This window comes from Stenotrophomonas sp. GD03958 (assembly GCF_029839005.1).
Classification (GTDB): Bacteria; Pseudomonadota; Gammaproteobacteria; order Xanthomonadales; family Xanthomonadaceae; genus Stenotrophomonas; species Stenotrophomonas hibiscicola.
The window spans coordinates 1-40,480 of the sequence record NZ_JAOBZT010000035.1 but is presented as its reverse complement, the minus strand read 5'-3'; the positions used below and the strand labels follow the sequence as shown (position 1 = coordinate 40,480).

Sequence of the window (40,480 nt, the reverse complement as noted above, 5' to 3'; positions counted from 1 at the left end):
GGCACATCTGTCAGATATCGAAATTCATCTATCGAAATTCATCTGGGGTCAGAGCCCGTTGCGCAGCAACGGGATCCGACCCCGTGCTCCGACAGATCGCGGCGATCTGTCGAAGACGGGGTGGGTCCGGTTGAGGGGGCGTGAGCGCCATGGATGGCGCGACCGAGGCTACATGGAAGTATTTACGCCGTCCCCCTCAACCGGACCCACCGCGCCTCCCCACAGGAAACCAGCTTCTGCCGTTGCTTCGGCTCTGGCCTCTGCAGGTGCAGGGCTGCAAGCCCTGCAAACCCAACCCCCTCTTAGTACAGCGTGCGCTCCGGCGCTCCGGCCGGCGGCGGGGTGTACTGGTACAGCCAGGTCTCGGTGAGGGTCTTGCCACCACTGCGCAGGAACAGGCGGATGTCGATCTGCTCGGTACTGCCTTCCGGCGGCACCAGGTCGAACATCGCGCGGTAGCCGTTGATCTCGCGCAGCGGCCGCGCCGACACAATCTCGACCCGGCCCCGGCTGGCTTCCACCACCGCCTCGACCTCGCCCTTGTCGATCAGCCTGGCCAGTTCGCCACCTTCGAAGTCCACCGCGAAGCGCCAGCTGAAGTACTCGCGCTTCTTGCCGACCACACCGCCCAGGCCGGTGCGGCTGGCCACGCAGTGCGCCATCGGCGGCCGTGCCGGCGGCTCGGCGCCCCAGTACAGGCGGTAACCGACCAGCAGCTCCTGGCCCGGCTGCGGCTTTTCCTTGGGATTCCAGAACGCCACGATGTTGTCGAAGGTCTCGTCCACGGTGGGGATCTCCACCAGTTGCACCGAGCCCTCGCCCCATTCGCCCTTCGGCTCCACCCACAGGCACGGCCGCTTCTCGTAGAACACGCCGTCATCCTGATAGTGGTCGAAGTTGCGGTCGCGCTGCAGCAGGCCGAAGCCGCGCGGGTTGCGGTCCACGAACATGTTGAAGCGCAGGTTGCGCGGGTTCAGCAGCGGGCGCCAGATCCATTCGCCGGCACCGGTCCACAGCGACAGGCCGTCGGTATCGTGGATCTCCGGGCGCCAGTCCCAGCCCATGCGGCGGTCGTTCTCGCCCACCTGGTACATGCTGGTGCACGGGGCGATGCCCAACCGCTCGATCGCCTTGCGCGGGTACAGCGCGCTGTCGATGTCCATCAGCAGCACGTCACCGTTGGTGATCGCGAAGCGATAGGCACCGGCCACGCTGGGCGAATCCAGCAGGCCGTAGACCACGATCGTGTCCGAATCAGCCGACGGCTGTTCCAGGTAGTAGGCGATGAAATCCGGGAATTCCTCCGGCTTGCCCATGCCGGTATCGATCGCCAGGCCACGCGCGGACTGGCCGTACTGACCCTCCTTGCCGACCGCGCGGAAGTAACTGGCGCCGAGGAAGGCGGCGAAATCGCGGTCGGTGTCCTTGCGGGTGTTCAAGCGGAAACCGGCGAACCCCAGGTCGGCCGGCAGCTCGCCGTCCTTGATGCCGCTCTTGCCGTAGTTGAATGCCGCGCCGTCATAGGCCAGCTCCTGCGCCTTGCCGTCGACCACGTCGAACATGCGCACCGGCGAATGGAAGTACAGGCCCAGATGGAAGAACTTGGCCTGGAACTTGCCTGGCTGGTCAGCCCACAGCGCATGGTCCTGGCGGTAACCGATCGACTGGTACTGGTCCCAGTCCAAGCCTTCCAGGCGGCCCGGCAGCACCCGCTTGTGGCTCTTGTAGGGCGCCTGTGCCAGCGCGCGCGCTTGGCCCTTGAGGGTAGCGAAGTCGAACGGCTGCGGCTGGCCGAGGCGGCGCAGGCCCATCTGGCCGCTCCTGCTGGCCGCGCACGCGGGCAGGGACGGCAGGCCGAATGCTGCCAGGGCGAGGGAGGCATTGCGGATGAAGTCGCGTCGTTGCATGCAGGCGCGTCAGGCACGAAGGGAAGGTCGGCCATGATAGGCAGACAAACGTTAACGGGCAGCGGAGACGTCTCCTGCCCGTTCAGCTGCCGCTGGCCGCCCGGCTCAGCGCTGGCAGTGGTTGCACCAGACGCTGGCGCGCTGGCCGATGGTGGCGTGCTTCAGCGCGCGGCCACAGTTCGGGCATGGCAGGCCGTCGCGGCCGTACACCAGCAGTTCCTGCTCGAAGTAGCCCGGTGCGCCGTCAGGGCTGATGAAATCACGCAGCGTGGTGCCGCCCCGGGTGATCGCATAGCCGAGGATTTCCTTCACCGCCCCGGCCAGCCGCTGGTAGCGTTCGCGCGAGATCTTGCCCGCCTCGCGCAGCGGGCTGATGCCGGCCTTGAACAGGCTCTCGGCGGCATAGATGTTGCCGACGCCCACCACCACCGCCTGGTCCATCAGGAAGGTCTTCACCGGCGCACTGCGGCCCCGGCTGCGGGCGAACAGGTAGTCGCCGTCGAAGGCCTCGTCCAGCGGCTCCGGACCCAGCCCCTGCAGCAGCGGGTGGACCTCGCCGACCGGCTGCCAGAGCAGGCTGCCGAAGCGGCGCGGGTCGTTGAACCGCAGCAGGCGGCCGTTGTCCAGGCTGATGTCGACGTGGTCATGCGCCCGCAGCGGGGTATCACCGGGCAGCACGCGCAGGCTGCCGGACATGCCCAGGTGCAGCACCGCGCTGCCGACGACGGTATCCAGCAGCAGGTATTTGGCGCGCCGGCGGATGTCCTCGATGCGCTGCCCCGGCATCAGCTCGGCCACTTCCGGTGGAATCGGCCAGCGCAGGTCGGCGCGGCGCAGGATCACGCCATGCACGCGACGGCCCTGCAGGTGCGGCGCCAGGCCGCGGCGGGTGGTTTCGACTTCGGGCAGTTCGGGCATGGGGTGATTCTACGCCCGCTCAACGCGGCGGCGCGGACAGCTCACGGGCGTCGAGGAAGCCATCACCGTTGGCATCCTGCTTGTGGAAGCGCTGCACGATCACCTGCCGCTGCTGCTCGCGGCTGATCGCCCTGCCCTTGCCACCGGGCAGCTCCTCGGCCGTCAGCACACCATCACCGTTGCGGTCCATGCGGTCGAAGGCATACAGCATCCACTGCACGTACTCGGCCTCGCTGACCCTGCCGTCGCCATCGCGGTCCATCCGCTGCAGATAGCTGGCGGTGTCGGTGACCTGGGCCAGCGCCGCGCCCGGCAGCAGTGCCGCCAGCAGAAGCCCGTACCCTGCCCTCACGCGCCCACCAGGCTGTAGCCCTTCAAGCGTGCGGCGTAGGCCTGCAACGCCGCGATACCGCTTCCCTCGGCCTCGCGGCACCACGCCTGCAGCTGATGCAGGCGCTCGGCAGCATCGTGGCCGCGCGCCTCCAGCAGTGCCGCCAACCGTGCGCGGTACTCGACCAGGGTGCGGATGCGCGGGCGCTGTGCCACCCAGGCGCTCAGCTGGGCACGGCTGTCCGGCTTCAGCCAGCGGCCATCGTTGACCAGACCGCGGCGCAGCCGGCGCGGCAGCAGGCGGCGCAGCTTGGCTCCGGCCTGGGCGGCTTCCTCGCGCAGGGCTGGCATGAACACATTGCGCTGGTAGTCGGTCATCGCCTGGAAGCGGTGCGACAGCAGCGCCTTAAGGGTCTCGGCATCGGGCACGGCGATGTTCGGGCGTACGTCCATGGCCGGTGCCACCCGCAGCACCTTGGCCAGGCGCAGCGCCTGCAGCAGGCGGACCGCACTCCAGCCGATGTCGAATTCCCAGCGCCGCATCGCAAAGCGCGCCGAGCTGGGGAAGGCATGGTGATTGTTGTGCAGCTCCTCGCCACCGATCCAGAACCCCCACGGCGTCAGGTTCGTGGAGGTATCGGCCGATTCGTAGTTGCGGTACCCCCACCAGTGGCCCAGGCCATTGACCACGCCGGCCGCCCAGAACGGGATCCATGCCATCTGGATCGCCCACAGGGCCACGCCGGGCAGGCCGAACAACACGCTGTTGATCGCCAGCAGCAGCACCGGGCCGAGCGTGGCATGCGGGGTATACAGGCGGCGCTCGATCGCATCATCCGGGGTGCCGCGCCCGTACTGTTCGATGTCCGCGCGCATGCCGCGCGCTTCGCGGTACAGCTCCACGCCGTGCCAGAACACCTTGCCGATGCCGCGGGTAACCGGGCTGTGCGGGTCGTCCTCGGTCTCCACCTTGGCGTGGTGCTTGCGGTGGATGGCCACCCATTCCCGGGTGATCATCGAGGTGGTCAACCACAGCCAGAAGCGGAACAGGTGGGCCAGCGCCGGGTGGAAGTCGACCCCGCGATGGGCCTGGCTGCGGTGCAGGTACAGGGTCACCGAGAAGATGGTGATCTGGGTGAAGACCAGCAGCACGGCCAGCATGGCCCACCACCCCAGGCCGAGAACACCACCGGTCAACAGGGACATCAGGGCATCAGGCATGGCAGCTCTCCGGATCTACGCGGGGATGGCAGACATGATGGGCGCTTGCGTTGCAAACTGCATCCCTGCGGCGGTGCTTGGCATCGCCATCCGTGGCACCGTTCACAGTTGGGGACCTGAGTTGTCGAGCCTTGATCCACGCGCCAGCCGCATTTCCGCCGCCCCGCCCGTCGCGGAGCTGCCCCCCTTGATCGAACTGGACCGCGCCACCGTGGTGCGTGGCCAGGTGAAGGTGCTTCATGGACTCAGCCTGCGCATCGCGCAGGGCCAGCACACCGCCCTGCTCGGCCCCAACGGCTGTGGCAAATCGACCTTCATCAAGCTGATCACCCGCGAGCTGTACCCGCTGGCGCAGGTCGATGGCTCCGTCGCGGTGAGGGTGCTGGGCCAGAACCGCTGGCAGGTAGACCGGCTGCGCTCGCAGCTGGGCATCGTCACCGGCGACCTCAGCAGCAACCTGGCCGAGATGCCGGGGCTGACCGTGGAACAGGCGGTGCTGTCCGGCTTCTTCGCCAGCTACGTGGTGCCCGGCTTCCGCGAGGTGACCGCCGACATGCGCGCACGTGTCGGCGAGACACTGGCGATGACCGGCGCGCTGTCCCTGCGTGAACGTGCCTACGCCGAGCTGTCGGCCGGCGAAACCCGCCGCGTGCTGATCGCGCGCGCGCTGGTCAACCGGCCGCAGGCGCTGCTGCTGGACGAACCCTCCACCGGGCTGGACCTGGTCGCCCGCGAGCAGCTGGTGGCGACCATGCGCGTGCTGGCCCAGCAGGGCATCACCCTGGTGCTGGTGACCCACCACATCGAAGAGATCATTCCCGAGATCGAACGCGTGGTGCTGCTGCGTGACGGCCGCGTACTGGCTGACGGTACCCGCGCCGAGCTGCTGCGCAACGAACCGCTGTCGGCTGTGTTCGGTGGCGCGATCACGGTATGCGAGCAGGAAGGCCGGCTGACCGCGTACGCGGGATAATCGACATGCCACTGTAGAGCCGAGCCTATGCTCGGCTGCTTCTGGCCGCGGGGAACGGCAGCCGAGCATAGGCTCGGCTCTACAGAAAACGGTACAGCGGGCCGGAACCCCGCCCGCTGCACCCTTGCTCAGAACTTCAACGCCAGCGCGCGCGACTCGATCGGTGCCATCCGGCTCTGGTCGAGCAGCTGCAGGTCGCGCAGTTCGTAGGGTGCGCCGAAGCCAGCCGGCAAAGCGGCCTGGTCGAATGGCAGCACCAGCTGGCCACGCCCCGGTCCATCGAACCACGCGGCCGCATGCGCCTGCGCCACCGGCTTCAGCTGGCCATCGCGGCCGGTGGCATACAACGTGCCACGCGCCTCGTAGCGACCGGCGGCGGCCACCTGCAGCGGCAGCGCGACCTGGCGGCTGGCCGGGTCGGGTGCCGCCTGGCCACTGAAGCGAGCAGTGGGCCGTGCCACCGCGAAAGCCACCTTGCCGTCGCGCAGCACGCCATCGGCCTGGGCGAACACCTGCAGTTCCCACAGCCCCTGCACGCTGCCGACATCAGCCGGAATCCGCACCTGTGCACGCAGGGCACCATCGGTGGTGCGCAGCAGGCGCTGCGGCCAGCTGCGGCCATCCGGTGCGACCAGCAGGGCTTCACCGCCCAGGCCGCCACGGCGCGAGGCCAGCTGCGCGGTGGTGGCGCCGTCTTCCAGCAGGCGTGCCTGCAGCTGCACGTTGCCACCGGCCAGCACCTGCGCCTGGTTGGCCTGCACTTCCAGCCGCAGCGGGCTGTTCGGCTCAAGCACCTGCACCACATAGCGGCCCTGCGCCTGCGTGGTCTGCAGCGTGTACGCACCGGCCGAACTGGTCGCGCCGGTGCGCAGCATGCTGCTGCCATCACTCACCGGCATGCCGGCATCCTGCAGCGCGCGCGCATCGACACTGCGGGCCACGCTGCTGCGGCCAGCCGGGTCGCGCATCTGCAGGGTGTTGGCAGGCAGCGCGCGGGCACCTGCGGCCGGGCTCAGCTGGATCACCGCATCGGGCGCCGTCAGCGGCAGGTCCAGGCCGCGTTGCAGCTGCGAGCCATCGACCTGCTGCCAGTAGCTGCGGCTGACCGATGCATACGGCGTGGCCGCCTGCAGCGGTTGTGCCGGGTCCAACGCCCAGGCGAAGGACAGCGGTGCGCGTTCGCTGTCATCGGCCGGCAATGGCGCGGCAACCAGCGCCGCAGGCACGTGATCGCCTGCACGGGCGGCCTGCAGAGGCTGCGCGGCCTGCGCTGCGGAAAGGGACAGGACTGCCAGCACCGCACTGGCCAGCAGGGTGGAATGAATCGTCATGGTCGTCTCCCTCACTGGGTCAGGTCGTTGCGCAGCAGGGTGCCGAGGCCGAAGCACTCGCGGCGGCTCTGGTTGTGGCTGAGCGGCTCTGCCCCCAGGGTGCGCTGCGTGTCGGTGAACCAGGTGGTGCCGGCGGCCTTCTGGCTGCTGCACTCCAGGAAGCCATCGGAGCAGGAGGACAGCCAGTTCTGGGTGAACTCCAGGCCGACATTGGCGGCGTAGCCACCGCAGTAGCTGTTGCTGTCCCATACCGCCGATTCCACGTCGCTGCCGACCACCGCACGGAACGGCTTGGGCAGGGCGGGACGGCCTGCGGTGCCGTACAGGTTCTGCGCGTTGTAGGTGGCCATGCTCGCCACCTGCTGCTGGCGCACCGCGTCGTTCTTGTAGCCCAGCAGCCAGCCCAGCGAGGTTTCGAAGGTATTGCCGTTGAGCACCGCATCGGCCAGCGGCGTGCCCGCCGAAGACGGCGCCAGCGCGGTGACCTTGCGCACCGTGCGGATGATCTTCGGATAGCGGCTGTCGTAGGTCGGGTTGGACAGGATCCAGCGCACCACGTTGCCGCCGTTGGAGTGGGTGATCACCACCAGCTGGGTGATGCCACGGCTGTCGATGAAACGGGTCAGCTGGTTGGCCAGGCAGCCGGCCGCTTCCGGTTTCCACATGTACTGGGTGAAATCGCAGTTGATGACCACGTAATTGCTGCTGTTGGGCAGGCCCTGGCGCACGGTGTCGATGATGGTCGGCTGCCAGTAGTCCTGAGTGGCGTTGGTCTGCGCGCCGGTGCCATGCACGAAGGCCACGCCGACCACGTCGGCGGCCTGCGCCGGCGCTGTTGCAAGCCCCAGGAGCAGGGCCAGGACGGTACTTCCTGTTGCGGTGCTGCGCATCGCGTCTCTCCCTCTGTCTTCGGATCCCCCCGACCCGGCTGGAACTGGACGGCCTCTGGTGCCTGCCGATGTGCCGATGCTCACGGCGCGGGCGCGTGAAAGTCCGTGCGCTGCGCCCGGATTTAGGAGGTTGGCGTCACTTGATGACGTTTTTCATCTTGTTTCGATGACCATGCCGGTTCTGGCCGTATGACCGATGGCCACTGCGGTGCCGCACTGGGACTGCGATCATGACGCGATGTTCTTTCTCCGGAGCCCGTCCATGTCGCTGATCTCCCACCCTGCCCGCCCGCTGCTCGGCCTTGCCGTGGCCGCTGCCCTGGCCGGTTGTGCCGCCACCGCCGCCAAGCCGACCGCCGTCGAAGCCAACATCACCACCAAGGCGGTGGGTTATCTGGACAAGAGCGCGGTTCCGGCCAGCCTCGACCTGGTACCGGCACCACCGGTGGCCGGTTCGGCCGCGTTCGCCCTGGACGAGCAGGTCAGCCGTGAGGCCCGCGCGCTGCGTGGCAGCCCGCGCTTCGCCCAGGCCGGCGTCGATGCGGAACTCGGTTTCCCCGAAGGCGCCAACCACTTCTCCTGCGCCGCCGACATCGACGTCGATGCGGTGAAGACCCCGGCGCTGTATCGCCTGCTGGAGCGCAGCCGGATCGACGCCAGTGCGGCGACCAAGGCGGCCAAGAACCACTACCAGCGCCCGCGTCCGTTCATGGTCAACGGTGAACCGACCTGCTCGCCGAAGGACGAAGACGGCCTGCGCAAGAACGGCTCGTACCCGTCCGGCCACACCTCGATCGGCTGGGCCTGGGCACTGATCCTGTCGGAGATCGCGCCGGACCGCGCCGACGCCATCCAGGCGCGCGGGCGCAACTACGGCGAGAGCCGCCTGTTGTGCAACGTGCATTGGCAGAGCGACATCCTCGAAGGCCGCTTCATGGGTGCCGCCGCCGTGGCCCGCCTGCACGACAACGCGGCCTTCAACAAGGACCTGCTGGCCGCACGCAAGGAGATCGAAGCGGCGCGCAAGGCCGGCCTGCACTCCAGCCGCGACTGCGCCACCGAGAATGCGGTGCTGAAGGTGCGCCCGCAGAGCGCGCTGTAGGCCATGCCTCTGTAGAGCCGAGCCATGCTCGGCTCAGAGCAGCCGAGCGCAGGCTCGGCTCTACACGAAGCAGGAAACAGAAGGGCCGGCAGTGCGCCGGCCCTTCTGCATTGCATCAACGCAGCCACCGCATCAGAACTTCGCGGTGAACTCCACGCCCCAGGTACGCGGCTCGTTGAGGAAGCCGGTCAGGTTGTTGAAGTCGATCGCGCCGACCACGCGGGTCTGGTTGGTCAGGTTGCGACCGAACACCGCCACGTCGTACTGGCCGTAATCCCAGTTGTAGCCCAGGCGCAGGCCGCCTTCCAGCGAACTGCGGCCGCGGAATTCCGGCGACTCGTAGATGAAGAAGTTCACCGCGCTGCGGTAGGCCCAGTCGGTGTAGGCGTACAGCTCGCTGCCATCGCTGAGCGGGAAGCCCACGCGCAGGGTCGCGTTGTGGATCCATTTCGGCGCCTGCGGCAGCGGGTTGCCGTTCACCAGCGCATAGGTGCCGCCGTTGATGACCGTGGTCGGGTCGTTGATGGTGCAGCCACCGCCGCAGATCGCCACCGCAAGGTTCTTGTCCTTGATCTCGGTGTCGTTGTAGCTGCTGCCGAAGGTCAGCAGGACGTTGTCGGCCAGGTAGGCTTCCAGGTCCAGTTCCACGCCCTGGCCGATGGTCTTGTCGGCGTTGAGCAGGGTGGCGGTGTTGTTGGCACCGCCCACGGCGATCAGCTGCTGGCCGTCAACGTTGTAGCGGAACACGCTCAGGCCCAGGCGCGCGCGGCGCTCGAACAGGTCGGCCTTGATGCCGGCCTCGTACGAGATGACCTTCTCCGAATCGGCCTGCGACAGGCCCGGCGCAAAGGCCAGGCGGCCCTGGATCGACGGCGCGCGGAAGCCCTTGGCGACGCGGGCGTAGGCGTTGATGTCGTCGGTCAGCTTGTACACGCCGCTGACGTCCCAGCTGACGTCGTTGACGTCGGTGTTGGCCAGGTACGGGCCGCTGACCGGGGTGCCGAACGGAACGGCCTGCAGCACGCTGGCGCTGAAGTCCTTCTTGTCCTGGGTATAGCGCACGCCGGCACGCAGCTTGAAGCGGTCGGTGACATCGAAGTCGCCCGAAGCGAACACCGCCCACGCCTTGTTGCGCTGGTTCTGCACCACGTGGCCGGTCTGCGGATTGCCCGGGGTCAGCGAGTCGTAGTTGAAGTTGTTGATGGTCACGTCTTCATCGAAGTAGAAGACGCCGGCCTGCCAGTCGAAGCGGCCCCATTCGTTGGACTCGATGCGCACTTCCTGCGTCCACTGGCGGTGGTGCGGCAGGCCGTCGGCCGACTCCGACGAGAACGGAATCAGGCCCGGACCGTAATTGCCGGCGCCGAGGAAGGCCGCGCCGTAGCCGCCGTCGATGTCGCCACGGTTGAGCGACTCAGCGGTCTCGTAGCCGGTGATCGAGTGCAGGGTCACCGAACCGAGGTTCCACTGCAGGCGCGCGCTGCCGCCCCAGGTCTCCAGGTCGGAGAAGTTGACGCCGTCGTTGGCCACCTTGTCGCGGTCGAAGTTCTCGACCAGCGAATTGCCACCTTTCTGGATGATGTTGGCGCGGAACAGGCGGGCGGTACCGTTGAGCTTGCGCTTGTGCAGGTTGAACAGTGCTTCGAAGTCGTCGCCTTCGTACAGGAACTGCACGCGGCCGGCGGCTTCGTCATAGCCTTCGAAGCCACTGTTGGGAGCGCCGACGCGGGTGTTGTCGACCCAGTCGTCGCGGCGCTGGTAGATGGCCGAGACGCGTGCCGACCAGCGGTCGGTCAGCGGGCCGCCGTAGGCGCCCTGCACGTTCCAGCTGTTGTAGCTGCCGTAGCCGACACGGAGGTAACCATCGGCATCCTGCGACGGGCGTGCCGAATCGAACTTGACCACGCCGGCCGGGGTGTTGCGGCCGAACAGCGTGCCCTGCGGGCCACGCAGCACTTCCACGTTGGCCAGGTCGAACAGCGGGAAGCCCTTCAGCAGCGGGCTTTCCTGCACCACGTCGTCATACACCAGCGACACCGGCTGCGAGGCATTGAGGTCGAAATCGGTGTTGCCCAGGCCGCGGATGTAGAAGCGCGGGAAGGCACGGCCGTAGGACGACTCGATGTTGAGGCTGGGCACGCGTGCGGCCAGGAAGCGGATGTCATCACCGGCCGAGCCGAGCACATCCAGCTTCTCGCCCTGGATCGCGCTCAGTGCGACCGGTACGTCCTTGGCGTTCTCGACGCGCCGCTGCGCGGTCACCTGCAGGGCATCGAGGGCAACCGGATCCTTGGCAGCGGGAGTTTCCTGGGCGGCCGCAACCAGCGGCAGCAGGGCGGAAAGAGCGGCAACGAGGGGGCGCGCGACCGGAAGGCGGCCACGGGAAGTACGGGTCGGGGACATGGCGGTAGGCTGTGTTTGGAGGGGTGGTAAAACGGCGCTACCAGATGATTGTTGCAATACAGCACCTGCCCCGCAAATGCCCGCCGTTCATGGGCCTGTCGCCCCGGCCCGGGCGCCCTCGCTAGACTCGGGGGTTTCCAGCCCTGCGGAGCCGCCGCGATGACCCAGTGGTATTTCCATGCCTCCGCCCAGGCCGAGCGTATCGGCCCGCTTGATGACCAGGCTGCGCGCCGTTATGCGCAGGCCAACCCGCGCGCGCTGGCCTGGTGCCAGGGCATGAGCGGATGGACCTCGATTGCCGAGGTGCCGGAGCTGCAATCTGCGGCCCCGGGCATGCCGAACAGCCCGCCGCCGGTCCCCTCCGCCAGCGGCCGCGCCGACGACATCGAATTCCGCATCGTCGGCCATGAAATGCAGTTCGTGGAGATCGAGCTCGACCCCGGCGAGAGCGCCATTGCCGAGGCCGGCGCATTGATGTTCAAGGACGCCACGGTACAGATGGACACGGTGTTCGGCGCCGCCAACGGCGACCAGGGCGGCGGCTTCATGGGCAAGGTGATGGCCGCCGGCAAGCGCGTGCTGACCGGCGAGAGCCTGTTCGCCACCGTCTACACCCAGAGCGGCCACGGCAAGGGCAAGGTCGCCTTCGCCGCGCCCTACCCGGGCACGGTGCTGGCGATGAAGCTGGACCAGCACGGCGGCCGCCTGATCTGCCAGAAGGACAGCTTCCTGGCCGGCGCGCGCGGCGTGCAGATCGGCGTGCAGTTCCAGCGCAGGATCATGACCGGCCTGTTCGGCGGCGAAGGCTTCATCATGCAGAAGCTGGAGGGCGCCGGCTGGGTGTTCATCCACGCCGGCGGCTGCGTGGTCGAGCGCGAGCTGGCTGCCGGTGAACGCCTGGACGTGGATACCGGCTGCGTGGTGGCGTATCACCCGACGGTGGACATGGACGTGCGCCGTGTTGCCGGCATCAAGAGCATGCTGTTCGGCGGCGAAGGCGTGTTCCTGGCCACGCTGACCGGTCCAGGCAAGGTCTGGCTGCAGTCGCTGCCGTTCTCGCGCCTGGCCGGCCGCATGTGGATGGCCGCGCCGCAGGGCGGCGGCCAGAACCGCGGCGAAGGCTCGGTGCTGGGCGGCCTGGGCCGGATGCTGGACGGCGACAACCGGTTCTGACCGCCTCGCGGTAGTGCCGGCCGCTGGCCGGCTGTTTCACGAGGGTGCCGGCCAGCGGCCGGCACTACCCGAAGCATCCGATGAATGGGCGGGCCGACCTACCCTGCCCGCCCTGCGGCACCTTCGGTATGCTGGCGCCCTTTCCTGAATCCGGCGCCGCGAGCGCACTGCCGATGAGCCTGTTCCGACCCCGCATGCTGCTGTCCGTCGCCCTGATCGGCCTGCTGGCCGGCTGCGGTGGCGACCCGGTCCGCCCTGCGCCGCCGCCGGCGCCAACCGTGGTACCGCAGGCCAAGCCGGTGAAGATCGGTATCGCCCTCGGCGGTGGCGCAGCCAAGGGCTTCGCCCACATCGGCGTGATCAAGATGCTGGAGGCCAACGGCTTCGAACCGGCCGTGGTGTCCGGTACCAGTGCCGGCAGCGTGGTCGGCGCGCTGTATGCCAGCGGCATGGACGCCTTCCAGATGCAGAGCAAGGCAGTGGCGCTGGACGAAGCGAGCATCCGCGACGTGCGCCTGTTCTCCGGTGGCCTGGTGCAGGGCCAGAAGCTGCAGGACTACGTCAACGAGCAGGTTGCCAACCGTCCGGCCGAGCGCCTGAAGAAGCCGTTCGCCGCCGTCGCCACCCAGCTGGAAACCGGCGAACGCGCGATCTTCGTGCGCGGCAACGTCGGCCAGGCCGTGCGCGCGTCCAGCAGCATTCCCGGTGTGTTCGAGCCGGTGAAGATTGGTGGCCGCAACTACATCGATGGCGGCGTGGTGAGCCCGGTGCCGGTGGATGCCGCGCGCCAGCTCGGCGCCGACTTCGTGATCGCCGTGGACATCTCCAGCAAGGCCAGCGGCAAGGCGCCGACCGACATGCTGGGCATCGTCAACCAGTCCATCTCGATCATGGGCCAGCGCCTGGGCGAACAGGAACTGGCGCGCGCCGACATCGTCATCCGCCCGAAGGTGCTGGACATCGGCGCCGCCGATTTCAGCCAGCGCGGCACCGCGATCCTGGAAGGCGAGAAGGCCGCAATGGCGGCGATGCCGCAGATTCGAGCGAAGATCCAGCAACTGCAGCGTGCACGTGCCGCCGCAGCGGCACCGGCCCCGGTGGCTGCACCGAAGTGCGAGGAAGCCTCGCGCCTGGGCAGGCTGATGGGCCGCAAGGACAAGTGCTGACCTGAACCGGCGTGCCGCTGCCAGACAGCGACGCGCGTTCTAGCGCGCGGGCCGGTAGCCACTGGCCTGCTGCCGTTCGCGCCTGCGCATCTGGCGGGCCTGCTCCTGCAGTGCCGCCGTGTGCTGCAGCTGCTCCATGCCATCGGCCGGTACATGCAGCTGGCGTCGCGCACGGGTGAGCGCCAGATAGACCGCGCGCACCGGGTTGTGCCAGATGCGCCCACCCTGCCCCGCACGGAAACAACCGGGTGACAGCGAGACCACGTCGAACTGCAGGTTCTTCGCGTGTTCGGCCAGGCACAGCGCCACCCGCCCTTCAGCGGGCGTGTCCTGGTCGTCGAGCGCCTGCAGCAGTGACTGCACCCGATCGGCAGACGCAAACAGTTCGACCAGCGCGCCCTGCCCTTCGTCGGCCTGCGTGGCCAGGAAGCGCTCCCACTCCGGGTCCGATGCGCTGGCGTGGCGACGGCGCCACGCATCCAGCGGGCGCTGCAACACACCGCGCAGCGCGCGCAGCGATGCCGGATGCAGGTAGGGCCGCAGCCCGAGCGCCTGCAGCTGCGCCGCATCGAGGGCCAGATCGGCGACGCTGCCATGGATGCGCAGGCCCTCGCTTGGTACCTGCGCCCAGTGGCGGTAATGCAGCACACCGGTGGCGCGGTCGGCGGCACCGACGAACGGCCCACTGTCCTGGCCCAGTCCATCCAGCGCCAGGGTCTGGTTGACCAGGCCCTCGACCTGGTTGCCCTGGCGCACCGACTGGTGCATTTCCAGCACCTTCGACGCGCCCCAGCGCGGCACCGTGCCGGACAGGCACTGATGCGGATCGCCCAGACTGACCACGCCCGGCGCATGGCCGGCCAGCAACTGCTTCCACGACGGGCTGAGGTCATGCGCCTCGTCCACCAGCAGCATGCCCATGTCCAGCGGCGGGGTGACGCCGCGCAGCGCCAGCCACTTGCCGATGTGCGCCGGGCTGAGGCTCAGCAGCGTGCCCCGCTGCAGCTCGGCGTCGAACATGCAGCGCCAGACGTGCTCGGCAGCCGCCATGTACGGTGACACGTCGAGCATCGCGGCGGGCACCGAACGGTCGAAATGCTGGAACGCCAGGCCCGGTGCCGACGATGCGCACCAGCGGTTGATGGCCTCGAACGCGGTAAGCAGCACCTGCTCCGGGCTGCGCCCACCGATGCCCTGCAGGCCGATGCGGCCGGCAATCTCGCGCGGCGTACGGGTGCTGCGCCGGTAGCTGGCAACGAAGCCTCCGGTCCGGCCACTGCGCGCAGCGTGCTGGGCCAGGCGGTTGGCGAACTCGATCTGGGTCAGCAGGCGCACTGCGGTGCTGGCCGGCACGCGGGCGCGGAAGGCTTCCACCTGCCCACGCGAGGGCGCCACGTAGGTATAGCGGCCCGGCCGCGCCTCCATCAGCGCCAGCACCAGGTGGCTCTTGCCGGTGCCGGCATAGCCATCGAGGTCGATCAGTTCATCGGGGTTTGCGGCGATGGCGCGCAGCACGCGGGCCTGCTCGGAGGTATACAGGCCATGGTGTTCGATCGCCCGCGCATCCTCGGCCGCAACGTCATCCTGCGTGAGCGCCTCGTCACTGGAAAAGGTGGCGGGAAAGCGGATCTCATGCTCGGTCAGGGTTTCCTGGCAGGCCTGCTGCAGGGCCAGGCCCGGATACTCCAATGGCGACTGCGCGATGACGTCCTGCAGGATCTGCGCCGGCGCCAGCAGCACGCCGTGGGCGGCCAATGCGGTCAGCCAGGCATCCAGCTCCGGCTGGCCTCCGCCACCGGGGCCGGCCAGCTGCGCGGCGGCGCCTTCGTTGCCGGCAAACAGCGCGCAGGCATCATGCAGCAGGCGTTCGATCTCGGCCGCTGGATGCAGGCGCGTCCGGCACAACTGCGCGGCCATCAGCCCGGCCTGCTCCACTGCCGTCTGCGGCGGCGTGCCGTGAGCGATGTAACGTGCCAGCGACTTGCGCTGCAGCGGCAGGAAGATGGTGGTGGGCACCGGGTGCTGGAGTTCGGACATGCGTGGAACCGGAAAGGAACGCTGCGGCGCGCGCAGGGCGGTGATGCTCGGCTACCCGCCCGGCCGCGTCAAATCGCCGCTGCGCTCATTCCAGCTGCGACAACGGCAATGCCTGGAAACCCTTCACCGTGCGCAGCACGAAGCTGGAATTGGCGTCGGCCACGCCGCCGGCGTTGAGCAGGCGGTCCAGCAGGAAGTGCGAAAAGTGCTCCAGGTCGCGCACGTAGACGTGCAGCAGGTAGTCCATGTCGCCGGTCAGCGCATGGCAGGCCACCACCTCGTCCCAGCCCTGCACGCTGTCCACGAAGTGGCCGATGGCGCCCTGGTCGTGCTTTTCCAACTGCACGCGCACGAAGGCCTGCAGGCCCAGGCGCAGCTGCCGCGGCTCCAGCCGCGCGCCGTAGCCGACGATCACGCCCTCGCTTTCCAGCCGCTGCAGGCGGCGCAGGCAGGCCGAGGGCGACAGGTTCACCCGTGTCGCCAGCTCCGCGTTGGTGGCACGCCCATCCCGCTGGATTTCAGCCAGCAGGCGTATATCCGTGCGATCAAACTGGACTTCTCCGGCCATTGCTGCTCCGCAACATGGTGACTGCGCAAGGATATTGCGCCAACAATGCCAATCGGCGCAACTTTTGCAACCCTGTTGCGCGCGCCCTGCCCTAGCATCGTGGCTATCCCTTCAAGGAGTGCCCCATGGACCTCGCCCAGCCCCGCCGCGTCGAACACCAGCAGACCGACAAGGGCTACGTGCCGGTGTACACCACCGCGCTCGTCGAGCAGCCGTGGGACACCTACAGCGCCGACGACCACGCCACCTGGAGCACGCTGTACCAGCGCCAGCGCGAGCTGCTGGTCGGACGTGCCTGCCAGGAATTCCTGGACGCGCAGGACGAGATGGGCATGAATGCGCACATGATTCCGCGCTTCGACCAGCTCAACGAAGTGCTGGGCGCGGCCACCGGCTGGACCCTGGTCGGCGTCGAAGGCCTGCTACCGGAACTGGATTTCTTCGACCACCTGGCCAACCGCCGCTTTCCCGTGACCTGGTGGATCCGTCGCCCGGACCAGATCGACTACATCGCCGAGCCGGACCTGTTTCACGACCTGTTCGGCCACGTGCCGCTGCTGATGAACCCGGTGTTCGCCGACTACATGGAGGCCTATGGCCGTGGCGGCGTCAAAGCCCACGCGATCGGCCCGGACGCGCTGCAGAACCTCACCCGCCTGTACTGGTACACGGTGGAGTTCGGCCTGATCGACACGCCCGACGGCCTGCGCATCTACGGTGCCGGCATCGTGTCGTCCAAGGGCGAGTCGCTGTACTCGCTGGAATCGGCCGCACCCAACCGCATCGGTTTCGACCTGCAGCGGATCATGCGAACGAAGTACCGCATCGACACCTTCCAGAAGACCTACTTCGTCATCGACAGCTTTGAACAGCTGATGCAGGCGACGTCGCCGGACTTCACCCCGATCTACGCGGCACTGGCCGACCAGGCGCACCTGCCTGCCGGTGACGTGCAGGCTGACGACCACGTGTTCCAGGCCGGCACGGGTGAAGGCTGGGCGGACGGCGGCGACGTGTGATGCGCGCTGCCGCGCGGGTATCCTGCACGGCATGACTGATGCATTTGCTTCGCTGCGCGTAACCGATGTCGCTTTCGACGACGACTTCATCCTGCTGACCCTGGCCGATGGCCGCCGTACCCGCCAGCCGCTGCGCTGGGTACCCGCGTTGTTCGAAGCCGATGCAGGGCAACGCGCGCGGTGGGTCGCCACCGCCGATGGCCTGGGCGTGAACTGGCCGGCCCTGCTGCCGGCGCGCGAGGCGGGCGTGGTCGATATCCTCAACCAGGTCTGGGAAGACCGCTACGAGGCCGCGCTGGCGCGACTGAAGGCAGCCGCGTGGACGCTGGATGCGCTGTCCGACGAAGACCAGCAGCTGGTGGCGCTGTGGCGCATGGAGGCCGACATCAACAACGGCGGCTTCATGCAGTTCCTGTGCAACTGGGGCGACCCGACCTGCCAGCTGGCGTTGCGTGCGCTGCAGGCGATGGGCGCGGCGAAGACCCACGCGATCCTGGCCGGCATGCGCGGGCTGGTCGACCGGCTGGAAGATGACCCGGCGGTCAAGCAACTGACCGACCTGTACGGCGCGATGACCGAACAGGAGCAGGAGGCGCTGCACGCCTTCGACGAAGCCTATTTCGAGCGACCGGAAGACCTGGCCAGGTTGGGGCTGAAGCACTTCGGCCCGGAGCCTGTCGAACGACGATGACCATGTACGCCGGCGCTGTTCTGTAGAGCCGAGCCCATGCTCGGCTGCGTTTCAATCAGCGCGGGTACACCAGCAGCACCACCAGATCCTCCTCACCCACCTGCTGCAGCGCATGGCGGCTGCCCTTGCGGGTCAGCAGCGCGTGCCCGGCGTGCACGTCGTACTGCCTGCCATCCAGCACATAACTGCCCTGCCCGCTCACGATGTAATAGATCTCGTCCTTGTGCTGCGGATGCAGGCCGATGCCCGCGCCTTTGTGCAGCACACGCTTGCGCAGCACGAACGGCAGCCCTTCGGCATCGGCGAAGAACGGATACGCCGTGGTCGGGCCGGCACCGCCGTGCGGGCCTGCTTGCGTGCGCACAACACTGTCTTCGTGCACCACCTGCGAGGGCAGGGCTGGGTCGCTACCCTGCCCTTCCGCCACCACGTCGCAGTCGATATCCCGCACCAGCGCCGGCTGCAGCGCGGGTAGCAGCGGCACCGCCTCGCGCAATACCAGGCAGGCCACCGCATGTGCGCCGGCCACGCTGAAATGGGTGCCGTCGGCCTTGTTCTGTTCGGGCACGAACAGGAAGTAGGGTCGCGCGCCCTCCTCACCCAGCGCGCGGATCCAGCGCATGCTGCGGTCATTCAGATCAATCAGCGCAATCTGCTCGCGCGCGGCCAACGCCTTCATCGACTGCGTGTAGCGGCCATGCGTATCCAGCAGTGAACCGAAGTCGTACAGCAGCCGCGCCACCGGCGTGACCAGCACCGGCGTGGCGCCCTTTGCGCGGGCCACCTGTACGTAACGCATCAGCAGGCGTGGGTAGTCGCTGTCCGGATCGGTGTAGCGCGTGCGGTCTTCGAACTTCGCATCGTTGTGGCCGAACTGGATCAGCAGCACGTCGCCTTGGCGCAGCTCGGCGGCGATGGCCTCCAGGCGCCCTTCCTCGATGAAACTGCGCGTGCTGCGCCCGCCCTTGGCGTGGTTGTGCACCTCCAAGCGCGCCGGGTCCAGGTAGCTCTGCAGCGCCTGGCCCCAGCCGGCCTGCGGCGCGCGCTCGGGGCCGTATGCGGCCGCAGTGGAGTCACCGGCAATGAAGACCCGCACGGGCGCCGCCTGCGCGGTGGTGCACGACAGCAGCAACAACAAAGGCAACAGGGTGCGCATGTCCGGTCTCCGGTAGTGCCGGCCGCTGCCCGGCAACCTCATGAACGGCGGAAGCATTGCCAGGACGCCGGCCAGCGGCCGGCACTACCGCGGATCACGCGTCAGCGCGCCAGCCAGCCACCATCGACCGGCAGCACGGCGCCGTTGATGTAATCCGACGCCGACGAGGCCAGGAACACCGCCGCACCGGCCAGGTCATCCGGCGTGCCCCAACGACCGGCCGGGATGCGCTCCAGGATCGCCTTGTTGCGCGCTTCGTCGGCGCGCAGCTGGGCGGTGTTGTCGGTGGCCATGTAGCCCGGGGCGATGGCATTGATGTTGATGCCCTTGCCCGCCCACTCGTTGGCCAGCAGCCGGGTGATGCCGGCGATGCCGCTCTTGCTGGCGGTGTACGACGGCACGCGGATACCGCCCTGGAAGGACAGCATCGAAGCGATGTTGATGATCTTGCCGTGGCCCTGTTCGATGAAGTGGCGGCCGGCGGCCTGCGAAATGAAGAACGCGGACTTGAGATTGACGTTCATCACGTCGTCCCAGTCCTGCTCGCTGAAGTCCACCGCATCGGCGCGGCGGATCAGGCCGGCGTTGTTGACCAGGATGTCCAACCCGCCCAGGCCTTCGATGGTCTCGCGGACCACGCGCGCCACCGGCTCGATGCTGATCAGGTTGGCTTCGATGGCCAGGCAGCGGCGGCCCAGCGCGGTGATCTTTTCGATGGTATCGGTGGGCGGGGCGATGCCGGCCACGGCCACGTCGGCGCCAGCGGCGGCCAGTGCCACGGCGATGCCCTGGCCCAGACCGGTATTGCCACCGGTTACCAGAGCGACCTTGCCTTCCAGGCTGAAGGGATTAGCCATTGCGTATGCATTCCTTGATATAGACGAGCGGTGTCGACGGCCGGCACACGGTGCGCGGCGGCCAGGCGGGCTTACTTGAGCTGGCAGATGTCCAGCACGTGCATGTCGGTGTAGTCCAGGTTCTCGCCACCCATCGCCCAGATGAAGGCGTAGTTGCTGGTGCCGGCGCCCATGTGGATCGACCACGGCGGCGACACGACCGCTTCGTTGTTCTGGATCACGATGTGACGCTGCGCGGCCGGCTCGCCCATGAAGTGGTAGACGCGGTCGCTGTCACCCAGGTCGAAGTAGAAGTAGACCTCGCTGCGACGGTCGTGCAGGTGCGGCGGCATGGTGTTCCACACGCTGCCCGGCTTGAGCACGGTCAGGCCCAGCAGCAGCTGCGAGGACTGGCAGGTGGCCGGCACGATGTACTGGTAGATGGTGCGCTCGTTGCTGGTTTCCAGCGCGCCGCGGTCCAGTGCAACGGCGTCCTTGATGGACAGCTGCCTGGTTTCGAAGCGGGCATGGGCCGGGGTCGAGGCCAGATAGAACTGGGCGGGGTTGGCGGCGTCCTGCGAGGCGAACACGACCTCCTTGCTGCCCATGGCCACGTACAGACCGTCCTTCGGACCCAGCGTGTAGCCGGTGCCATCCACGGTGACCGTACCAGTGCCGCTGCCGACGTTGATCACGCCCAGTTCCCGGCGCTCCAGGAACGGGTGGCCTGCGGCCGAAGCGGGTTCGGTCTGGGTCGGCAGCGCAAGCGGTGCGTCCACCGGGGCGGCGCCACCAATCACGAAGCGCTCGTAGTGGGTGTACTTGAGGGTCACCGCACCGGCGTTGAACAGGCCATCGAGCAGGTACAGGTCACGCAGCTGGTCGTTGCTGGCACCGTGGATGGCATCGGGATGGGTGGCGTAATGGGTCTTGCTGTACATGGCGTCTCCAGAGCGGGGGGCGGGCCGACGGGTCGGCCCCGGCGCGGTTCACGGTCGATTCTAGCCAGACAGGAAACCGGTGTCATTTTGCGTCGCACGATGCCGGGATGGCCCGGGCAGGGCGCGGTGGATCGGGTGGATGGGGCAGGAGCGTGTCACGACCAGAGGTCGTGACCTGCAGGATTGATCCTTGGGGATCAATCCTCCGGCGGCTGGCAGGAATCGCGGACGATCAGGTGCGGCCGCACGCTGGCAATGGGCAGCGCGGCCTGGCCTTCGGGCTGGATCAGCATCGCCGCGGCGGTGCGTCCGGTATCGCGCGTGTGCCGGCGCACCGAGGTCAGCGAGGGCCACAGGCGCGAGGCAAGCGGGCTGTCGTCATAGCCGACAATGGACAGCTGGCGCGGAATGTTGATGCCCGCGCGCAGCGCCACCTTGTAGATACCGGCGGCCATTTCATCGTTGCCGGTGAAGATGGCGGTCGGGCGGCGCTTGCCCAGCAGCAGTTTCTCGGCAGCGGCGACACCGGATTCGAAGGTGTAGCCGGCCTCGATGATGCGGTCTTTCGGCAGCTCGATACCGCGTTGCGACAGTGCGTCGATGAAGCCGGCGGTACGTTCATGGGCCGAACGGTAGGCGCTGGGACCGGTCACCAGGGCAATGTCACGGTGGCCGAGCGAGAGCAGGTAGTCGGCGGCTTCGGCCGCACCATCGCGGTCATGGGTAACCACCATCTGCGAGCTTTCGTCCAGCGGCAGCGCTGCCACGCGGGTAAACCGGCAGCCGATCTCATCGAGCATGTCCGCCAGCGCCTGGTCTTCCGAGGCACGCGGCACCAGGATCACGCCGTGCAGCTTCTGCTGCTGCACGAAGCGACGCACGCCTTCGATGTAGCCGGGGCTGCGGCTGTCACAGGGATGCACCACCAGCTCGAAACTGGATCCACGCAATGCATCCAGCGCGCCGTACTGCATGTCCACGATGTACTGCGCGGTGGGGTTGTCGTAGACCATGCCGATCAGGAAGGAGCGGCGGAACGCCAGCCCGCGGGCCAGTGGATCGGGCGTGTAGCCCACTTCACGCATCAACGCTTCCACCTTGTCGCGCGTGTCCTTGCGCACCAGTGGCGAGTTGTTGATGATTCTTGAAACCGTTTTCTTGGATACACCCGACAGTCGCGCGATGTCGTTGATGGTGGCTGCCTTGCCCTTCGCCAATGCCGGCGTAGCGGCATCGTTCTTGTTGCGCACTGACATGTTTTGAACCCGGTAAGTCTGGGGATTCCGGCTCCGCGCTCAGTCCAGCGCGCGGTAGCGGAAGTTGCGGAAGGTTACCGCACCGTCGCCGGCCGCATACAGCGCCGGCTTCAACGCCAGGAACCTGCCCGCGACATTGTGATGGTAACCGGACACTTCCATCTGAACCGGATACTTCTGCCAAGTGTGCCCGTCGGTGCTGGAGTGGAAGGTGACGATGTGGCGGTTGTTGGTCACCCGCAACCACAGCCGGCCGCCGCGGCCCGGGGCCGGTCGGGCAGGGCGCTCCTCGCCGTAGCGATGCATGATGAACGACTCGCCGTTGCTGCCCACGCCCGCGTACAGCCGGTCGCTGTAGAACAGCAGCGCGCCGCCCACGGCACCGGGGGCGATCTCCATCTCCACCTCGAACTGATAGGCCCGGTCGCCGGCGATGGTGGTCAGCGGCGAGGCGTCGCGCGGCGTGCTGCCCTTGCCCTGCAGGACAAGGCCGTTGCCACTGAAACCCAGCCGGCGGTACTCATCCTGCGCCGGGTTGAAGAACGCCCACTGCGGGCCAAGCGTGCTGCCGCGGAAATCATCCGACAGCGCCATGCCATGCGGCGACAGCGCCTGTCCGGCCGGCTTGCGCAGTGGCTGACCAAGGTCTCCGCCCGTGGCCCGGAACCAGCCGTCAGCGGTCCATTCGATCGGTTCGAGCAGGGCCTGCCGACCCAGCGTCCAGAAGCCGTTCTCGTACCCGTGGTACATCATCCACCAGCGTCCATCGGTCCCTTCGATCACCGTGGCGTGGCCGCGTGACCACCAGGGCTCGGCCGCCGACTGCGTGCGCGTGATCGGGTTGTTGGGCGCGTTCTCCCATGGTCCATGGATCGAACGCGAGCGTGCGGTGATCACCATGTGCCCGGTCGGCGGACCGGCGGTGCCGCCCACTGCCGTGGTCATGTAGTACCAGCCGTCGCGGACGTGGATCTTCGGGCCTTCCTGCGCGTAGGCCTCAACGTCCCAGTCCTGCGGGTAGCGCCAGCCGTCATAGACGTGTTTCGGCGTGCCGACCACGCTCAACCCGTCGTCGGCCAGCTGCACGTAATCACCGCCACTGAGGAACAGGTAGCGCTTGCCGTCTTCACCCACTGCATGGCCGGGATCGATGTAGCCACCCAGGCCGATGTCGATCGGCGCGCTCCACGGGCCCTTGATGTCATCGGCCCAGACCACGAAGTTGCTGCGGCGCTCGCCGGTGCGGGCCGGGAAGTAGATGAAGTAGCGCCCCCGATGCTTGACGATGTCCGGCGCCCAGATCGCCCCCACGTTGCGGGTGACCGCATGTCCCAGCGGCTGCCAGTTCACCAGGTCGCGCGAGTGCCAGATCGGGAGGCCGGGGTAGGCGTCGAACGACGACAGCGTGAGGTAGTAATCGTCCCCGTCCTTGAGCACCGAGGGATCCGGATGGTCACCGGCCAGCACCGGATTGAGGAACGTGCCATCGCCCCGGTCCGCCTGGCGCTGGTGTTCCAGCCCCCGCGCCCACTGCGCCGGGGCGCGCGCGGGCTCCGCCGCGGGTGCAGGCCGTGCCGGCAGCAACAGCACAAGCAGAGTGATGGTGGCGGCGATACACAGTGCACGCATGGCAGTCTCCTTGTGGCTCAGCCGCGCAGCGCGGCGGGCAGCCACAACGACAGTGAGGGGAAGAAGGCCACGACCAGCAGCACGGCGAGCGCGGCGAACCAGAACGGCCAGATCGTGCGCATGCTCTGGCCCACGCTGATCTTGCCGATGGCCGTGCCGATGAACAGCACCGAGCCCACCGGGGGCGTGACCAGACCCAGGCCACCGGTGAGCACCAGCACCAGGCCGAAGTGGATCGGATCGATGCCGTAGGCGCGCGCCACCGGCAGGAAGATCGGCGTGCAGATCAGGATCATCGGCGCCAGGTCCATGAAGGTGCCCAGCAGCAGCAGCATCACCACGATCATCAGCAGCACCATGAGCTGGCTGTGCGCGAACGACTGCAGGAACTCGACGGCGGCCGCGGGCACCTGCAGGTAGGCCAGCAGCCAGCCAAACACGGCAGCGGTGGCGATCACGAACAGGATCACGCCCGTGCTGCGCGCAGCGTGGATGACGGTGTCGAAGAACTCGCGCCAGCGCAGTTGCCGGTACAGCACGGTGGTCACCAGCAAGGCGTAGACCACGGCGATGGCTGCGCTTTCCACTGCGGTGAAGATGCCGGCACGGATACCGATGAAGATCAGCGCGACCAGACCCAGGCCAGGCAGGGCGGAGACGATGCGCAGGGCCACGGCGCGCCAGCCGGGAAAGACCTCCACGCCATAGCCGCGGCGGCGCGCCACCGCATAGCCGGTGACCATCAGCGCCAACGTCATCAGCAGCGCGGGGACAATGCCGGCGGCGAACAGGTCGGCGATGGACAGGCCCCCACCGGCAGCGGCCGAGAACAGGATCAGGTTGTGCGACGGCGGCACCAGCAGCGCCACCAGCGCGGCGGTGATGCTGACGTTGACGGCGAAATCGCGGTCGTAGCCGCGCTTGACCATCTGCGGGATCATCGTGCCGCCGACCGCCGAAACGTCGGCGATGGCCGAGCCGGACACGCCGCCGAAGAACAGCGAGGACAGGATCGAGACCTGGCCGAGGCCACCGCGCAAGCGCCCCACCAGCGACGAGGCCAGGGCGATCAGGCGCTCGGAGATGCCGCCGCGCATCATGATCTCGCCCGCGAAGATGAACAACGGAATGGCGATCAGCGAGGCCGAGCCGGTACCGGCCGAGATCTGCTGCACCAGCACGATGCTGGGGATATCCAGGTAGAGCAGGGTGGCCAGCGCGGCAGCGGCCAGCGCGTAGGCCACCGGCACGCCGAGCAGCAGCAGCACGGCAAACACGGAGAACAGGATGGTGATACCCATGGATCAACGATCTCCTTCAGCGTCTTCGGCGCCGGTGGCGCGGGCCTGCAGCGCGTTCCACGCACGGTTCAGCGCGAACAGCAGCATCAGCCCGCCGCCCACCGCCAGTGGCAGGTAGTTGATGCTCTGCGGCAGATCGGCGCCGGCGGTCTTGATGTCCAGGCCGTCGAGCAGCAGATCACCCGACCAGAAGGCGATGAAGCCTCCCAGCACCGCCACCACCAGCTGCACCAGCACGTCCACCGCACGGCGCAGGCCGGGGCCCAGGTAGGCATGCAGCAGGAAGAAGCCGAAGTGGCGGTTGGTGTGCACACCGCAGGCGGCACCCAGGCTCATCGCCGTGGCCAGCAGCAGCAGCGTGACCGGCTCGGTCCAGCTGGGCGAATCGTTGATCACGTAGCGCGCGAACACCTGCCAGCCCTGCACCACCACCAGCCCCAGCAGGGCAGCAACGGCGCCGTAGATGGCGATGTCGGCGATGCGGTCCAGCAGGCGCTGGCCAGGCCCGGTGGCGGGCGTCGTCGTCTCGATCATGGCAGTGTCCTCAGGCGGCGCGGATGCGGTCGACCAGCGCGGCGATCTCCGGCTGCTGCAGGTACTGCTGCAGCAGCGGCTGGGCGGCGGTGCGGAAGGCGGGCATGTCCACCTCGTTGGCTTTCACCCCATAGGCCAGCACGGCGCGGCGTGCGGCGTCCTCCGACGCATCCCACTGCTCGCGCATCACCTTCACCGACGCGCGCGCGGTCTGCAGCAGCAGCTGGCGGTCGTCAGGCGACAGGCGTTCGAAACTGGCGCGCGACATCAGCAACACATCCGGCGCGTACGAATGGTCGCTCTGCGACCAGTAGTGCGCCGCTTCGAAGTGGCGGCTGGAATGGAAGCTGCGCATGTTGTTCTCGGCGCCGTCGATCATGTGGGTTTCCATCCCGGAGAACGTGTCGCCCAGCGACATCGGCGTCGGATTGGCGCCGAGCAGGCGCATCAGCTGGATGAAGATGTCCGATGAGGCGACGCGCAGCTTCAGGCCGTGCAGGTCCTTGGGCGAAACGATGGGGTGCTTGGTGTTGTAGAAGCAGCGTGCACCGGAATCGTAGATCGCCAGGCCGACCAGGCCGCGGCCCTGGAAGCCGCGCAGCACGGCTTCGGCCACACCGTCATCCAGCGCGGCACGCTGGTGCGCCACCGACGTGAACACGTAGGGCAGGCACAGCGCCTGGGTCAGCGGAAAGGCATTGTTCAGCGCACCGGCATACACGCGGGTGATATCGATGGCGCCGAAGCGCGCCATGTCGATCGCCTCGGATTCGCGGCCCAGCTGGCCGGAGTGGTACTGACGCAGGCGCAGGCGACCGTTGGTTTCGCGCTGCAGCGTTTCGCCGATCCACTTCACCGCGGTGACGGTAGGGTAGTCGGCCACATGCACGTCGGTGGCGGTCAACAGCGCGCCACCGGCCATATCGCCGCCCGGCCCGCGGCCACAGGCGGCGAGCATCGGGGTGGCCAGGGCAGCAGCGCCACCGGCCAGGAAGTTACGTCGTGTGATCATCTGCGCCCTCCCGCGCGTGTTCACCAGGGCAGCCCCGCGGTCATCCCGCGGGCACGGCCCGGCAGGCAATGTCACCGAAGCCGGCAAAGCGCACCAGCGCCGTTTGTCCTGCCTCGATATCGTGGATGCCGGTGGCATTGCCGGTGGCGATCAGGTCGCCCTTGCGCAGCGGCCGGCCACGCAGGGCCGAACGGGACAGCGCAAAGGCATAGGCCGCGCGCAGGCCACCGGGCAGGCGGGTGGCGCCACCGGTGCCGACCACCTCACCTTCGATCAGTGTCTCGGCACGCAGCGAGTTTTCGTCGCGTGCGGTCCAGTCGACGATCTCCGGGCCCAGCACCAGGCCGTTGTTGTTGCCAAAGTCGGACACCACCACGCGCGGACCAAGTTCGTTGATGGTGGCCAGCGGGCTGCTGGCCACTTCCACGCCGATATAGAGGCGCGCAGGCAGCGCTTCGGCCTGTTCCGGGGACCAGTCCAGCTGTCCGGCCGGCGCGTCCTCCAACAGCTCCAGCACGTACTCTGCTTCGACTGCGCCGAAGCCCCCGACGAAGACCGGGATGTCGGCTGTTCCACCGGTATCATTCCAGAGCTGACGTTTGAAGATCGGCCCCAGCAGGCGCTCATCGCCGGAGCCGTCGCGGCGCTCGGCAGCGATGTAACCCACCTTCCAGCCGACCACCGTATCGCTCCACAGGCCAATGGCCTGGTCCTGCACGTGGTAGGCAGCCACCAGATCGACGGGGATCTCTCCGGGGAACGCGGGCAGGGCCTTGCCTGCGCGGCGTGCATCGGTGAAGGCGCGGGCGATGGCGGCTGCACCGTCCGGCGCCGGCCTTTGCCCCTGTGTGCCGTGTTCGTTGCTCAAGAACGGTCTCCCTCTGCGTTGTTGCACTGCCCATCGACAGCGTCTGCAGGAGGTGTATATGGTAAACCGGTGTCATCACGCAAGCCGCAGCGCATCACACCCGCTTCCGGGGCGCCTGCGGCACGCTGCCCACCCTTCGCTGGAGCCCGGTCCGCCATGCGTCTACCCCCTCTTGTGCTGTTCCTGTGCGTTCTGTTGACGCTTGCCCCGGCACGTGCCAGCGACGTCCCGCTGCGCGACGGCCAGCGGCTTGCCGGGGAGGTGGCGGGCGAACGCCTGCCGCTGTGGCCGGACGGCCAGGTACCTGGCCAGAGCGCTCCGGCACGGAAGGCGCGGGTGGTTGAGCGCAGCCCCGATCCGGCCCATCCGGACCGGTTCGTGGACGGGATCGATGCGCCATACATGATCGTGCACGCGCCGCCACGTCCGAACGGGCAGGCGGTGCTGGTCATTCCGGGCGGCGGCTACCAGCGGGTGGTAATCGACAAGGAGGGCAGCGCGCTGGTGCCGGACTGGGTGCAGCGGGCAGGCTTCACCCTGTTCGTGCTTCGCTACCGCCTGCCGCAGCCGGGCAGGGACCGCCAGGCGGCGCTGGCCGATGCCCAGCGTGCGCTGCGGGTCGTGCGCGACCAGGCCGCGCGCCGCGGCCTGGAGGCGGACAATGTGGCGGTCATGGGCTTTTCCGCCGGCGGCCACGTGGCTGCGCGGCTGGCCACCGGCTTCGATGCGCCGGTCTATCCCGCACGCGATGCGATCGATCAGCTGAGCGCGCGCCCGGCACGGGCGGTGCTGGTCTACCCGGTCATCGACATGGGCGCGCATGCGCACAGTGGTTCGCGCGGGCGATTGCTGGGCGAGCGCCCTGACCCCGCATTGGCGACGCAGTACTCGGTGCAGGAGCACGTGCGTGCGGACATGCCGCCGACGATGCTGATCCATGCCAACGACGATCGCGTGGTCAGCGTGCACAACAGCGAGGTGATGGCGCAGGCGCTGGTCAGGGCGGGCGTCGAGCACGAACTGCATGTGTTCGCCCATGGTGGCCACGGCTTCGGCATGCGCCTGCAGCCCGGCTCCACCCTGGCGCAGTGGCCAGCGCTGGCGCAGGCATGGCTGACAGCAGGAAAGGATGCGGAGCGCAGCCGATGACGGGAGCACCCGACGATCTGCAGCGCCGCCGTTTCCTGCGCGACAGCGCGCGCTGGGCGCTGGCCACGGCCACGCTGGTGGCACTGCCGGCAGCGGCGATGCCCGGTGCACGCGACGAACGCCTGCCGATCGTCCGCGTGCGCGGGGGGCGCCTGCGCGGCCAGCATGAACAAGGCGTGCTGGTATTCCGCGGTGTGCGCTACGGCGCCGATACCGGCACCCATCGCTTCCAGCCACCACGCCGGGAAGCGGCATGGAACGGGATCGCCGATGCACTGGACTATGGCGCGGCCGCACCGCAGGGCGGCGCGGAAGGCCCCGGCAGCGAAGACTGCCTGTTCCTCAACGTCTGGACCCCCGCACTGGGGGATGGCGGCCGCCGCCCGGTGCTGGTCTACATACACGGGGGTGGGTTCAACAACGGCTCCGGCAGCGATCCGCTGTACGACGGCAGTGCGCTGTGCCGCCGCGGCGATGTGGTGGTGGTGACCCTCAATCATCGGCTGAACACCTTCGGTTACCTGTACCTGGGCGCACTTGGCGACGCGCGCTACGCCGCGTCGGGGAATGTCGGCCAGCTCGACCTGGTACAGGCGCTGCAGTGGGTTCGCGAGCACGCGGCGATCTTCGGCGGTGACGCTGGAAACATCACCGTGTTCGGCCAGTCCGGGGGCGGCGCCAAGATCGCCACGCTGATGGCGATGCCGGCGGCACGCGGCCTGTTCCAGCGCGCGTGGACGATGAGCGGGCAGCAGGTCACCGCGGCCGGCCCGCGTGCCGCCGCGCAGCGCGCTGCCATCGCAATGGAGGCAGTGGGTGCAAAGGACCTGTCTGCCCTGCTGCGGGTCCCGGCCACCGATCTGCTTGCAGCCACCCGTGCCCGCGATCCATCGCGGGTGGAAAGCACGTCGCTGTACTTCGGGCCGGTACTGGACGAAGTCTCCCTTCCGGTGCATCCGTTCTGGCCGCAGGCGCCGCGGCAGTCGGCCAGCATTCCGATGGTCATCGGCAATACGCGCGACGAGACCCGTGCCTTCCTCGGCAACGATCCGGCCAACTTCACCTTGACCTGGGAGACGCTGCCGGCACAGCTGCAACGCCAGCAGTTCGTGGATCTGCTGCCGCAGACGGTGATCGCCGAGTACCGGCGCCTGTACCCGCATTACACGCCTTCGGAGGTGTTCTTCGCGGCCACTACCGCAGGACGCTCCTGGCGCGGCGCAGTGGAGGAGCTGGAAGCGCGTGCGCGCCAGCCCAGCGGGGCCGCGCCCACCTGGGCCTACCAGCTGGACTGGGGCTCACCGGTGGAGCAAGGCCGGCTGCGCGCCTTCCACACGCTGGACATCCCGCTGGTGTTCGACAACGCCGGCCTGCCCGGCGCACGCACCGGTGGCGGCGCGGACGCGCATACGCTGGCGGCGACAATGAGCGACGCACTGATCGCCTTCGCGCGCAACGGCGACCCCAATCATCGCGGAATGCCGCAATGGCCCCCCTACGCGCTGCCCCGGCGGCAGACCATGCTGTTTGATCGCCAGAGCGGCGTGGTGGACGATCCTCGTGCCGGCGAACGTGCGCTGTATGCAAAAGTACCGTTCGTGCAGCGCGGCACGCAGTGATGACACCGCGGTGCAAACATTCTGTTAACCCCTCTCGGCTAGAGTCGGGGCATGGGAACGATGTCCTTGCCACCGTCATTCACCGGCCGGGAGCGGCTGTTCGCTGCGATCGATGCCGCGGTGATGCTGGGCACGCCGGAGGCCATTACCGGTGCGCTGCAGCAGGTGCTGCGCGAGGCCATCGTCGATCCGTCCATCCAGCTGCCCCCCTGCGTGCGGCGCCCGGTCGAAGGGCATTACGCACGCCGTGAACTGCACCGCAGCCCGACCCTGGGCTACAGCGTCATCGCCATGTGCTGGGGCCCGGGCCAGGGCACGCCGCTGCACGACCACGATGCGATGTGGTGCGTGGAAGGCGTCTGGCAGGGCGAACTGATCGTCACTCCCTATGCGCTGATTGAACAGGATGGCGAACGTCATCGCTTTGCCGCCCAGCCCACGCTGTACGGGCACCGCGGTAGCGCCGGCAGCCTGATTCCGCCGCACGAGTACCACACGCTGTGCAACGCCAGCGACGCGGACGTGGCCGTGTCGCTGCATGTCTACGAGGGCGCGATGGAACGCAGCGCGGTGTTCGAGCCGTTGGATGATGGCTGGTACCAGCGCCGGATGAAACGGCTGGAGACCGAGGCGTCCTGACCCACGCCGGATCACGCCCGGCGTAATGCAGGCATCATCGCGGCACGCCGACCACGTTGTTGAGCCGGGTCACTTCCTCGCCACCGTCGGCCAGCGCCACGCGCACGCGCAGGCCGCTGCGGTCACCGGCCGGCAACGGCAACCAGACCTGCACGGTCTTCGGCTGCAGGTCACTGGGTGCCCCCAGCGCCGGCACGTCCGTGCGGGCGATCTCGCGACCGCGCGCGTCTTCCAGCATTGCTACGGCCACGCCGGTGCCGACATGGCCCAGGCTGTGCACGGTCACCTGCAGCTGGCTGCCGTCGATGCGTACGTCGCCGCGACCCACGCCCAGGTCCGGCCGTGTTTCCACCGGTGTTCCCTCGGACACGCGTTCGAACTCGAACACCTCGGTACGCCCGGGACGGAACTGCAGCGCCACCGAAGCGCTGGTTTCCAGCTGTACGCGGCGTTCGGCGGGCGTGCCGTCGATGTGGCCATCGCCATCGGCATCCACGCCGCTGCGTATCCGCCAGGTCCCGCTGGCCACGTTCCAGCCGGTCATGTCGGCGCCGATGGTGCGCGTGCCCAGGTTGTAGCTGGTAACGGTGAAACGTTCACGCGACGGCGCATGCACCAGCAGGGCGACCTGTTCGGCCGCTCCATCGCGGTCGAAGCGCCAGCTGACGGTGTGGCCGGGCCAACTCTGGTTGCGCTTCAGCGCGATCCCACCCAGGCGTGCGCGCTGGAGGAATTCACTGGGCGCTTCCACGCGGTCGGACCACCAGTGGCCGTCGGTGTTCATGTACGCGCGCTGCACTTTCGCCTGCAGGCCGTCGGCATGCAGGGCGGCGATGTATGACCTGTCGCCGCTGGCCTGCCAGGCCATCAGGCTGGCGAAGCCGGTTTTTCCCGCGTCGGCCTCGGCGCGCAGCAGCGGATACCAGTCCTGTTGCCGGCCCAGTACGTCCACGACGTTTTCGCCCAGGTTGGCCAGTGCGCCCGGGCCGCCACGGGCCACGCGGTAGTCCAGTGCCTGCAGGTACTTCGCATCGCCGCTCCAGCGCCACGCCGCCCAGAAGGTGTGCATCGTGTCGCCACTGCCGGAGCCGTTGTTCAACTCGCCGCCGCGGGTGGCACCACTGGCCCAGTTGATCTCGTTGGGCAGGGTGAAGCGTCCCTTGTCGTCCTTGCCTGCGTGGGCCAGATAGCCATCGGCCAGGCCGATCACCAGCCCGCGGCCGGTGGGATCGGCGTTGTACTGGCCCAGCAGGAACGCCGGGTGCAGCACCGGGAACGAATACGGCTTCTGCCACTGCCAGTTCGGTTCGCGGTAGACCTTGTTGCCACCGAACCAGTTGCTGGAGAACAGCAGGTGGCCCTGCGGGTTGCGCAGGATGATGCGCTCGTCGAAGGCCTTCACCGTTTCCATCAGGCGTTCCAGCGTCAGCGGATCGCCCCAGTTGAGGTAGAGCATGGCGCTGTTGGTGTTGATGCCTTCCTCATAGGAATGCAGCTCGTCGGTCTCGATGGTACTCAAGCCGTTGCTGAACATGCCGTTGCGGTACACCGCGTCGGACAGCGCGGTCAGCGAGGCGTTCAATCGATCCGGCTGCACGCCCATCAGGGCCAGCCCCGGCCACTGCTGGGTCAGGTCGGAATCGTCCGAAATGCCACCACCGAAGTCACCGTAGGCCACCTGCCGTTCGTCGATCCACCAGTCGACGAACTGCCGCACCTGCGCCAGGTCCTGCACCTGGTTGAATGCCCACGCCGGCACGCCCCTGGGCACGGCAGGCGCCGTGTAGGGCGGGCGGCCCTGGCTGTTGTAGCTGATGTAGTTCCAGTACAGGCGGCCGAGTTCATGGTCCGGGTCCACCCGCAGCAGGTCGCTCAGGTCCGCGTACACGCGCGCGTACAGGCGCTGGCGCTTGGACGTGGTGTGCTCTTCCACCAGGAAGCCCCAGTTGTCGCGGACCTGGTTGAAGCGATCGGCCACGTGCTCCTTCAGCGCGTCGGCACGCGGCTTGAACACCAGCCGGACCTGCGCACCGTCGAGGGCATCGGCATCGAAGCCTGGTGCGGCCGAGGCGATGCTCAGCCACAGGCTGTCCGGGGTGAGGATGCGATCGCGCAGGTCCAGCCACAGCGTGCGCGCCTGCCGTGGCGGCACCGACACCGATACATCGATCATGTCGCGCGCCGGCCAGATCGGATCCTTGATGCGGATGTTCAGCGGGATCAGTCCATCGTGGGTGGGCGGCAGGTCCAGCGCGGGAAGGTCGATGGCCACGCCGTCCAGGCCGTCGTGCATGTTCTCCCAGCTGTAGGCCCAGCTGCGGATCAGCGGCTGGTTGGCCGGCGCGTCACCTACCCCGGAAGGAATCAGCACGTGCACGATCGGCTGCGGATGTGCGGGCAGGGTGCCGGCATCCCGGCGGCGGGAACCGGCGCCCTTCGGCAGCGCCATCACCGTGCTGCGTTCGGCGGCCGGGAAACGTCCGTCGATGTAGCGGCGCAATGCGTCCAGGTTGGTGTAGTCGGGCAGCGCGTGGCTGTCGATGATGTAGGTCTGCTTCACCGTGCCTTCCGGCTCGCCGCCCTCGCTCACGTGGTAGGCCCAGATTTCCTGGATCGGTGTTTCCTGCTCGACGTTGCTGAAACGCAGCACGCCGCCGCGCTGCGCGGCAATGTCGTCGACGCTGCGCACCACGCCGCGCGGGCGCGTGACCAGCACGTCGGTGGCATGTCCGGCGTCGGGCCCGTGGGAAAGGGTGCCGAAGGCCGCACCACGGATCTCCACCCGGTTCACCGTTTCGGTGGCCGGCAGGGTCAGGTCCAGGTGCTGGCCGCCTTCCACATAGGTGTTCCAGTCCGGAAGCTGGAAGTAGTCATTGCGGCCGGGCAGGCGCGAGCGGTTGTACACGCCCGGCCAAGTGGTTTCGGCGATGCCATCGGTGGCCTTCCACATCCACGCCTTCAGGTCGCGGGTGTCGGCGAATTCGATCTTGCGGATGCGGGTGCCGCCGGCCGCCAACGCTGGGGGTGCAGCCCCTTCCCAGCCGAAGCGGTGGCGCCAGGCGCGCGTGCCATCGCCGATCGCCACGGCGCTGGCTGGCTCGCGCCCGCGCGCCAGCGTTGCCACCGCCGGCGCATCCAGCATGCGGTCGTAGACCCGGATGTGCTGGAAATCGCTCCCACGCAGGAAGTTGTAGCGACTCTGCACCTGGTACGGTGCCATCACCCGCCCGGCCAGGCCGAGCTGGTCCAGCGCGGCATCGTAATCGCCGGTGGCCTGCGCGCGCGCCACTTCGCGGCCATCGATGAACAGGCGCACGCCGTGGTCCTCATCCCAGGCGAAGGCCAGGTGCAACCACTGGTCGGGACGCGGCAGTGCATCCATGCGGAACGACACGCGTGTGCGTGCCAGGTTGGCATCGGTGACGAAGGCATCGAAGCCGTGCCCGTTCCAGTCGATGCGCAGCCAGGCCATGTCCCAGCTGCTGTGGTCGGCGTAGCCGACGCGGAAGATCACGAACGGCGCTTCTCCCACCGCGTAGCGTGAACGCCAGTCGAAGGCCAGTGTGCCGCGCTGGGCCAGGATGTTGCCCGGCGCGTCCCAGGCAAGCACGCCGTCGTCTTCCCATTGGATGGCCTTGCCATGCTCGCCGTCGTCGACCACCGCGACCTTGTCGCGAAAGTTCGCTACGGCCTCACCGTGAGCGGTCACGGCCTGCAGGCCGTGATTGGCATCCACATGGAAGAGCAGGGTGGGGACATCGGCGGCGGCCGTCGCGGGGCCTGCAGCCAGGGCCACTGCCAGCAGCAGGCAGCGGGACACGGTCGTGCGGTGCGGCATGGAGACATTTCCTTTCAACGGGCGACGGCCGGCGGCGGGCCGCCGGACCGTAGCAAGGCCACGCCGCAGCGGCACCTTGCGGCGCAGCAGCGGTCATGGCGAACCGCGGCGCGTATCGGCACGCGCCGCCGGCGTTGCTCAGAACTTGTAGCGCACGCCCAGCAGGAACTGGCGGCCGGTTTCGGTGTACTGGAGTGGCAGGCGGCCGGTGGCGGGCGAGTACACCCATTCATCCGAGGCTTCGTTGGTCAGGTTGATGCCTTCCAGGCTCAGTTCCAGCTGGTCGCTGATCTTGTAGCGGATGGACGCATCAATGACCGTGGTGCCGGTCATGCCGTGGTAGCCGTCCAGGTTGAAGCCGGTTTCCTGACCGGGCACCTGGGTGAGGTAGTCATCGCGGTTGGTGGCGGAGACGCGGCCAGCGAAGGTCTCGCCTTCGTAGAACAGCGTTGCGTTCCATGACGATTTGGACAGGCCCAGCAGATCGTTCTTCATCACCGGCTGGCCAGCCGAGTTGATGTACTGGATCTTCGATTCGACCCAGGTGTAGTTCAGCTGCACGCCCAGGTTCGACCACTTGCCCGGCAGGAAAGTGAAGGGCTGGGTGTAGTTCGCCTCGGCGCCGTACAGCTCACCGCCGGGGGTATTGACTGGCCGGGTGAAGGTGAAGTCGTCGGTGGGCGAGGCGCCGGTACCGGTCAGCAGTTCGGCAGGCAGGCCGCTGTCGGTGTACGGGCGGTTCTCGCGCAGGGTCTGCACCGAGGTCTCGATGTCCTTGTAGAACAGGCCCAGGCCCGCCATCGCGCCTTCGGCGAAGTACCACTCGAAGCCCAGGTCGACATTGGTGGCGCGCGTCGGGTCCAGGTTGGGATTGCCGCTGGAGATGGTGCGCGCACCACCGGCCACGGCCACGGTTGCACCCGGCGTCAGGCTGCCCAGGCCCGGGCGGGTCATGACCTTGGCCGCACCCAGGCGGATCAGGAAATCGGGCGTGACTTCGGCCACCAGGTTGAACGAGGGCAGGGTGTCATCGTAGGTGCGGGTGGCGGTGGTGGAGGTGGTACCACTGGCCAGCGTCGACAGCCCGGTGGAGGTCTGCCTGGTGCGCACGTAGCGCACGCCGAAGTTGCCCGACAGCGGCAGCGAGCCGATTTCGGTGCTGAACTCGCCCATCAGGTAGGCACCACGGTCCTTCTCTTCCACGCTGCGCACGTTGTTGGCGCGCGGCGCGACGGCATAGATGCCGCTGTTGCTGTAGATGTCGAACTGGTCGGCGATTGCATCCAGGTTCGGCACCACCCAGTTGGATGGATTGCCATTGATGCCCTTCAGGCCGGCCTGGTTGATCATGTCCACGGGCACGATCCTGCTGCCGCTGGCGAAGGTCGGCACGGCCAGTTCGCTGGCACGGCGCAGTTCGGTGGTCTTGAACGTGTAGTCCTTGGCAAGCACGCCGCCCTTCAGGCGGAAGCCGGGGCTGATGTTCCAGTTGAAGTCGATCTGGCCGGTATCGAAGTCGTTGTCCACATACTGCGGGCGCAGGCGGATTTCCGCCAGTTCCCAACCGTTGGGGTCGGTCGGGTCGATGCCGTAGTTGAGGATCGGGAAGCGGCTGTTGCCACGGTAGTCGTAGCTGTAGCCCTTGACGTCGTACTTGTCCATGATGACGGTGGTCTGCACTGGATTCTCGTGCCTGGAGCGCGAGATGCCCAGCTTGCCGGACACGGTGAAGTCGTCGCCGAAACGGTGCTGGCCGTTCAGGCTGATCTGCTTGAACTCGGTGCTCCACTCGTCGTGGCGGTTCTCGGTACGGATGTCGACGTTGTCGAATTCACCGTACAGCAGCGCGCCGTTGCGGATCTCGCCGTTCCTGACGATGGTGCTCGGCTTGCCGACCAGGCGCGGGGTGCTGCTGCTGCCACGGCTGAAGGAAATCGCTTCGATGTACTGCTCGTCGCGGGTGGCATCGATCTTCGAGTACAGCATGTCCAGCGATACTTCACTGGCATCGCTGGGCTTCCACTGCAGCGAGCCGGTCACGCCCAGGCGCTTCTGCTCGTGTTCCATCTGCACGTAGCGCGGGAAGCGCGGGTGGAATACATCAGCGGCGCGTGCGGCGGCGAACGGCGATGACGCAGCGAAGTTGCCATTGCTCGGGCCGTTGGCCCAGCGGCCGGTGTTGGAGCCTTCCTCCAGTGCCTGGCGCTCGGAGTAGGCCACCGACAGGAGGGCGCCGAAGGTACCATCGGCGAAGGTGTTGGAGACCAGCGCGGCCAGCCGCGGGTCGGCCTTTTCGGCCATCTGGTTGTAGCCGGCCTGGCCGCTTGCGGCGAAGGTGAAGCCGTCGTAGTCGAACGGGCGCGCGGTGCGCAGGTCGACAGTGGCACCCAGCGAGCCTTCCTCGACGTCGGCCGAGGCGGTCTTGCGCACCACCAGCTGCGAGAACAGGTCCGAGGCAAACACGTTGAAGTCGAAACCGCGGCCGCGGTTGGTACCACCGCTCTGGTCACCGGCGCCGACGGTGGTCAGCGCTTCCATCCCATTGATGCGCACGCGGGTGAAATCCGGGCCCAGGCCGCGCACCGAGATGTTGCGGCCTTCGCCGGCTTCGCGTGTGATCACCACGCCCGGAATGCGCTGCAGCGATTCAGCCAGATTGAGGTCGGGAAACTTGCCGATGTCTTCGGCAACGATGGCATCGACCACGCCGGCCTCGCCGCGCTTGATGTCCAGCGCCTTTTCGACACTGGCGCGATAGCCTGTGACGTTCACCGTGTCCAGGTCGGTAGCGGTCTGCTGCTGGGCGGCCGCGCTGGTGGACAGGGCGAGTCCCACCCCCAGGGCCAGCAAGGTAACCGGTGTCTTTTTTCCATGGATCCGAGATTGCATGCCTTTCCCCTCTCCCAAAGGTCTGGTATCGCAGCTGCGCGGCGAAATGACACCGCTAGTCAAAACCGACGTTAGCAGCACCACCGGGATCGGGCATCTTGCACCGCAACAGATTTGCAATGTCTCCAAGACGCTTGCAGGACAAAGGTTTCGACATATCGCCCAAGCGCTCTCAAGACGTCTTCGGTCTAGAATGACACCGCTAGCCAATCGCCACGCCCCTCGCGTGGCCCACTTACACGCCATGCAGTGTCCCATGCTGGTGGCACGCGTGAAGGAGCTGAGATGGGTCGTATCGTGTGTTTTGGAGAGTTGTTGCTGCGCCTGGGTGCCCCCGGCAACGAACTGCTGCTGCAGTCGCCGCAACTCCAGGTCCATGTGGGAGGGGCCGAAGCCAACGTGGGTGTCTCGCTGTCCCGGCTTGGACATCAGGTGGCCATGGTCAGCACCGTGGCCGGCAATGCGCTGGGGGCGCATGTACTGGGTGAACTGCGGCGGCACGGCGTGGATACGCGCGGTGTGCGCGAGGACGCCGAGGGCCGCATGGGCCTGTACTTCCTCACCACCGGCGCGGTACAGCGCGCGAGCGAAGTGGTCTACGACCGCGCGGATTCGGCGTTCGCGCGCAGCACTGCAGCCGACTACGACTGGCCAGCGCTGCTGCAGGACGCGCAGTGGCTGCACGTCTCCGGGGTCAGCCCGGCGTTGGGCCCGCACGTGGCGGCGGCCACGCTGGCGGCGGCGCGCGCGGCAAGACAGGCCGGTGTCCGCGTCTCCTTCGACGGCAATTTCCGGCCCCGCCTCTGGCAGCGCTGGGGAGGCGATGCGCAGGCGGTATTGCGCGAACTGTTCGCGCAGGCCGACATCGTGTTCGCCGACTACCGCGACATGGAGGTCGTACTGGGCACCCGCTTCACCCAGCCGGACCTGATGGAGCGGATCGACGCGGCCGCTGCCGCCGCGTTCGGTGCCTTTCCGCAACTGCAGTGGATGGCCTGCACGCAGCGGCAGGTGCTGAGCGTGGACCACCATGTGCTGGGCGCTGTGCTGCTGGGTTGCGACGGAACCCGCGCACAGGCCCCACTGCGTCATCTGCAGGGCATCGTCGACCGCATCGGTGGCGGTGATGCCTTCGCGGCCGGCATCCTGCATGGCATCCTGTCCGGCCTTGATGCCGACGCCACCGTGCGGTTCGGCCTGGCCGCCGGGGCGCTGAAGCACTCCATCCCCGGCGATTTCAATCCTGTCAGCGAAGCTGACGTGCTGGCCCTGATGGGCGAGGAGCGATTCGATGTCCGCCGCTGATCCGCGCGTACGCGCGGTCCTGAAACTGGCACCGGTGATTCCGGTGTACACCCCCGAAGACGTGAATGACGCGGTCGAAGTGGCCCAGGCCCTGTTCCGCGGCGGCCTGCCGGTGATCGAAGTGACCCTGCGCACGCCGCAGGCGCTGGACGCGATCACGGCCATGGTCGAGGCCGTACCGGACGCGGTGATCGGTGCCGGCACCGTGCTTACCCCGGCGCAGATGCAGGCGGCGAAGCAGGCCGGAGCGCGTTTCGCGGTGTCCCCCGGCGCCACGCCGGCACTGTACGCGGCCGCGCGCGATGCCGACCTGCCGTACCTGCCCGGTGCGGCCACGGCCTCGGACCTGATCCTGGGCCTGGAGCACGGCCAAGACACGTTCAAGTTCTTTCCCGCCGTGCAGGCCGGCGGTGCGGCGCTGCTGGCGGCCTGGCACGGTCCATTCGCCGACGTGCGCTTCTGCCCGACCGGTGGCATCAGCGCGCAGACCGCGCCGCAGTTCCTGCACCTGCCCAACGTGCTGTGCGTGGGTGGCTCGTGGTTGACCACGCCGGCACTGCTGCAGACCCGCGACTGGGAGGCCATCGAGCGCCTCGCCCGCGAGGCCTCGGTGCTGGCCAGCTGAACCCGGCGCACGGATCTTCAAAGGTTTGATCGTGATCAAAGCGCCGGCCTCGTGCCGGCGTCATTCTGTGGGCAAGCGCACTACGGAGATCCGAACATGAATTCCACCATGAAGGCCGCTGTCGTGCGTGAGTTCGGCAAGCCACTGGTCATCGAGGAAGTCTCGGTACCACGCCCGGGGGCGGGCGAGGTACTGGTCAGGATCGAGGCCTGTGGTGTCTGCCACACCGACCTGCACGCCGCCGAGGGCGACTGGCCGGTCAAACCGAACCCGCCGTTCATCCCCGGTCACGAGGGCGTGGGGCACGTCGTGGCCGTGGGTGGCGGGGTCGGGCACGTCAGGGAAGGCGACAGGGTCGGCATCCCCTGGTTGTACTCGGCGTGTGGCCATTGCGAACACTGCCTGGGGGGCTGGGAAACGCTGTGCGAAACGCAGCGCAACACCGGTTACTCGGTCAACGGCGGCTTCGCCGAGTACGCACTGGCCGATGCCAACTATGTCGGCCTGCTTCCAAAGGACGTGGGCTTCGTGGAGATCGCGCCGGTGCTGTGCGCCGGCGTAACCGTCTACAAGGGCCTGAAGGTCACCGACACCAGGCCCGGTGACTGGGTGGCGATCTCCGGTGTCGGTGGCCTGGGCCACATGGCCGTGCAGTACGCCCGCGCAATGGGCCTGAACGTGGCGGCGGTGGACGTGGATGACAACAAACTGGCGCTGGCGCGGAAGCTCGGCGCGCAGGTCACCGTCAACGCGCGTACCACCGACCCGGCCGCCTTCCTGAAGAAGGAGATCGGTGGCGCACACGGTGCACTGGTCACCGCGGTGTCGCCGAAGGCGTTCGAGCAGGCACTGGGCATGGTCCGCCGCGGCGGCACTGTCTCGCTCAATGGCCTGCCGCCCGGCAACTTCCCGCTGGATATCTTCGGCATGGTGCTCAACGGCATCACCGTACGCGGCTCGATCGTCGGCACCCGCCTGGACCTGCAGGAATCGCTGCAGTTCGCTGCCGAGGGCAAGGTCGCCGCCACCGTCAGCACCGACCGCCTGGAAAACATCAACGACGTGTTCGCGCGCATGCACGCGGGCACCATCGAAGGCCGCGTGGTGCTCGACTTCGCCGCCTGACTGCCTGTGCATGGCCGCCGCTGCTCCGT

At 67.9% G+C, this 40,480-nt stretch carries 32 protein-coding genes; 12 read left to right on the top strand and 20 right to left on the bottom strand.

What is annotated here, in order from left to right; genetic code table 11:
• Nucleotides 1-302 precede the first annotated feature (302 nt).
• The 4 genes from N5C25_RS11890 to N5C25_RS11875 form a co-directional block, all read right to left on the bottom strand.
• A complete protein-coding gene (locus tag N5C25_RS11890) occupies nucleotides 303-1,907 on the bottom strand; it encodes a glucan biosynthesis protein D (RefSeq protein ID WP_019658845.1) in 1,605 nt (534 codons plus the stop codon).
• Nucleotides 1,908-2,012: 105 nt separating this feature from the next.
• The gene (gene mutM / locus N5C25_RS11885; RefSeq protein ID WP_279936988.1) at nucleotides 2,013-2,825 is read right to left on the bottom strand and encodes a bifunctional DNA-formamidopyrimidine glycosylase/DNA-(apurinic or apyrimidinic site) lyase; all 813 of its coding nucleotides are present in this window, start codon (nucleotides 2,823-2,825) and stop codon (nucleotides 2,013-2,015) included.
• A gap of 19 nt (nucleotides 2,826-2,844) precedes the next feature.
• A complete protein-coding gene (locus tag N5C25_RS11880) occupies nucleotides 2,845-3,177 on the bottom strand; it encodes an EF-hand domain-containing protein (protein WP_058983208.1) in 333 nt (110 codons plus the stop codon).
• Nucleotides 3,174-4,376 (bottom strand): fatty acid desaturase, encoded by a 1,203-nt coding sequence (locus N5C25_RS11875; RefSeq protein ID WP_262212969.1) that lies wholly within the window; start codon nucleotides 4,374-4,376, stop codon nucleotides 3,174-3,176. The genes N5C25_RS11880 and N5C25_RS11875 overlap by 4 nt, the downstream gene beginning before the upstream one ends.
• Before the next feature lie 187 nt (nucleotides 4,377-4,563).
• Between N5C25_RS11875 and N5C25_RS11870 the strand changes: the two genes are divergently transcribed.
• Nucleotides 4,564-5,349 (top strand): ATP-binding cassette domain-containing protein, encoded by a 786-nt coding sequence (locus tag N5C25_RS11870; protein WP_262212968.1) that lies wholly within the window; start codon nucleotides 4,564-4,566, stop codon nucleotides 5,347-5,349.
• A 128-nt stretch (nucleotides 5,350-5,477) separates the two neighbouring features.
• On the opposite strand, the gene N5C25_RS11865 is transcribed toward N5C25_RS11870, so the two are convergent.
• Complete coding sequence (locus tag N5C25_RS11865) at nucleotides 5,478-6,680, bottom strand: DUF4785 family protein (protein WP_262212966.1); 1,203 nt, start codon at nucleotides 6,678-6,680, stop codon at nucleotides 5,478-5,480.
• Between the two features lie 11 nt (nucleotides 6,681-6,691).
• Entirely contained in the window at nucleotides 6,692-7,570 is an 879-nt protein-coding gene (locus tag N5C25_RS11860) for a hypothetical protein (RefSeq protein WP_251102548.1), read from the bottom strand.
• Nucleotides 7,571-7,832: 262 nt separating this feature from the next.
• On the opposite strand from N5C25_RS11860, the gene N5C25_RS11855 reads away from it, so the two are divergent.
• Nucleotides 7,833-8,672 (top strand): phosphatase PAP2 family protein, encoded by an 840-nt coding sequence (locus tag N5C25_RS11855; RefSeq protein ID WP_262212965.1) that lies wholly within the window; start codon nucleotides 7,833-7,835, stop codon nucleotides 8,670-8,672.
• Between the two features lie 132 nt (nucleotides 8,673-8,804).
• Here the strand turns inward: N5C25_RS11855 and N5C25_RS11850 are convergent, their stop codons facing one another.
• On the bottom strand, nucleotides 8,805-11,075 hold the full coding sequence (locus N5C25_RS11850) for a TonB-dependent receptor (RefSeq protein WP_058983198.1): 2,271 nt from the start codon (nucleotides 11,073-11,075) through the stop codon (nucleotides 8,805-8,807).
• A 159-nt stretch (nucleotides 11,076-11,234) separates the two neighbouring features.
• On the opposite strand from N5C25_RS11850, the gene N5C25_RS11845 reads away from it, so the two are divergent.
• Nucleotides 11,235-12,248: a TIGR00266 family protein gene (locus tag N5C25_RS11845; RefSeq protein WP_279936987.1), complete on the top strand. Its 1,014-nt coding sequence runs from the start codon at nucleotides 11,235-11,237 to the stop codon at nucleotides 12,246-12,248.
• Between the two features lie 173 nt (nucleotides 12,249-12,421).
• Nucleotides 12,422-13,414 (top strand): patatin-like phospholipase family protein, encoded by a 993-nt coding sequence (locus N5C25_RS11840; protein WP_021204629.1) that lies wholly within the window; start codon nucleotides 12,422-12,424, stop codon nucleotides 13,412-13,414.
• Between the two features lie 39 nt (nucleotides 13,415-13,453).
• Here the strand turns inward: N5C25_RS11840 and N5C25_RS11835 are convergent, their stop codons facing one another.
• Together N5C25_RS11835 and N5C25_RS11830 are read right to left on the bottom strand one after the other, a co-directional pair.
• Nucleotides 13,454-15,451: a hypothetical protein gene (locus N5C25_RS11835; protein ID WP_262212962.1), complete on the bottom strand. Its 1,998-nt coding sequence runs from the start codon at nucleotides 15,449-15,451 to the stop codon at nucleotides 13,454-13,456.
• Nucleotides 15,452-15,536: 85 nt separating this feature from the next.
• Entirely contained in the window at nucleotides 15,537-16,019 is a 483-nt protein-coding gene (locus N5C25_RS11830) for an Lrp/AsnC family transcriptional regulator (RefSeq protein WP_251102552.1), read from the bottom strand.
• A gap of 125 nt (nucleotides 16,020-16,144) precedes the next feature.
• Here N5C25_RS11830 and phhA point away from each other — a divergent pair, with 125 nt between their 5' ends.
• Together phhA and N5C25_RS11820 are read left to right on the top strand one after the other, a co-directional pair.
• Nucleotides 16,145-17,038 (top strand): phenylalanine 4-monooxygenase, encoded by an 894-nt coding sequence (phhA, locus tag N5C25_RS11825; protein ID WP_019658833.1) that lies wholly within the window; start codon nucleotides 16,145-16,147, stop codon nucleotides 17,036-17,038.
• Nucleotides 17,039-17,069: 31 nt separating this feature from the next.
• Nucleotides 17,070-17,729, top strand: a complete 660-nt coding sequence (locus N5C25_RS11820; RefSeq protein WP_080398880.1) for a DUF4375 domain-containing protein — start codon at nucleotides 17,070-17,072, stop codon at nucleotides 17,727-17,729.
• 55 nt (nucleotides 17,730-17,784) lie between these two features.
• Here N5C25_RS11820 and N5C25_RS11815 read toward each other — a convergent pair whose 3' ends face one another.
• From N5C25_RS11815 to N5C25_RS11775, 9 genes are all read right to left on the bottom strand, one after another.
• On the bottom strand, nucleotides 17,785-18,885 hold the full coding sequence (locus N5C25_RS11815) for a GDSL-type esterase/lipase family protein (RefSeq protein WP_058983192.1): 1,101 nt from the start codon (nucleotides 18,883-18,885) through the stop codon (nucleotides 17,785-17,787).
• A 101-nt stretch (nucleotides 18,886-18,986) separates the two neighbouring features.
• Nucleotides 18,987-19,742, bottom strand: coding sequence for a 2-dehydro-3-deoxy-D-gluconate 5-dehydrogenase KduD (gene kduD, locus N5C25_RS11810; RefSeq protein WP_005421125.1), 756 nt, complete (start codon nucleotides 19,740-19,742; stop codon nucleotides 18,987-18,989).
• 71 nt (nucleotides 19,743-19,813) lie between these two features.
• Complete coding sequence (gene kduI, locus N5C25_RS11805; RefSeq protein WP_019337387.1) at nucleotides 19,814-20,662, bottom strand: 5-dehydro-4-deoxy-D-glucuronate isomerase; 849 nt, start codon at nucleotides 20,660-20,662, stop codon at nucleotides 19,814-19,816.
• A gap of 197 nt (nucleotides 20,663-20,859) precedes the next feature.
• Nucleotides 20,860-21,918, bottom strand: coding sequence for a LacI family DNA-binding transcriptional regulator (locus N5C25_RS11800; RefSeq protein WP_019337388.1), 1,059 nt, complete (start codon nucleotides 21,916-21,918; stop codon nucleotides 20,860-20,862).
• 39 nt (nucleotides 21,919-21,957) lie between these two features.
• Complete coding sequence (locus N5C25_RS11795; RefSeq protein ID WP_019337389.1) at nucleotides 21,958-23,547, bottom strand: family 43 glycosylhydrolase; 1,590 nt, start codon at nucleotides 23,545-23,547, stop codon at nucleotides 21,958-21,960.
• Between the two features lie 17 nt (nucleotides 23,548-23,564).
• Nucleotides 23,565-24,848, bottom strand: coding sequence for a TRAP transporter large permease (locus N5C25_RS11790; protein WP_279936986.1), 1,284 nt, complete (start codon nucleotides 24,846-24,848; stop codon nucleotides 23,565-23,567).
• Between the two features lie 3 nt (nucleotides 24,849-24,851).
• Nucleotides 24,852-25,382, bottom strand: a complete 531-nt coding sequence (locus N5C25_RS11785; RefSeq protein ID WP_019658831.1) for a TRAP transporter small permease — start codon at nucleotides 25,380-25,382, stop codon at nucleotides 24,852-24,854.
• A 10-nt stretch (nucleotides 25,383-25,392) separates the two neighbouring features.
• Complete coding sequence (locus tag N5C25_RS11780) at nucleotides 25,393-26,394, bottom strand: TRAP transporter substrate-binding protein (protein ID WP_021204623.1); 1,002 nt, start codon at nucleotides 26,392-26,394, stop codon at nucleotides 25,393-25,395.
• 40 nt (nucleotides 26,395-26,434) lie between these two features.
• The gene (locus N5C25_RS11775) at nucleotides 26,435-27,262 is read right to left on the bottom strand and encodes a 2-keto-4-pentenoate hydratase (RefSeq protein ID WP_058983186.1); all 828 of its coding nucleotides are present in this window, start codon (nucleotides 27,260-27,262) and stop codon (nucleotides 26,435-26,437) included.
• A 174-nt stretch (nucleotides 27,263-27,436) separates the two neighbouring features.
• Between N5C25_RS11775 and N5C25_RS11770 the strand changes: the two genes are divergently transcribed.
• The 3 genes from N5C25_RS11770 to N5C25_RS11760 are packed head-to-tail and all read left to right on the top strand — an operon-like array spanning nucleotide 27,437 to nucleotide 30,669.
• On the top strand, nucleotides 27,437-28,411 hold the full coding sequence (locus N5C25_RS11770) for an alpha/beta hydrolase (RefSeq protein ID WP_279936989.1): 975 nt from the start codon (nucleotides 27,437-27,439) through the stop codon (nucleotides 28,409-28,411).
• Nucleotides 28,408-30,030, top strand: a complete 1,623-nt coding sequence (locus N5C25_RS11765) for a carboxylesterase family protein (protein WP_206633135.1) — start codon at nucleotides 28,408-28,410, stop codon at nucleotides 30,028-30,030. The genes N5C25_RS11770 and N5C25_RS11765 overlap by 4 nt, the downstream gene beginning before the upstream one ends.
• 51 nt (nucleotides 30,031-30,081) lie before the next feature.
• Nucleotides 30,082-30,669, top strand: coding sequence for a cysteine dioxygenase family protein (locus N5C25_RS11760; RefSeq protein ID WP_279936985.1), 588 nt, complete (start codon nucleotides 30,082-30,084; stop codon nucleotides 30,667-30,669).
• A 34-nt stretch (nucleotides 30,670-30,703) separates the two neighbouring features.
• Here the strand turns inward: N5C25_RS11760 and N5C25_RS11755 are convergent, their stop codons facing one another.
• Entirely contained in the window at nucleotides 30,704-34,507 is a 3,804-nt protein-coding gene (locus N5C25_RS11755; RefSeq protein ID WP_279936984.1) for a LamG-like jellyroll fold domain-containing protein, read from the bottom strand.
• A gap of 138 nt (nucleotides 34,508-34,645) precedes the next feature.
• Nucleotides 34,646-37,396, bottom strand: a complete 2,751-nt coding sequence (locus N5C25_RS11750; RefSeq protein WP_029550752.1) for a TonB-dependent receptor — start codon at nucleotides 37,394-37,396, stop codon at nucleotides 34,646-34,648.
• Between the two features lie 285 nt (nucleotides 37,397-37,681).
• Between N5C25_RS11750 and N5C25_RS11745 the strand changes: the two genes are divergently transcribed.
• The 3 genes from N5C25_RS11745 to adhP all read left to right on the top strand — a co-directional run bounded on the left by N5C25_RS11745 (nucleotide 37,682) and on the right by adhP (nucleotide 40,451).
• A complete protein-coding gene (locus tag N5C25_RS11745; RefSeq protein WP_026346897.1) occupies nucleotides 37,682-38,701 on the top strand; it encodes a sugar kinase in 1,020 nt (339 codons plus the stop codon).
• Complete coding sequence (gene eda / locus N5C25_RS11740) at nucleotides 38,688-39,326, top strand: bifunctional 4-hydroxy-2-oxoglutarate aldolase/2-dehydro-3-deoxy-phosphogluconate aldolase (RefSeq protein WP_019658823.1); 639 nt, start codon at nucleotides 38,688-38,690, stop codon at nucleotides 39,324-39,326. Before N5C25_RS11745 ends, eda begins: the two co-directional genes overlap by 14 nt.
• Before the next feature lie 96 nt (nucleotides 39,327-39,422).
• A complete protein-coding gene (gene adhP / locus N5C25_RS11735; RefSeq protein WP_279936983.1) occupies nucleotides 39,423-40,451 on the top strand; it encodes an alcohol dehydrogenase AdhP in 1,029 nt (342 codons plus the stop codon).
• Nucleotides 40,452-40,480: the final 29 nt, after the last annotated feature.

Coding starts and splice junctions, on each gene's coding strand:
- N5C25_RS11890 (WP_019658845.1), bottom strand. CDS start 1,907: ATGCAACGACGCGACTTCATCCGCAATGCCTCCCTCGCCCTGGCAGCA.
- mutM (WP_279936988.1), bottom strand. CDS start 2,825: ATGCCCGAACTGCCCGAAGTCGAAACCACCCGCCGCGGCCTGGCGCCG.
- N5C25_RS11875 (WP_262212969.1), bottom strand. CDS start 4,376: ATGCCTGATGCCCTGATGTCCCTGTTGACCGGTGGTGTTCTCGGCCTG.
- N5C25_RS11865 (WP_262212966.1), bottom strand. CDS start 6,680: ATGACGATTCATTCCACCCTGCTGGCCAGTGCGGTGCTGGCAGTCCTG.
- N5C25_RS11860 (WP_251102548.1), bottom strand. CDS start 7,570: ATGCGCAGCACCGCAACAGGAAGTACCGTCCTGGCCCTGCTCCTGGGG.
- N5C25_RS11855 (WP_262212965.1), top strand. CDS start 7,833: ATGTCGCTGATCTCCCACCCTGCCCGCCCGCTGCTCGGCCTTGCCGTG.
- N5C25_RS11850 (WP_058983198.1), bottom strand. CDS start 11,075: ATGTCCCCGACCCGTACTTCCCGTGGCCGCCTTCCGGTCGCGCGCCCC.
- N5C25_RS11845 (WP_279936987.1), top strand. CDS start 11,235: ATGACCCAGTGGTATTTCCATGCCTCCGCCCAGGCCGAGCGTATCGGC.
- N5C25_RS11840 (WP_021204629.1), top strand. CDS start 12,422: ATGAGCCTGTTCCGACCCCGCATGCTGCTGTCCGTCGCCCTGATCGGC.
- N5C25_RS11835 (WP_262212962.1), bottom strand. CDS start 15,451: ATGTCCGAACTCCAGCACCCGGTGCCCACCACCATCTTCCTGCCGCTG.
- N5C25_RS11830 (WP_251102552.1), bottom strand. CDS start 16,019: ATGGCCGGAGAAGTCCAGTTTGATCGCACGGATATACGCCTGCTGGCT.
- phhA (WP_019658833.1), top strand. CDS start 16,145: ATGGACCTCGCCCAGCCCCGCCGCGTCGAACACCAGCAGACCGACAAG.
- N5C25_RS11820 (WP_080398880.1), top strand. CDS start 17,070: ATGACTGATGCATTTGCTTCGCTGCGCGTAACCGATGTCGCTTTCGAC.
- N5C25_RS11815 (WP_058983192.1), bottom strand. CDS start 18,885: ATGCGCACCCTGTTGCCTTTGTTGTTGCTGCTGTCGTGCACCACCGCG.
- kduD (WP_005421125.1), bottom strand. CDS start 19,742: ATGGCTAATCCCTTCAGCCTGGAAGGCAAGGTCGCTCTGGTAACCGGT.
- kduI (WP_019337387.1), bottom strand. CDS start 20,662: ATGTACAGCAAGACCCATTACGCCACCCATCCCGATGCCATCCACGGT.
- N5C25_RS11800 (WP_019337388.1), bottom strand. CDS start 21,918: ATGTCAGTGCGCAACAAGAACGATGCCGCTACGCCGGCATTGGCGAAG.
- N5C25_RS11795 (WP_019337389.1), bottom strand. CDS start 23,547: ATGCGTGCACTGTGTATCGCCGCCACCATCACTCTGCTTGTGCTGTTG.
- N5C25_RS11790 (WP_279936986.1), bottom strand. CDS start 24,848: ATGGGTATCACCATCCTGTTCTCCGTGTTTGCCGTGCTGCTGCTGCTC.
- N5C25_RS11785 (WP_019658831.1), bottom strand. CDS start 25,382: ATGATCGAGACGACGACGCCCGCCACCGGGCCTGGCCAGCGCCTGCTG.
- N5C25_RS11780 (WP_021204623.1), bottom strand. CDS start 26,394: ATGATCACACGACGTAACTTCCTGGCCGGTGGCGCTGCTGCCCTGGCC.
- N5C25_RS11765 (WP_206633135.1), top strand. CDS start 28,408: ATGACGGGAGCACCCGACGATCTGCAGCGCCGCCGTTTCCTGCGCGAC.
- N5C25_RS11760 (WP_279936985.1), top strand. CDS start 30,082: ATGGGAACGATGTCCTTGCCACCGTCATTCACCGGCCGGGAGCGGCTG.
- N5C25_RS11755 (WP_279936984.1), bottom strand. CDS start 34,507: ATGCCGCACCGCACGACCGTGTCCCGCTGCCTGCTGCTGGCAGTGGCC.
- N5C25_RS11750 (WP_029550752.1), bottom strand. CDS start 37,396: ATGCAATCTCGGATCCATGGAAAAAAGACACCGGTTACCTTGCTGGCC.
- N5C25_RS11745 (WP_026346897.1), top strand. CDS start 37,682: ATGGGTCGTATCGTGTGTTTTGGAGAGTTGTTGCTGCGCCTGGGTGCC.
- eda (WP_019658823.1), top strand. CDS start 38,688: ATGTCCGCCGCTGATCCGCGCGTACGCGCGGTCCTGAAACTGGCACCG.
- adhP (WP_279936983.1), top strand. CDS start 39,423: ATGAATTCCACCATGAAGGCCGCTGTCGTGCGTGAGTTCGGCAAGCCA.